Raw genomic sequence first — 55,717 nt, 5'->3', positions numbered from 1 at the left:
TACATGGCGGCGATCACGCGGGTAAGGCTGATGCAGCACTTCGTCACCGAACGGCAGATCTGAGCAGAGAAGACGGCGCGAACGATGGCAGAACCGCTGAAGAACCTGTTGCATGCGGGCGTCGTGCTTGAACTCGCCAAGCATCTGGGTAGGAATGCGCCCGCATTCGACCGCGAGCGTTTCATTGCGCTTGCGAGCCACGGTCTTGATTCGCTCGAACTGATGCAGCGATCGTTACAGATCCGCGACGCGCTCTTCCATACGCTGCCGGAAGGTTTCCCGGCCGCGGCCGAAATTTTGCGACGCGCGCTGCCCGGAGAAAGCGAACTCGGGCTGAGCGGCTGGGCGCTTCTTCCGGTGAACCAGTTCATCGCGGCCCGCGGTCTCGACGATTTCGAGCTCTCGCTCTCACTTCTGCGCCGCCTGACGCCGCATTTCACTGCGGAATTCGGAATCCGCGCCTTCATCCATCGGGATCAGCAGCGAGCGCTGGCGACGATCTCCGGCTGGACGGGCGACAGCAATCATCATGTCCGGCGGCTGGCGAGCGAGGGCACGCGCCCGCGCCTGCCTTGGGCCATGCGACTGCCGGAGCTCATCCGCGATCCGCAACCTATCCTTCCGATCCTTGCTGCGCTGATCGACGACCCGGAAGACTACGTGCGCCGCTCCGTCGCCAACAGCCTCAACGACATCGCCAAGGATCATCCGGATCTCGTCGCGCGTTTCGTCGCCGCGCATATTGACGGCGCATCGCCGGAACGCCTGAGGCTGCTCCGCCATGCTTCCCGCACCCTGCTGAAGCAAGGGCATGCGGAAGCACTGGCCAATTTCGGTTTCGGTGCTCTGTCGGGCATCGATACCGGCCTGACGCTCGGAACATCGCTCGTCCGCTTCGGCCAGCATCTTCAATTCGATCTCGAAATACGCAATTCCGGGACCGCCGAACGACGAGTGATGATCGATTACGCCGTGCATCACCAGAAGGCGAACGGCTCGATGTCGCCGAAAGTATTCAAGTGGACGACAATGACGCTCGAACCGGGTGCGACCTTCGAAATCGAAAAACGCCATCCGATCCGCCCGATCACGACGCGGCGCTACTATGCCGGCACGCACAAGCTTGTCGTTCTGATCAATGGTCAACCGATGGCTGACGCCGATTTCGAACTGGTGATCGATTGAAAATCGAACCGCTTTTTCGCACGTGCGAAAAGATAGACCTTGACTTTTCCGGCCAAAACAACGACATGGTCGCAGCGTCACCTTCCGGCCGCCGCGTGAGCGCGCCCTCGGCAACCACTGTTAAGCCGTGAAGAAGGAAAAGCGCAAACATTCGCCGAAATCGGCGGCAGCACAGGCGCTTGACGATTTTTCTTTAACCCACAAGTTCCCAATTCACGCGGGGTTCTTGACGCCAGACGACACCGGAACCGCATCCCGCTGTTCCGGCGAGAGCGCTTGGCGCCCCGAAAGGTATATGCATTGTCCACTTTTAAAGAGCTTGGTCTTTCCGAGCATATTCTGGCGACACTCTCCGCCAATAGCTTCGAAAAGCCGACGCCGATCCAGGCGCAGGCCATCCCGCTGGTCTTGAAAGGCCATGATCTCATTGGCCTCGCACAGACGGGCACCGGCAAGACCGCTGCTTTTGGCCTGCCGATGATCGAGAAGCTCGTTGCCGACGGTAAACGTCCCGATCCGCGCAACATCCGCGCTCTCGTGCTTGCACCGACCCGCGAACTGGTGAACCAGATCGCCGCCAACTTGAAGCTTTTCGTGAAGAAGAGCCCGCTCAAGATCGGCGTCGTCGTCGGTGGCGTCTCGATCAACAAGCAGACTGAACAGCTCGCCCGTGGCGTCGACATTCTGGTCGCGACCCCTGGCCGTCTCCTCGATCTCGTTGCCCGCAAAGCAGTGACGTTGACCCAGGCTCGCTATCTCGTCCTCGACGAGGCCGACCAGATGCTTGACCTCGGCTTCATCCACGACCTGCGCAAGATCTCGAAGCTGGTGCCGAAGAACCGCCAGACCCTGCTCTTCTCGGCAACCATGCCGAAGCAGATCGCAGAGCTTGCCGGCGAGTACCTGACCGATCCGGTCAAGGTCGAGGTCACGCCCCCGGGCAAGGCCGCCGACAAGGTCGAGCAATATGTCCATTTCGTTCCGGGCAAGGACCTGAAGACGGTAATCCTCAAGCAGACGCTGACGGCCAATCCCGACGGCCTGTCGCTGATCTTCAGCCGTACCAAGCACGGCGCCGAGAAGCTGATGAAGCATCTGGACCACGTCGGCTTCAAGGCCGCCTCAATCCACGGTAACAAGAGCCAGGGCCAGCGCGAGCGTGCGCTGAAAGCCTTCCGCGACGGCGAAATCCGCGTGCTCGTTGCAACTGACGTCGCCGCTCGGGGCATCGACATTCCAGGCGTCACCCATGTCTACAACTATGACCTGCCGGAAGTTCCGGACGCCTATGTCCACCGCATCGGCAGAACGGCCCGCAACGGTCGCGACGGCATCGCCATCGCCTTCTGCGCGCCGGACGAGATCCGCCTGCTGCGCGACATCGAGAAGCTGATGGGCATCAACATTGCTGTAGCCAGCGGCGAGGCACCCGCCGACCAGGCGCGTCCGTCCAAGGGACGCGGTGGCCGCGGCAATGGTCAGCATCGCGGCAACGGCGGCGGCCACCGCCAGGAAGGGCGCCCGCATCGCGAACGTCCGGCACGCCAGTCGGCGCTGGCTCCGAGCAGCTTTGCCGGCGACGACCTGCTGCGCGACGACCGTCCGCAACAGGAACGCCGTGGCCAGCGTCCCGCCGGCCAGCCTCACAGCGACGGCCGCTCGGAAGGCAACCGCAATCACGAAGGCAAGAAGCACCACGGTCGTCCCGGTCAGAAGCAGGGCGAATGGCGTGACCGCAACAGGGGCGGACGCCCCGAGGGTCAGGGCGGCGAGCACCGCGGCCAAGTCATGCGTCGCGGCGCCGGTGGCGGCAATCGCGGCCATCAGGGCTGATCGAAAGGCGCTATTTTACAAAGCACGGCGGGTCGTTTCGGCCCGCCGTTCTTTTTATGCCTTCTGCTTGCGATTGGTGAGATAGACGCCAGCGACGGCAATCACCGTGCCGACAACCATCGGCAACGTCAGCGCCTCGCCGAAGAAAAGCGCCGCCTGGACGGCCGCAAGCGGCGGAACCAAGTAGATCAGCGAAGCGGCCCGCGATACTTGTCCGCGGCGGATGAGATAGAGCAGGAGCGCGATCGCGCCCATCGACAGGCCGAGCACCGACCAGGCAAGCGCGGCGACAAGCTGAAGGTTCCAGGTCACGTGCAGGTCCTCAAGCGCCAGCGCAAGGGGAATGGTGACGATCAGGGCGCCGGCATATTGCAGCGTCGCGATCGCACGGATGTCTCCATTCTGTAGATGTCGTTTCTGATAAAGCGTGCCGTAGGTGACCGCCGCCATGCCCAGAACATTGACGACGACGGGCAGGATCTGGATCGGCGTCGTTGCGGTATCGATCGCCACCATCTTCGGCAGCACGGCGAGCGCAATGCCGAAAAATCCGAGCACCAGCCCGATCTGCTGCTGCCGCGTCAAGTTTTCACCAATCAGGAACGGCGCGACTGTCGCGGTCATCAATGGCTGCAATCCGGCGATGATGCCGGAAATCGCCGCCGGCACGCCCTGCCCGATCGCCCACCACACGGCGCCGAGATAGAGACCGTGGAGAAACATTCCCGACACGATGGCGTGACCGATCACCGACCAGGAGCGGGGCCAGCGAGCGCCCGTCGCGACACAGAAGCCAATGAACAGCAGGATCGCAAAGGCATAGCGCAGCACGAGAAAGGTCAGCGGATCGGCGAAAAAGGCCGCGTATTTGGCGACAACCCAGCCGGTAGACCAGAGCAGAACGAAGATGGCCGGAGCCAGACGGGCAAGCGTCATCGATTTTTCCGTGGCTGGGGACTATCGCGACGAATCATCCGGATGCAGAAGGTCGCAAGGCTGATACGCGAGTCGCGTAAAGCGCAGGCCGCCGTCGGTCAAAGCAATTTTTCTGATGCTTGGATCAGCGGATCGGAACCATCAGCCGCAGCGACGATGTCGAGGGCGAAACGAAACCTGCCTCGTATTCCTCGCGATAGTGGAGATGCGTCGTATCGACGACGTGCCCCTCGGCGGCAATCCAATCCAACATCTTCCGATAGTCCACGAAAACATCAGAGCTTTCAGGACGATGGATCGTCGTCGCCAGACGCATGGCCGGCAGGTCCACATGCTGCGGCTGGGTGAAGGTCCTGTCGTCCTCGCCTACATAGCCGACGAGGTAGCGGAACCCGTCGGACCGGTCATTCCAGGAGAGACCGATGAGCGCCGAATGATCGTGCGGATAAGCGCGCCGGCGATGTTCCTGCGTTTCGGCGATAAGGCGGCGGACGGCGCCGTCGGCCGCTTCGACAAAGGTGCCCTCCCAGAGGTGGCCGGTGATCCTCTGCGCCGGTCGTTGCACGATTTCGAACGATATAGCCATCTCGGTTCCTCCCATCGCCTGCCCGCCGAAATGCTTAAATTTCGAGCATCTGCTGATTTCCCGACGCACGCGGAGGGTCGCCTGGAACATAAACCCCATCGGCTGCGGATTTCGGCCGTTCGCGGCGGCAGTAACCTCGTCCGGAAAGACATCGAAGGCAGCTCGAAAATTCTTGATCCGCGAATGTGCACGCTTCTTGCATTGCATCAACCATTGTACTCAAATGGTCGAAAATAAGGGGACCACGCCTTTGGCATTTGACGAAATGATGAATGCGGACAGCAGCCCGCGCCAGCCATATTCGACCTACAATGAATGGTATGCCAGCCAGGACAGAAATCGGCTCATAGCGAAATCAAAGGAAGCTGAGAACATCTTCCGCAAGACGGGCATTACCTTCGCGGTCTACGGACACGCAGACTCCTCCGAAAAGCTCATCCCCTTCGACCTCATCCCCCGCATTATTTCCGGCCGAGAGTGGCGCAAGCTGGCGCAAGGCATCGAGCAGCGCGTCATCGCCCTCAACGCCTTCCTCGACGACATCTACCACAAGCAGGAGATCGTCCGCGCCGGCCGCATCCCGCGCGAATTGATAGAGAAGAACGACGCCTTCCTGCCGCAAATGATCGGCTTCAGGCCGCCGGGCGGCGTCTACACGCACATCGTCGGCACCGATATCGTGCGCACCGGCGAAGATCAGTTCTACGTCCTGGAGGACAACGCCCGCACACCGTCCGGCGTGAGCTACATGCTGGAAAACCGGGAAACCATGATGCAGATGTTCCCGGAGTTGTTTCATCAGAACCGCGTGCGGCCGGTCGAGAACTATCCCTATCTGCTTCGCCAGAGCCTCGCCTCGCTGGCGCCGCCCGGCTGCAGCGGCAAGCCGCGCGTCGCTGTGCTTACCCCCGGCATCTACAATTCCGCCTTCTACGAACACGCCTTCCTTGCGGACATGATGGGTGTCGAACTGGTTGAGGGCTCTGATCTCCGTGTCATCGACGGCAAGGTTAAGATGCGCACGACACGCGGCTACGAGGCGATCGACGTGCTCTACCGCCGCGTCGACGACGATTTCCTCGATCCCCTCACCTTCCGGCCGGATTCCGCACTCGGCATTCCCGGGATCATGGACGTCTACCGGGCGGGCAACATCACGATCGCCAACGCGCCCGGTACCGGCATTTCGGACGACAAGGCGATCTATTCCTACATGCCGGAGATCGTCGAATTCTATACCGGCCGCAAGCCCTTGCTCGAAAACGTGCCGACCTGGCGCTGTTCGGAACCGCAGAGCCTCAAATACGTGCTCGAACACATCGAGGAACTGGTGATCAAGGAAGTCCACGGTTCCGGCGGCTACGGCATGCTCGTCGGTCCGACGGCGACAAGAAAGGAGCGGACCATCTTCGCCGAGAAGCTGAAAGCGCGCCCCGGCAATTACATCGCCCAGCCGACATTGTCGCTCTCCACCGTTCCGATCCTCGTCAACAAGGGCATCGCCCCTCGCCACGTCGACCTGCGTCCCTACGTGCTCGTCTCCGACAAGGTGCAGATCATCCCCGGCGGCTTGACGCGCGTCGCCCTGAAGGCCGGCTCGCTGGTGGTGAATTCCAGCCAGGGCGGCGGCACCAAGGACACCTGGGTACTGGAGGACTGACGCCATGTTGGGAAGAACCGCGAACGGCCTCTACTGGATGTTTCGCTATATCGAGCGCGCGGAGAACGGCGCCCGCCTGATTGACGCGGGCCTGCGCATGTCGCTGACCCGCAGCGAAGCGACCGAGGATGACTGGGACGGCGTGCTGCAGAGCGCCGGTGTGCGCGAACTCTATGACGAGGTGCACGACACGCTGACGAGCAGCGATGCCATCGACTTCCTGCTGCGCGACCGCGCCAATTCGTCGAGCGTCATGTCCTGCATCGAGGCGGGACGCCACAACGCCCGCATGGTCCGCACGGCGCTGACGCGCGAGACCTGGGAGGCGACCAACGAATGCTGGATCGAGATGAAGGCGATGCTGGCGAAGAAGGCGCGGCCGGCCGATCTGCCGGAGATCATCGATACGATCAAGCGTTGCGCCGGTCTCATCCGCGGGGCCTTCCACGGCACCATGCTCAGAAACGAGATCTTCAACTTCTCGCGCATCGGAACCTTCATAGAGCGGGCGGACAATACGGCGCGCATTCTCGACGTGAAATATTATGTGCTGCTGCCGGCCGTCGCCGCTGTCGGCTCGTCGATGGATAATGTGCAGTGGGAGTCGATCCTGCGCTCCGTTTCCGCCCATCGCGCCTATGGCTGGGTCTACGACGCCGAATTGCGGCCATCGAACATTGCCGATTTCCTGATTTCCAATGGCCGCATGCCGCGCTCGCTCGCCTACTGCTACGAGAAGATCGTGAGCAATCTCGGCTATCTTGCGCGGGAATACGGCGAAACGCACGCCGCCCACGCGACGGCCGAACAGACGCTCGCGTCGCTGCGCAGCCGCTCGATCACCAACATCATGGACCAGGGGCTGCACGAATATCTCGAGGAGTTCATCAGCGACAACAACCGTCTGGGACAGGAAATCTCCGACGGTTATAGGTTCTACCACTGAGCTTCAGGAGAAGAAGATGCACCTGAAAATCAGCCACACGACCGAATACCACTACGATGAACCGGTGCAATATGCCCTGCAGCGGCTGCGACTGACACCGACGACGCAGGTCGGCCAGACGGTCCTGAACTGGCAGACGCGCGTCGAGGGCGCAGCGGTCGAGGTATCCTTCGACGACCACTTCGGCAATCGCACGCATCTCGTCAGCATCGAGGGAGACCGCACGGCCATTCGGATCGTCGCAAGCGGCGAGGTCGAGACGGAGGATCGCGCCGGTGTTTTCGGCCCGCATCACTCCTACGTGCCGCTGTGGCTCTATGCGCGCGAAACACCGCTCAGCAGAGCGGGGAAGCTGATCCGCGATCTCGCGAAATCGGCCGAAGGCGAAACCGACCTCGAGCGCGTGCATTCACTGATGGCGATCATTCACGAAACGGTCGAATACAAGGCCGGCGACACGCGAACCGAGACCACCGCAGAGGAGGCGCTGGAGCGCGGCAAGGGTGTCTGTCAGGACCATGCCCATATCCTGATTTCCGCCACCCGCTCGCTCGGCCTCCCCGCCCGTTATCTTTCCGGCTATCTTATGATGGAAGGCCATCCCGAGCAGACGGCGAGTCATGCCTGGGCGGAGGTCCATCTCGCCGGCCTCGGTTGGGTTGGCTTCGACGCCGCAAACAAGGTCTGCCCGGACGACCGCTATGTCCGCATCGCCTCGGGCCTCTGCTACCGGGATGCGGCGCCGATTTCCGGATTGGTGCACGGCGCGGCCAGCGAAACGCTGAAGGTGGCCGTAACGGTCGAGAAGCAGGGGCAGACGCAGAGCCAGAGTCAGGGCGAGCAGAGCCAAATTCAGAGCCAGTAGACGGCCAGAGGAGTTTGCCGTCCGCCCCTCATCCCGCTGCCGCGACCTTCTCCCCGTTTTGACGGGGAGAAGGAGCAAGCCGCACGCCCGCTCCTCCCCGACGGCGGGGAGAGGATTAGGTAGCGGGGCATTTGGCGGAAACTCCTACCAAAAGGCGATTTCGACCGCCCTCGCCGGATGGCGGAGCGGTCAACTCTGATCAATGGCTGTCGCGGTCCATCGGGATGCGATCGCCGCGCGCGCCGATGAGAAAGTCGAGGTCGGCACCGGTGTCGGCCTGCATGACCGTCTTGATGTAGAGCCCGCCGTAACCGCCAGTCAGCGGCTGAACCGGCGAGACCCACGCCGCGCGACGGCGGGCAAGCTCCTCATCCGAAACGTCGAGGTGAAGCGTGCGGTTCGGGATGTCGACTTCGATCAGGTCGCCGTTTTCGACGAGCGCCAGCGGCCCCCCCTCGGCGGCTTCGGGTGCCGTGTGAAGGATAACCGTGCCATAGGCCGTTCCAGACATACGAGCATCGGAAATACGGATCATGTCCGTGATGCCCTTCTTCAAGACTTTCGGCGGCAGGCCCATGTTGCCGACCTCGGCCATGCCGGGATATCCCTTCGGACCGCAATATTTCAGCACCATGATGCAGGTCTCGTCGATGTCGAGATCTTCACGGTTGATGCGCGCGTGATAGTCCTCGATGCTTTCGAAGACGACCGCGCGGCCCTTGTGCTGCATCAGCTGCGGCGATGCGGCGGACGGCTTCAGCACGGCGCCCCTAGGAGCAAGGTTGCCGCGCAGCACCGCGATGCCGCCGGATTTCGTCAGCGCCTTTTCGCGCGGCAGGATCACGTCTTCGTTGTAGTTGACGACGCCCTTGACGTCGTTCCAGATCGTGTCGCCGCTGACCGTGATTGCGTCGTTGTGCAGAAGCCCCATCTCGGCCACGGCCTTGATGACGACCGGCAAGCCGCCGGCGTAATAGAACTCCTCCATCAGGTACTTGCCCGACGGCTGCAGGTTGACGATCGTCGGCACGTCGCGGCCAAGCCGATCCCAGTCATCAAGAGAAAGATCGATGCCGACGCGCCCGGCAAGCGCGAGCAGATGCAGCACCGCATTGGTGGAGCCGCCGACCGCGCCGTTGACACGGATGGCGTTTTCGAAAGCTTGCTTGGTCAGGATGTCGGAAGGCCTCAGATCTTCCTTGACCATCTCGACGATGCGCCGGCCAGTGAGCTGTGAAATTACCCGGCGGCGTGCATCGACGGCTGGGATAGCGGCGTTACCGGAGAGCGTCATGCCGAGCGCTTCGGCCATCGACGCCATGGTCGAGGCCGTGCCCATGGTCATACAGCTTCCGGCCGAACGGGCCATGCCCTGCTCGGCGTCCATGAACTCCTCCAGCGACATCTCGCCGGACTTGACCATTTCCGAGAACTGCCAGACGGCGGTGCCGGAGCCGACATCCTTGCCGCGCCATTTGCCGTTGAGCATCGGTCCGCCGGAGACGACGATCGCCGGAATGTCGACGCTCGCCGCCCCCATCAGAAGACTAGGCGTGGTCTTGTCGCAGCCGCCGAGCAGCACGACGCCATCGACCGGGTTGCCGCGGATCGCTTCTTCGACATCCATGGCCGCGAGGTTGCGGAACATCATCGCCGTCGGCCTGAGTGTGCTTTCCCCCGTCGAGAAGACAGGGAATTCCACCGGAAAGCCGCCCGCCTCATAGACGCCGCGCTTCACGCGCTCGGCAAGGTCACGCAGATGCGCGTTGCAGGGCGTGAGCTCCGACCAGGTGTTGCAGATGCCGATGATCGGCCGGCCATCGAAAGTATCGGCGGGTAGCCCCTGGTTCTTCATCCAGGAGCGATGCATGATGGCATTCTTCCCCGTACCGCCGAACCATTCCTGCGAACGGAGTTTGCGCGGCCACTCAGCTTTCTTCTTCATCGTTTCCTCTTTAACCCCGCATCGCAAGCGGGCAAAACCACGCTGGCCTTAGGCCAGCGTGTAGGCTGTCTTGACTGTTGTGTAGAATTCGGCGGCGTATTTGCCCTGCTCACGCGAGCCGTAGGACGAGCCCTTGCGGCCGCCGAAGGGCACGTGGAAATCGACGCCCGCTGTCGGCAGGTTGACCATCACCATGCCGGCCTCGGCATTGCGCTTGAAATGCGTCGCATGCTTTAGGCTGGTGGTGGCGATGCCGGAGGAGAGCCCGAACGGCGTGTCGTTGGCGACGCTGAGCGCCTCATCGTAGTCCCTCACCCGGATCACCGCCGCGACCGGACCGAAGATTTCTTCGCGGGAGATCCGCATCTGATTGGTCGCTTCGGTGAACAGCGCCGGCTGCAGATAGAAGCCGGGCGTGTCGCGCGAGATCAGCTCGCCGCCGAAGGCGAGCTTGGCGCCCTCCTGCTTGCCGATGGCGATATAGTCGGTGTCCTGGTTGAGCTGGCTCTGATCGACCACCGGACCGATATGGGTGCCAGCCTTCAAGGCGTCATCGACGACGAGACCCTTGATCCGCTCGCCCATGGCGGCGACGAACCGGTCGTGGATGCCCTCGGTGACAATGATCCGCGAGGAGGCGGTGCAGCGTTGGCCGGTCGAAAAGAAGGCGGAATTGACCGCAGCCTCGACGGCGACCGAAAGATCGGCATCGTCGAGCACGACGAACGGGTTCTTGCCGCCCATTTCGAGCTGGAATTTGCGGTTGTGCTCGATCGAGGCGGCTGCCACGCGTTTGCCGGTACCGACCGAACCGGTGAAGGTGATCGCCTGAACGTCCGGGCTGTCGAGCATCGCCTGCCCGACGACCGAGCCCTTCCCCATAACGAGGTTCAGGACGCCCTTCGGCAGACCCGCGCGGTGGAGGATATCGACGATCGCCCAAGAGCAGCCAGGCACCAGTTCCGCCGGCTTGAACACGACCGTGTTGCCGTAGCAGAGCGCCGGAGCGACCTTCCAGGCGGGAATGGCGATCGGGAAGTTCCACGGAGTGATGATGCCGACGACGCCGACCGGCTCGCGGGTGATCTCGACACCGATATTCGGCCTGACCGACGGCAGCACCTCGCCGGCAAGCCGCAAGGCCTCGCCGGCAAAGAATTCGAAGATCTGACCGGCGCGAACCGTCTCGCCAATGCCCTCGGCAAGCGTCTTGCCCTCTTCGCGCGACAACAACCGGCCAAGCTCATCCTTGCGCGCCAGGATCTCATCGGCGGTCTTCTTCAGGATCGCGTGGCGCTCGAGGATGCCGGAGCGCGACCAAGCCGGGAACGCTGCCTTCGCCGCCGCGATCGCGGCCTTCGCGTCGTCGGCGCTCGCCCGGGCGTAATCGCCGATGACGTCGTTGGTGTTCGACGGATTGATATTGGCAACGCCGTCCGTACCGACCCATTCGCCGGCAATCAGGTTCTGATGAAGTGTCATGGGCCTTAAGCCTCCTTGTCTTCTGTCGCGTTCGACCGCCCCGTCGCGGTCTCGGGCTCGTATATCAGATATATCAGAGCTGATGTATGGTGATCTCTTCATCGCCGGCGATCGCCAGCGGATTGCGGAGCGCCAGGCCGAAACCGTCGGCCTCGATCTCGAAAATGTCCCCCTCCTCCGTGCGGATACCGTCGCCGAAGGAAAGCGTCGCCGTTCCGAACATATGCACATGGACATCGCCCGGCGCGCGGAAGAGCTCGTACTTGAAATGATGATGCTCAAGGTTTGCGAAGCTGTGCGACATGTTCGCCTCGCCCGAAAGGAACGGCTTTTCCCAAAGGACCTCGCCGCCCCGCAGGATGCGGGACGTGCCCCGGATATCCTCCGGCGCCACGCCGATGCGAATTTCCGGCCCGAAACTCGCTTGGCGCAGCTTCGAATGGGCGAGCCAGAGATAGTTGACCCGCTCGGTCTTGTGGTCGGAAAACTCGTTGGCGACCGCAAAGCCGATACGGTAAGGCACGCCATCGTCCGAGATGACATAGATGCCGGCCATTTCCGGTTCCTCGCCGCCGTCTTCGGCAAAAGCCGGGGAAACCAGGGCGTGGCCGGGCGCGATAGCCGAGGTGCCGTTGCCCTTGTAGAACCATTCTGGTTGAACGCCCGTTTCACCAGGCTTCGGTTTGCCGCCCTCGAGACCCATGCGGAACATCTTCATCGAATCGGTCAGTGTCTCTTCCGCCGCCTCGGTCGTCTTCTTGTGCATGGCGTCGCGGGTCGCGGCCGATCCGAGATGAGTCAGGCCCGTGCCGGTCAGATGAAGATGCGCCGGATCGGGATGTGTAATCGGCGGAAGAAGCCGCCCTTCCGCATAGGCCTTCTCGAGATCGATCTCGTCGCCCAAACCGCGGGCGTCGATCACCTCCTTGAGGCTCTTGCCGGCATTGGCCGCCTCCATTGCCAACGCATAGACGCTTTCCGCTCCCTTGACCGCGCGTGCCATCTCACCCGGCGAGCGAACCGCGACGGCGATCGATCCATCTTCCTTCCTGACCTGAGAAATCAGCACGTTCCTGTCCTTCCTTTCGACCTACAGCGCTGTGCCAGATGCACAAAGCCCGCTGTGACGCTTTGAATTGCTGCACCCATTCATGACACAGACAATGCACCGCCCGAGGGTGACTCGCGCCACCCAACCTAGCGGCGTTGAGCCGCCCATTTCTGTTTCTGGTTCAATGAAGGCTGATCGGAGACCCGGTCAGCCCTTGCCTTTGTTCTTGTTGTAGACGTCGAAGAACACGGCTGCGAGCAGCACGAGGCCCTTGATCAACTGCTGGTAGTCGATGCCGATGCCCATGATCGACATGCCGTTGTTCATCACACCCATGATGAAGGCACCGATCACCGCACCGGTGATCTTGCCGACACCGCCCGATGCCGATGCCCCGCCGATGAAGCAGGCCGCGATCACGTCGAGTTCGAAGCCGACGCCTGCCTTCGGGGTCGCCGAGTTCAGGCGCGCCGTGATGATCATGCCGGCAAGGGCAGCGAGCACGCCCATGTTCACGAAGGCGTAAAAAGTCAGCCGTTCGGTGTTGATGCCGGAGAGCTTGGCCGCCTTCTCATTGCCGCCCATGGCATAGATCCGGCGGCCGATCGTCGAACGCGTCGTGATGAACGTGTACAAGGCGATCAGCACGCCCATGACGATGAGAACGTTCGGCAGGCCGCGATAGGTTGAGAGCTGGAAGCCGAGGAACAGGGCGACGACGCCGATGACGGCCATCTGGATCGCGAAGAAGACAAAGGGCTCGTTCTCGGTTCCGTGCTGCTCGTTGATCCGGCGATTGCGGAAACCGGCATAGATGGCGTAGGCCACCAGCGCCATGACCGCAATCAGCGCCACATAGTTCTTGATGAGGCTGGTCGCCGGGTCCGAAAGCGACAGGAAGTCCGGAATGAAGCCCGTCGAAAGCAGCTGGAACTCCTTCGGGAACGGCCCGATGGGGCGTCCGCCGAGCACCACATAGGTGAGACCGCGGAAAACCAGCATGCCTGCAAGCGTGACGATGAACGATGGAATCTTCTGGTAGGCGACCCAGTAGCCCTGCGCGGCCCCCATGATACCGCCGAGGATCAGACAGGCGGGCACCACGATCGCGAAATGCACTTGCCATTTGACCAGCATGATCGCCGAGATCGCGCCGATGAAGGCGACGATCGAGCCGACGGAAAGGTCGATATGGCCGGCCACGATGATCAGCAGCATGCCCAGCGCCATGATGACGATGAACGAGTTCTGCAGAACCAGGTTCGTGATGTTGACGGGCCTGAAGAGAACGCCGTCGGTCACGAACTGGAAGAACAACATGATGATTACGAGTGCGACCAGGAGGCCGTATTCGCGGATGTTGTTCCTGAGATAGTCCCCGATCGACGGTTTGGTGGTGTGGGTGCTCGTATCGGCGACCATTAGTGTTTCTCCCCTGAACGCATGATGGCGCGCATGATGGATTCCTGGCTTGCTTCTTCCTTCGAAAGCTCTGCCACGATGCGCCCTTCGTTCATGACATAGATGCGATCGCAGGTTCCGAGCAGTTCCGGCATCTCCGACGAGATCATCAGGATGCCTTTGCCCTCGGCCGCGAGTTGGTTGATGATTGTGTAGATTTCATACTTGGCGCCGATGTCGATACCGCGTGTCGGCTCATCGAGTATGAGAACTTCGGGATTGGTGAACAGCCACTTGGACAGCACCACCTTCTGCTGGTTGCCGCCGGACAGGTTGACCGTCTCCTGATAGATCGAATGCGAGCGGATCCGGAGCTTCGCGCGATAGTCGGCAGCGACCTTTCGCTCTTTGCGCTCATCAATGACGCCGCTCGACGCGACCGCGCTCAGGTTGGCAAGCGTCGTGTTATCCTTGATGTTGTTGATCAACACGAGACCGAGTTGCTTGCGGTCTTCGGTGACATAGGCAAGGCCCGCCTTGATCGCGCGCGGAATCGTGCTCACGTCCACCGGGTTGCCGCGCATGGTCACCTCGCCGGTGATCTTGTGGCCCCACGATTTGCCGAAGATGCTCATCACCGTTTCGGTGCGGCCGGCGCCCATCAGCCCGGCGATGCCGACGACCTCGCCGGCGCGGACGTTGAAACCGACATCGTGCAGGAACTGCCGGTCGCGGTGATGCTGGTGGTAGACGTTCCAGTTCTTGACCTCGAGCAGTGTATCGCCAATCTTCGGCTCGCGCGGCGGATAGCGATCTTCCATGGCGCGACCGACCATCCCCTTGATGATCCGGTCCTCGCTGATATTTTCCTTGTGACAGTCGAGCGTTTCCACCGTGCCGCCGTCGCGCAGGATGGTGATCTGGTCCGCGACCTTCTTAATCTCGTTCAGCTTGTGCGAGATGATGATCGAGGTCATGCCCTGCTTGCGAAATTCCATGAGCAGCTTCAGAAGCGCGTCGGAATCGGTCTCGTTGAGCGAGGCTGTCGGTTCGTCGAGGATCAGCAGCCGAACCTTCTTGGAAAGCGCCTTGGCGATCTCCACCAGCTGCTGCTTGCCGACGCCGATGTCCGTGATGAGCGTCGCCGGCGACTCGTTCAGGCCAACTTTCTTCAAGAGTTCCTGCGTGCGGGCGAAGGTCTGCGGCCACTGGATCACGCCTTTGCTGGCGATCTCGTTGCCGAGAAAGATGTTTTCGGCGATCGACAACAGCGGGACGAGCGCCAGCTCCTGATGGATGATGATGATGCCGAGGTGCTCGCTGTCCGAGATCGTACTGAAGCGGCGTACCTCGCCGTCATAATGGATGTCACCCTCGTAGGTTCCGGCGGGATAGACGCCGCTCAGCACCTTCATCAAGGTCGACTTGCCGGCACCGTTTTCTCCGACGAGGGCGTGAATTTCACCTTCGCGGACCTTGAAGCTGACATTGTCCAGCGCCTTGACGCCCGGAAACGTCTTGGTAATGCCCTGCATTTCGAGAATGATATTGTCCATGTTCAGCATTCCAGCGGCAGTCTGCGAGAGATTACATACTCCCTCGCCCAGATAAAAGGGTCCGCAACGGATCGCGGACCCTCCATGTTCGACGGGATCAGTTGTTGATCTGGTCTTCGGTGTAATAGCCCGAGCCGACAAGGACTTCCTTGGCATTGGACTTGTCGACCGAAACAGGCTTCAAGAGGTAGGACGGAACGACCTTGACACCGTTTTCATAGGTCTTGGTATCGTTCACTTCCGGCTCCTTGCCATCCATGATCGCGTTGACCATGTTGACCGTGACCTTGGCGAGTTCGCGGGTGTCCTTGAAGACGGTCGAATACTGTTCACCGGCAAGGATCGACTTGACCGACGGCAGTTCCGCATCCTGACCGGTGACGATCGGCATCGGCATGTCGCCGGAGCCGTAGCCGACGCCCTTCAAAGCCGAAATGATGCCGATGGAGAGGCCATCATACGGCGAGAGAACGCCATCGACCTTGGCATCGGTGTAGGTGGACGACAACAGGTTTTCCATGCGGGCCTGAGCAACGGCACCGTCCCAGCGCAGGGTGCCGACCTGATCCATGCCCACCTGTCCGGACTTCACGACGATCTTGCCGCTGTCGATCAGCGGCTGCAGAACCGACATGGCGCCGTCATAGAAGAAGAAGGCGTTGTTGTCGTCCGGCGAACCGCCGAAAAGTTCGATGTTCTTCGGCTCGGTGGCGCTGTCGAGCTTCAGGCCTTCAACGAGTGACGTCGCCTGGAGCACGCCAACCTGGAAGTTGTCGAAGGTCGCGTAATAATCGACATTGCCCGAGTCGCGGATCAGACGGTCGTAAGCGATGACCTTGACGCCGGCGTCGGCTGCCTTCTGCAGGATGTCGGAGAGCGTCGTGCCGTCGATGGCGCCGATCACGAGGACCTTGGCGCCCTTGGTGACCATGTTCTCGATCTGCGCGAGCTGGTTCGGAATGTCGTCATCGGCGAACTGCAGGTCCGGCGTGTAGCCAGCTTCCTTGAAAAGCTTCTCCATGGTCTCGCCATCGGAGATCCAGCGCGTCGACGTCTTGGTCGGCATGGAGATGCCGACCGTCCCTTTGTCCTGCGCGAAAACCGGTGCAGCGAAGGACGCGACGGAAATCGCCGCGGCTGCGAGAAGCGAAGTAATCAATTTCATCAGATCTCTCCCTGAGTGTTGAAGCCGGCAGGCCCCGTCTTTATGCGCAGCGATCCACCGGCGCGGAGAGCTGGTCCCCGGCGGTGGTTCAAGGTGAAGGAAAGCCCTCCCGGCCCCACATACTCCCGCATGCACTGGCGCATCGAAGGGAAACTGGAATCAATCGACATAACTGTCAAATACAATATCGCTTTGCATGCATATCAAAATTGATATACCACTCCAAAACAGTGTGATTATTGAAACTTTTCAGGAACGGGACCAGTGCCGTGACAGTGGACAGCAGGGCGAATGCCACAGGGATGGCGGATGAACTCCTCGATACCGGCCTCCTTCGGTCGGGGCTGAAGATCAATCATCTGAGGCTCATCCTGGCGGTCGAGGATCACCGTCGCATCAGCACGGCAGCGGATTCGCTCGGCATTTCGCAACCGGCGGCATCGCGCATGCTGGCCGAGATCGAAGCAATCATGAAGGCGCCGATCTGCGAACGCGTCGCGCGCGGCGTCGAACTGACCCGTTATGGGGAGGCGCTTGCGCGGCGGGCACGCACGATCTTTCTCGAACTGCGCGAGGCCGCCCGCGAGATCAACGAATTGAAGACCGGCAGCGGCGGTTCGGTATCGCTGGGCTCGGTGACCGGCCCCGCCCTCAATCTAGCCGTCCCGGCCATCCGCCAGGTTTCGACCGCCTATCCCGGCATCGAAATCAATGTGCAGATCGACAACAGCAACGTGCTGACACGCGAGCTCCTGGCGGCGCGCCACGACTTCGTCGTCGGCCGCATCCCGGACGATCTCAATCCGCGTCTCTTCAATCTGGTTGAGATCGGGTTCGAGGAAGTCTGCCTCATCGTTCGCGAGGGCCATCCCCTGCTCGACAAGCCATCCGCCAATGCCGACGACTTGCCGGGTTACGACTGGGTTTTCCAGCCGCCGGGCACGTTGTTGCGCCGTGCGGTGGAGGACAGCTTCGTCTCCGCCGGCGTCAGGCTGCCGGCGACCGTCATCAACACGTCGTCGATCATCCTGACGCTGTCGATCGTCCGAAACACCAACGCGATCGCCCCTGTCGCCCTCGACGTCGCGAACCTCGTGGCCGGTAACGGGACGCCCGCCGGTGATATTCGCGTGTTGCAGACGCAGTTCCCCATCCGCATCAAGCCCTACGGGCTCATCACCGCAGAAGGCCGCGCCTTGCCCCCGAGCGCAAAGCTGCTTTACGACCTCATCCTGAAACAAAGCAGAGCGTGATCAGGCCCGCGTAACCCTCATCGGGCAGGATCGCCAAAAACCGGTGCTTCGTTCGGGCGCCCGCAAAGCGGTTCGCCCTGAATGAATGTTTTTTGAGAAGGCGACGTCATGTTCGGCATGTCGGTGTTCCAGTCGGTGCTCGAGAGACTGAAGGCGGAGCAGCAGGCCGGAACCTCCGATGAGGACGTCGGCGAACAGGCATTCCGGCACGGAATAGCGGGCTTCCCGCAAGGTTTCGTCATCGACACCTCACCGTCCGTAGCCGCAGAGGCCGTGGCGCACGCCTATCGTGAGATTGCACCGGCCGAGATGACGCAGCCACCGGTGATGCCCGAGTACCTGGAACGCACCAGCCTTGCCGAGGTCGCGGCCGAGCTTGCGCTTGAGGAGCAGGAAACCGCGGCGACGCTTGCTGCCAAACGACGGCGTTTCGCCGCCGCAAACCATCCGGACCGGTTGCCGGCGGAGTTCAGGGCCAACGCCACCGTCCGGATGAAGCTCGCCAACATGCTGATCGACGAAGCGTCTCGAAGGTTGCCGCGCGACAACAGTTCCACCTAAGCTTCACTTGGGAGCGTCACCCGCGTCGGTCTTGTCATCGGCCGGTTGCTTCGGCTTGTAGAAAATAAGCAAGGCGCAGCCGGCATAGGCGGTCACGGCCAGGAAGATCATGCCCCACACGGTCTGTCCGCTGCTGAACTCGACCGCCGTCCACGCGGCGCAGAAGGCGACGATCAACAGACGGATCCACAAGGGCCGGTAAAAAGGGTGGTCCGGATCGATGAATTTGAGCATCCTGTCTCTCAGCCGACGTGCAATTGGCTCCCCTTGTAGGGGCAAATTGGCCGCGCCTGCAAGTGTGCCGCCACAAACCAGCTCTTGACGGCCGCAGCAGAAATAGAATAAAAATTCCGTAACTAATGAATTTGGCCTTTTCATTCCGCCTTTCTCGCGAAATTGTCGCAAGCGGGAGAATCGGGACGGAGGCAAGGGAGAGACGCACCTCGCCGCGATCTGCGGCGACATCAATCTTCGTTACAACTCCTTGACACATACGCAGGCCACACGGTCCGCGACGCCTTTGCGCAATGAGCGTCAATCATCGCGCCCCCTTCCGGTTGCGACCGGATTTCGAGAGAGACGAAAATGACTGTGAGATTTGGTCTTCTGGGCGCCGGGCGTATCGGCAAGGTTCACGCGAAAGCCGTCAGCGGCAATCCCGACGCCGTCCTCGTGGCGGTTGCCGACGCTTTCCCGGCTGCGGCGGACGCCATTGCCAAGGCTTATGGTTGCGAGGTGCGCACGATCGAGGCGATCGAAAGCGCCGCCGATATCGATGCAGTCGTCATCTGCACGCCGACCGATACGCATGCCGACCTGATCGAGCGCTTCGCCCGCGCCGGCAAGGCGATCTTCTGCGAGAAGCCGATCGATCTCGATGTCGAGCGCGTGAGGGCCTGCCTCAAGGTCGTGGCGGAAACCAAGGCAAAGCTGATGGTCGGCTTCAACCGCCGCTTCGACCCGCATTTCATGGCGGTGCGCAAGGCGATCGACGACGGCCGCATCGGCGATGTCGAGATGGTGACGATCACCTCGCGCGATCCGGGTGCGCCGCCGGTCGACTACATCAAGCGCTCCGGCGGCATCTTCCGCGACATGACGATCCACGATTTCGACATGGCGCGCTTCCTGCTCGGGGAGGAGCCCGTCACGGTCACCGCCACCGCAGCCGTGCTCGTGGACAAGGCGATCGGCGCGGCTGGCGACTACGACAGCGTTTCGGTCATCCTGCAGACGGCCTCAGGCAGGCAGGCGATCATCTCGAATTCGCGCCGCGCCACCTATGGCTACGATCAGCGGATCGAGGTTCACGGATCGAAGGGTGTGGTCTCGGCGGAAAACCAGCGCCCGGTTTCAATCGAAATCGCTACCGGTGAAGGCTACACGCGCCCGCCGCTGCATGACTTCTTCATGACGCGCTATACCGAAGCCTACGCAAACGAGATCGAGAGCTTCATCGCCGCGGTCGAAAAGGGTGCGGAAATCACCCCCTCCGGCAAGGACGGCCTCGCCGCGCTGGCGCTGGCGGACGCGGCCGTGAAGTCGGTTGCCGAAAAGCGCCAGATCAGCATCGCCTGAGGCCGCCACCTCGATAATACGGACAAGCCGGGCTCAACGCCCGGCTTTGTTTTTCACGCAACGAAAATCACGCTTCGGCCGATTTCAACCAGTCGCGCGCAGGCTGTTGGCTGGAACTCGGCGCGCGCCCCGGACGACCGGAGAGGAAGCCCTGGATCTGCTGACATCCCTCTTCTACGATGATCTGCCTCTGTCGCTCGGTTTCGACTCCTTCGGTCACCACCGGCAGGTTAAGGCTCTGGCCGAGAGCGATGATCGCGCGGATGATGGCATGCGCCGCCGGATCCTTGTCGAGGGCGGCGGTGAAGCTGCAATCGATCTTAAGCTTGTCAAAGGGGAAGGTCTGGAGATTGCTGAGCGAGGAATGCCCTGTCCCGAAATCGTCCATCACGATGCGCACACCGAGCAATCGCAGCCGGACGAGGGTCGTCAGCACGTCATCTCTGTTGTGCATCAAGGCTGCTTCGGTGATCTCCAGTTCCAGCCGGCGCGGTTCAAGACCGGTTCGCCGCAGAATCCCTTCGATCTGATCAAAGAGGTTGGGAAGCAGAAACTGGACCGGCGATATGTTGACTGAAATCGGCAGCGGTTCGTTCCACCGGACTGCTTCAAAACAGGCCTGCTCGAGCGCCCACTCACCGATCTGGATGATCGAGCCGCTTTCCTCGGCGATCGGAATGAAAACGCTGGGACTGACGAGACCGCGATCGGGATGCCTCCAGCGCAACAACGCTTCGTAGCCGACAACCCTGTCGTCACGAACATCTACAAGCGGTTGGTACTCGAGGAAAAGCTGCCGTCTGACGACCGCGTGCCGCAGATCGTTTTCAATCTGCCGGCGTGTGCGCACGGCTGCATCCATCTCGGCGTCGAAGAAGCAGGCGATACCCTTGCCGGTCTGCTTCGCCCGGTAAAGCGCCGTATCGGCATTGTTGCAAAGCCGGTCCGCCGTGACCCCATCGGCCGGATAAATCGCCACGCCGATGCTGACGCCGACGGCCATCGGATCGCGGTTCGTATCCATTTCCTCGGCGAAAAGGCCGAGAATACGGTCCGACAATTGCCGCGAGGCCTCCGGCTGCGCGACGGAAGGCTGTATGATCGCGAATTCATCGCCTCCAAGCCGCGCGATCGTGTCGCCTTCTCCACATGCCGCACGCAGGATATCCGCCGCCTTGCGCAGGATACGATCGCCTTCTCCGTGACCGAAAATATCGTTGACGGCCTTGAAACGGTCGAGGTCGAGACAGAGGACGGCCAACTGTTCGTTCCTCGCACTCGCCAGGGCGATCGCCTGCGCCATGCGGCGGTCGAACGAACTGCGGTTCGAAAGGTCTGTCAGCGCATCGTGATGTGCAAGATGCTCGATGGTGCGCTCGGCCTCCTTGCGCTGACTGAGATCGCGCACGAAAATCACGTCGCACTCCCGGCCCCGGTATTCGATCGTGCGGCAGATATATTCGACGGGGATTCGCCTTCCGTCCGCGTGAACCAGTTCGAGTTCGCATGATCCGCCCAACGCCTGGCGATCCACTGGCCGCTCGCGATCCTGCACGAACAGCCCCGCTGGGCTTGTTCTTGCCAATTCGCTTGCACTCCGGCCGCAAAGACCGGCAAAACGCTCGTTCACATCGATGATTTCGTCGTCGCGAACGATCATCATGCCGTCGAGCGACGCGTTGACAAGCCCGCGAAGATCCGTGAGGTGCCTGTCGAGAAAGAGCGCGCCGAAAGCCATGAGGATGAGTGTCGTTGACGCGACGATCACGCCCCCGGCGAGCCAGGTGGGATCGAATACATCCGCGGCCGCGGCGCTCGGATCCGGCACCAGGCTGACACCGCTCATCGACTTGAAATGCATCGCGCATATCGCAATCACCAGCAGGAGTGTCGACACGACCAGCCTCCCGACACCGGACATTGTCCAAAACGCATGAAGCGCACCGCCGGCGATGAGCGTGCCTAACATGACGGCGGTAACCGTCGATTCGAAATCGAAGGCGACCTGGCCCTGCGTCTCGACCGCACGCATGCCGGTGAAATGCATCGCTGCGATGCCAAAGCCAAGCAGCAAACCGCCGACGGCGAAAGCAGAACGGAAGGTCCCGATCAGTGCGACGGCAAATGCGATCCAGGACGCCGCGATCGCCACCAGCACGGAAAGTGTCGTGCCCTGGATCTCATAGGCGATCGGTATGCCACCGTCATAGGCGAGCATCGCTATGAAGTGCGTCGACCAGATGCCGACGCCGGACGCAAAGGCGCATGCCGCGGTCCAAAGGCGCCGCTGGGTGCCTTCGCTACGCTGCGCACGCAGCAACAGCAGCATCGTGGCGATGCTGCCGGCAAGACAAACGATCGCCGCCACGGCGATCAGACGCCAGTCATGGTCATTGCGTATGCATGCAATCACTGAAAACATGGCTGCCCCCGCTTTCTGGGACAGCTTGGCAAGGAGTCGCTAAATAACTGTAAATTGCAAAAGTACCAGGACTCGCCTCTAGCCGTGCCCGGCGGCAAGGCCGCTATCGATCGTGCTCAGTGCCCGATTGAGATGACCATCGAAAACCAGCCGCTGCTCGTCGGCCACGACCGTGATCTCCGGCGGACCTATCAGGCGCACCTGCAAGGACTGGGCGAGCCCCTCCTCCACCCCCTTCTGCAGTAGGTCGAAGTAGCGCGTCCCTGATCCGGTGACGAAGATCGGCATTGACTCATAAAGGCTCAGCAGGCGGGAAATGCCGTTGCCGAGAGCGATCCCGGCCTGGCGGAAGGCATATCCAGCCATCCGATGGCCCTGGCGCGCACTGGCCGCAATCTTGTCCATTTCCGAAAGCGGCACGAATTTCGCCGGGATCGTATCGGAAGGCACCTCGAAGGCCGTGCGCAGGATTCCATAGAAGCCGGCGGCTGCCTCGATACAGCCACGGCTGCCGCACCGGCAGAGCCCGGCGGAACTCGTGTGCAGCATGTGCCCGAAATTCGGCGCCGAAACGTCGAGTTCGCCGAAATGCCCGTTCCGCGCCAGACCGAGACCAATGCTGTGGCCGAGCGATATAGCCGCAAGCGCCTTGAAGTCGTCCCTCCCCTCCTCGGCCCGGACCGCAAGCGCCTGGGCCACCAGCAGCGTCTCGTTGCTCAGCAAGATCTTGGCCCGCCACTCCGGCCGGAGCAGGCTTTGGAAATCGAGTTCCTCGCTGCCGAAGACCGGCGACCAGATCAGCCGCGCCCCGTCGCCGGCGACGAGACCCTTGCTGCTGATCGAGATGGCGAGCACCTCTTTCTTCGTGATGCGCGAGCGCTGGAGCAGCCGTTCAAGCGCGGTGGCAAATATCCGTCCAAAGGCCGCCGTACCCTTCAGGTCGTGGTTTCTGGCTTCTTCGAACCGGTCGAGCAGCGTGCCGCCATAGTCGGCAAGCGAATACTGCACGATATCGGACGAGATGCGCACGACGATCACATAGCCGTAGTCGCGTCTCGGCGTGAGCAGCACGCGCGGCCGGCCACGGCCACCCTGGACATGCTGTTCGCTCCTGGCGATGATTCCGGCGCGTTCCAGCTCAGCGGTGATGGCGGAGACGGTGGCGGAGGCGAGACCGGTCTCCGACGCGATTTCGGTGTGGGACAAGGAGCCTTTCCGGCGGAGCGCCGCAAGGACAAGCGTGCTGTTCTGCTGACGTACAAGTTCAGTACTGGACTTGGTCAGCATTACACATCCCTGTCGACGGCGGATCCTTCAACCACATGCCTCCTCCAAAGCATCTGTTGAGCGGCAAGACAAGGCGCCCTGCTTGTTTCCCTGGATCGAAGCCGATTCAAGGATGAAAACAGGCGGCATTTCAAAGTGCTACAGCGATTTCCGTGCGTCTCGGAAAAGACGCGCGGCGCTGCCGGGAGCCTTGTTGACAGCCTGCTAAAACTCTGACATCTATTTTCTCGACTGTCGAGAAAAAAGTCCGCACTGGCTGCGGCCCGTTTACGACAGCACTTCAGGGTTGGCCGAGGAGGCGTGCGGGAGGTTCGTGCGCACGGCGCAACCAATTGGGAGGATGAAATGAAATCCGTTTTGAAGCTGATGGCGGGGGTTGCCATCATCGCGTCAATGCATTCGGCCGCGATCGCCAAGGACCTTGTCGTCGGCGTTTCCTGGTCGAACTTCCAGGAAGAGCGTTGGAAGACCGACGAAGCCGCCATCAAGGCCGCGCTTGAGGCTTCCGGCGACAAATATATCTCCGCCGATGCTCAGTCTTCCGCCGCCAAGCAGCTGACCGACATCGAGTCGCTGATCGCGCAGGGCGCAAACGCCTTGATCGTGCTCGCCCAGGATTCCGACGCGATCGCCCCGGCGATCGAAAAGGCCACCGCAGAGGGCATCCCGGTCGTCGGCTACGACCGCCTGATCGAGAACCCGGACGCCTTCTACATCACCTTCGACAACAAGGAAGTGGGCCGCATGCAGGCCCGCGAAGTCTTCAAGGTGAAGCCGGAGGGCAACTTCGTCTTCATCAAGGGCTCCTCGTCCGACCCGAACGCCGACTTCCTCTTTGCCGGGCAGATGGAAGTGCTGAAGGAAGCGGTTGACGGCGGCAAGGTCAAGAACGTCGGTGAGGCCTACACCGATGGCTGGAAGCCGGAAAATGCCCAGAAGAATATGGAGCAGTTCCTGACCGCGAATGACAACAAGGTCGACGCGGTCGTCGCTTCCAACGACGGCACGGCCGGCGGCGCGATCGCCGCGCTTTCGGCACAGGGTCTCGCAGGCTCCGTACCGGTCTCCGGTCAGGACGGCGACTTTGCGGCGCTCAACCGCGTCGCGCTCGGCACCCAGACGGTTTCCGTTTGGAAGGACGCGCGTGAACTCGGCAAGAGGGCCGCTGAAATCGCTTCCGCGCTCGCCGCCGGCAAGACAATGGACGAGATCGAGGGCGTTCAAACCTTCAACGGCGGACCGAAGGGTGTTGCCATGAAGTCGGTCTTCCTGGCACCGCTTGCCATCACCAAGGATAATCTGAACGTCGTCATCGACGCCGGCTGGATTTCCAAGGACGCGGCTTGCCAGGGCGTTGCTGCCGGCACCACCGCCGCGTGCAACTGACTGCTCGGCATTTGAATTGACCTCAAGACGCCGCAACGTGAACCCGTTGCGGCGTTTGCTTGAGGTCGGGACGGTCTTCGCATGCGGGTGATAAGATCGCGGCAACGCGGCGCAGCAATTCAAAGTGCTGCAGCGTTCTTTGCGCGTCTGAGAAGACGCGCGGCGCTGTAGAACGACCGCATGGGCAAATGGAAACAGTGGGGGACGGCGGCCATGGCCGACACGACGAATACCGCACATTTTAATCGCGCGCGCAGCGCGGCGGAAAATCCGGTGAAGCGCTTCTTCCGCGCCACCGAAATCGACACCCGGCTCTTGGGCATGGTCGGCGCGATGCTGATCATCTGGATCGGTTTCAATTTCCTATCCGGCGGCTTGTTTCTCACGCCGCGAAACCTCTGGAACCTGTCGGTGCAGACCGCCTCGGTCTCCGTCATGGCGACGGGCATGGTGCTGGTCATCGTCACGCGTAACATCGACCTGTCGGTCGGCTCGATCCTCGGTTTCGTCGGCATGATCATGGGCGTGTTGCAGGCGGAGCTCCTCCCACAGCTCCTCGGCTTCAACCATCCGGCTACCTGGATCATCACTCTCCTTGCGGGCCTGTCGCTCGGCGCGGCAATCGGTGCGCTCCACGGCATGATTATCGCCTTCCTCAACGTCCCGTCCTTCATCGTCACGCTCGGCGGGCTGCTCGTCTGGCGCGGCGCCACCTGGTTCGTGACGAGCGGCAGAACCGTCGCGCCGATGGACGCCACCTTTCGCCTGATGGGCGGCGGCACCGAAGGGTCGATCGGCGCGACAGCCAGCTGGATCGTCGGATTTCTCGCCTGCGTCGCAATCGTCGCCAGCATCATTCACTCGCGCAAGCAGCGCAAACGCTTCGGCTTTCCGCGCCGCCCGGTATGGGCCGAGTATTTCCTGTCAGGAATCGGCTGCGCACTCGTCCTCGGCGCCGTGGCGATCGCCAACAACTATCCGTGGCCGACCAACATCGCCCGCAAATATGCCGAAGCGAATGGCCTTGCCTGGCGGGAAGGCGGCCTCTTCATCGCCCATGGCATCGCCATTCCGGTGCTGATCGCAATCCTGATCGGCATTGTCATGACCTTCATCGCCACGCGCCTGCGCTTCGGCCGCTATGTCTTCGCGATCGGCGGCAATCCGGAGGCCGCCGAGCTTGCCGGTATCAAGACGCGCTGGGTGACCGTCCGCATCTTCGCGCTGATGGGCATGCTCTGTGCCGTCGCCGCCGCGATCTCGACGGCGCGCCTCAATGCCGCCACCAATGCCCAGGGCGAGCTCGACGAACTTTACACGATCGCTGCGGCCGTCATCGGCGGCACCTCGCTTGCAGGCGGTATGGGCACGATCGCGGGCGCCATGCTCGGCGCACTCGTCATGCAGTCGCTGCAATCCGGCATGGTGCTCGTCGGCATCGACAGCCCGCTACAGCGGATCGTCGTCGGCGTCGTGCTGGTGACCGCCGTCTGGCTCGACACCGTCTATCGCGCCCGCGCAAAATAATCAGGAGTACGAACATGACAGATCAACGCACTCCGCTTGTGGAAATGAGGAACATTTCCATCTCCTTCGGCGGCATCCACGCGGTGGACAACGCTTCCGTCGATCTCTATCCGGGTGAAGTGGTCGCCCTGCTCGGCCATAACGGCGCCGGCAAGTCGACGCTGATCAAGATTCTTTCCGGCGCCTACAGGCGCGATGCTGGCGAGATCCTGATCAATGGCGAACCGGCCGACATCCACAATCCGCGCGACGCCAAGAAATACGGCATCGAGACGATCTACCAGACGCTCGCCGTCGCCGACAATGTCGACGCTGCCGCCAATCTCTACCTCGGCCGGGAGCTCCGCACCCCCTGGGGAACGCTCGACGATGTGGCGATGGAGGCGAAGGCGCGCGAGGTGATGGGCCGCCTGAACCCGAACTTCCAGCGTTTCAAGGAACCGGTGAAGGCGCTTTCCGGCGGGCAGCGGCAATCGGTGGCGATCGCCCGCGCCATCCTCTTTAACGCCCGCATCCTGATCATGGACGAGCCGACGGCGGCCCTCGGACCGCAGGAAACCGCACAGGTCGGCGAACTCATCAAGCAGCTGAAGCGCGAAGGCATCGGCATCTTTCTGATCAGCCATGACATTCACGACGTCTTCGACCTCGCCGATCGCGTATCGGTGATGAAGAACGGTCAGGTCGTCGGCCACGCCCGCACCGAGGACGTGACCAAGGACGAGGTGCTCGGCATGATCATCATGGGCAAGGTGCCGCCGAAGGCGATTCCGGGCCCTGGCGCCATGCAGATGGCGTGACGGCACCCCGGCCTGTGACCGCATCCGCCCGATCAATCCGGCGCCGCATCCCTCAAGATGCGGCGTCCTTCTTTGGGTGCATATCCGCCCATAGGCGATGCGAAGCGACTTCAGTGCGGACCAGGAAAACGAATTTCCCCCACAATCTCCTGCAATTGACCATTGAAGCGACGCGCAAGCTAGGCTAAGAACCGCTCACAGCCTGCTTCGGCGGCCCTGCCGCCAACGGATGCACCCGTAGCTCAGCTGGATAGAGTGTTGGATTCCGATTCCAAAGGTCACAGGTTCGAATCCTGTCGGGTGCGCCACTAATATCCAATAGAATTAGCTGCTTGCCGATCTTTCGCGTGATCGGCCGTTCACGCTTGACGGCATCGGTTTCGAGACGCAGCAGGACGCTTGCCTGTGCCGGTAGGCCAAATCGGTATTTAACTGTCGTAGCGCAGCCAAACCACCAGCCAGGCGTTTCCCGCAGGCGCAACCTTTCGCGTCTCGCAAGTAAAATAGCATTAACCGAAACCCCTGAAATGTTACTGGTATGCCTAATACTTTCGTATAGGATCAACCTCGCAACGACACATCTTCTAGCATTGCCATCGCTTGTAGTAGGCTTTGCGGCGGACCGTATTGCCGTGTCTATGCTCAATATTGCAACACATAGAGTTTGAACCTGACTGAGCCCGGGTCCTTGCGATCCGGGCTTCTCTCGATCTGTTCGGGCAGATTTGACCACATTGATCCGCACGGCTAGCCAACACTGCCCGGGACTGTAGTCATGTTAGATCGGGCTATTGCAACACGCGGGCAAACGCTGCCGCTATCCGGCGGTTGGCTGACAAGGCCGACGTTGACATGGTCAGGCATTTTATGTGACAAAGTCAGCAATATATCTGACAAGGTCAACAAGATGGACTCACCGATGCCGCAGGCTGATCAAGAGGACTATATCGCCGCAGTGCGTCGCTTCAGCCGCTTTTACACCCGTCGCATCGGTCTGCTACATGAAGGCTTGCTTGGAGGTCCGCTTTCCCTCGCCGAAGGCCGCCTCGTCTACGAGCTCGCGCAGCGGGGAACATCCACGGCCAAGGAACTCGGGGCAGAGCTCGAACTCGATTCCGGCTATCTCAGTCGTCTCCTACGGAGCCTGGAAGAGCGTGGCCTCGTCTCGAAAAGCCCGTCGTCCGAGGACGGACGGCAGGTATTGATCTCGCTGACCCCGGCGGGCCGCGACAGCTTCGCCGTCATTGACGCTCGTTCGCGCGAAGAAGTGGGTGCGATGCTCGATCGCCTTTCCCTGCCTGAACGGCGCAAGCTCGCCACGGCACTTGCCGAGGCCGAACGTCTGCTCGGGGGTGCACCCTCCGAGCCTGCTCGCGTCCCTTACATCCTCCGCACACATCAGCCGGGAGACATGGGCTGGATCGTCCATCGTCACGGCGTCCTCTATGCACGAGAATACGGATGGGACGAGACTTTTGAGGCTCTCGTCGCCCAGATCACGGCCGGTTTCATTCAAGACTTCAAACCGAAGCGCGAGCGCTGCTGGGTCGCCGAGCGCGAAGGCGAGATCGTTGGTTCTATCTTCCTGATTGAAGAGTCAGCGAGCGTCGGCAAGCTCCGTCTCCTCTACACGGAGCCGAGCGCTCGAGGTCTCGGGATCGGTCGCCGGCTCGTCGAGGAATGCATCCGCTTCGCGCGGCAAGCTGGATATTCCAAGGTCACTCTTTGGACCAACGACGTCCTCACAGCGGCGCGGCACATCTATCAAACGACAGGCTTTCATCTCGTGCAGGAGAAGAAGCACCACAGCTTCGGACACGATCTGGTCGGGCAGAACTGGGAACTGCTGCTGTGAAGGAACACGGCGCTGCCCTCGAAAGGCGGCGCTCAAAAATGGCCATTTGATTTCCGGACATCATGATCGACGGATGATGCAACTTTGATGCCGGGCGTTGGCGCACAGCCAATCTTCCGAAAGCGCCACCTCGGCGTCCGGTTGCGAGGGCTCCACCGGGGGCCGTGCCCTTTACGACGGATGGCTGAAGCGGGCGACCTTCGCATCCTTCATCAGGTTGCGGAAGTTGGGGCCGCTGACATGCACCAATGTCCTGTGGTCACCGCCTTCGAAATAGACGTCGCTGACGTTGCCGAGGCTTTCGTCGAGGATCACCGGCACATTATAGGCCGATCCGATGGGCGGCACCGCACCCGTGTCGCAATCGGCGAAAAGCGTGCTGACCTCCTCCTCCGAGGCGAGGCCAAGGCGCCTGTTCATCACTTCCTGCAATGTGGAAAGTTCGATCCGATGCGTACTCGGAACAACGGCGAGAACATATCCCATTTCGTGATGCACGACGACGGATTTGGCCAACCTGCTGCCCGGAACATGGGCCGCCTGCGCTGACTGGCTGGTGGTTGCCGTGCGGTGATGAGCGACGGTGTCGTAGGCAACACCCTCGCCTTCAATATAGTCCTGAAGTTTTCTTGCGATCGTCATCGTAGGCACCCTTGATGTTGCGTAGTGACGTATCAGGAGAGACATTTTCCTCTCATCACCTGCGAAGTCAACGACGAATGGCAGATGCGAACGGAGCCCGTAGCGACGGGCCGGTGCCTTGCTCGGGTCGCAAGAGAAGGCCGGCTGCCGCCTTTGCGCAGCCACCGGCCTTCTGCAATTGAGCCCTTGTTAGTGGGCGGACGCACTCTCCTTCGGGAAGTCCGTCGAGACCGCAAGTTCCCGCCAGGCGGCGAGTTCGCCGGCGACATGGGCGTTCTTGGCTTCGATCGCAGCGACCGTGTCGCTGCCGAAAGGCATGCGCAGCGGCGGGTTGTCGGCATGGGCGAGTTGGACCATGGCTTTTGCAAGCCGTGCCGGGTCGCCCGGCTGGGCATGGTTTGCTGACTTGGCGAATTCGCGCATGGCGCCAACGGTCTCCCTATAGTCCGAGATCGACAGCGGGCTCACCGCCAGCGACTGTTCGTCCAGGAAGTCGGTACGGAAGAAACCCGGTTCGACCACCGTCGCCTTGACGCCGATCGGCGCCAATTCCTGCGCAAGTGCCTCGGTCAGCCCCTCGATCGCGAATTTGGTCGAACCGTAGACGCCCCAGCCGGTAAAGGCCGAATAGCCGCCGATCGAAGAGACATTGATGATATGCCCCGAGCGCTGGCTGCGCATTTGCGGCAGGACGGCCCGGGTCACCGCAAGGAGGCCGAAGACGTTGGTGCGATAGATCTTCTCGATTTCTTCCGCCGTTGCTTCCTCGACGGCCCCGAGCAAGCCGTAACCGGCATTGTTGAGTAGAACGTCGATCCGGCCGAAGCGCTCCACCGCTGCCGCGGCCGCCGCCCGAGCCTGCTCCTCATTGGTGACGTCGAGGGCCAACCTAAGCAGATTTTCGTGCTGGCCGAGGGCATCGAGGGATTCGACGCGGCGTGCCGTGGCGACCACCGCATCTCCGGCACTGAGCGCCTCCCTCGTGATCAGCGCGCCAAAGCCGCGGGAGGCACCTGTGATGAACCAGATACGCATTGAAAATCCTTCCTTAATTCGCGTTGGATGTTTTCTTCGAGTTGCAATCAGTTCGTATTGGCGTCCGGGAAATCGGCCCCTTCGGTTACTTCGGCCCAGGCATCGAAATCCTTGCGCAAGGCATCGAGCTTCGCCCGAGCGCCGGCGAGAGCCTCGCGGCCGAGCAGCAGCCGCAGCGGCGGTTCGGCAGCATTGACCGCCATGACAATCGCGCGTGCTGCCCTTTCCGGATCGCCGGGCTGCTTGCCGCTGTAATCCCTGATCCTGCGCCAGACGGCACCCGCCGTGTCCTCGTAGTCGTTGATCGAGACGGTCGCCTCCCCGGCGGAACGTCCCGCCCAATCGGTGCGGAAGGGACCGGGCTCGACAATGAGTATCTTGATGCCGAGCGGCTCGACCTCCTTCGACAGCCCTTCCGATAATGCCTCGACAGCGAATTTCGAGGCCGCGTAGAAGCTCAGCGCCGGTACCGACCGCAGGCCGCCGATCGAAGAAATGTTGACGATGGTGCCAGAGCGGCGCCGGCGCATGCCGGGCAGAACCGAGCGCGTCATGTTGGCGAGGCCCCAGACATTGACCTCGAACATGGCGCGGACCGCGTCCATGTCGCTCTCCTCGAAAGCGCCGAAGTAACCGACACCGGCATTATTGACGAGAACGTCGATGTGGCCGAAGCGCTGCTCGGCGGCGCGTGTCGCCTCGGCAATGTCGTCCGTCTTCGTCACGTCGAGCGCGAGAGCGAGCGTGCGGTCCGGCGCGATGGCCGATAGATCGGCAACCTGCGCCGCATCACGAGCCGTGACGACAACATTGTGGCCGAGCGCGATGACGTGCTGTGCGAGCGCGCGGCCGAAGCCGGTCGAGCAGCCTGTGATGAACCATGTCTGTGCCATTGCGAACTCCTTCCTTGATCGGGTGAGGATCAGATCCTCGAGGCCGGGGCCTACTTGCCCGTGGCGACAAGGGGAGAATGGCGCAATTCGATTTGCGTGATTAGAATGGAAATTCTCTCAATAATGCTGAGCGAGATTCATCTATGCGCGCGACCGACCTGTCAGAACTTGCGGCTTTCGACGCTGTCGCCCGGCACCGGAGCTTCCGGAAGGCGGCCGAGGAACGTGGGGTCACGGCCTCGGCGATCAGCCATGCCGTCAGCAATCTGGAGGAGCGGATCGGGCTTCGGCTGCTCAATCGCACGACCCGCAGCGTCTCGCTGACGGATGCCGGCACCATGCTTCAAGCGCATCTCACGCCCGCCTTCGGTGAAATCGGATCGGCGCTCGACGCGCTCAACAGGTTTCGCGACACGCCGTTCGGCAAGGTGCGGATCAATGTCCCGAATTCGGTTGCCCCTTTCATCCTGGGGCGGGTGATGGGGCCGCTCATCCGGGACAACCCCAATCTGCAACTCGAGATCTCCGCGACCGACCGGCTGGTGGATATCGTCGAGGAAGGTTTCGACGCCGGCATCCGCCTCGGTGAGAGCCTTCGGGAAGGCATGGTGGCGGTGAAGATCAGGCCTCGGCTGCGCTTCGCGGTCGTGGGCGCACCGGACTACTTCCGCGAACGGAGCATCCCGCAGACGCCGCATGAACTGAAGGACCATGTCTGCGTTCAGAACACGTATCCGAGCGGTGTCCGCTACCCCTGGGAATTCGAACGCGGCGGCGAAGCTGTCGCCTTCCACCCGACCGGGCCGATCGCGCTCGACGATCAGGAACTCATGGTCCAAGTGGCGCTCTCCGGCGTGGCGCTCGCCTATGTTTGGGAAAACCGCGCGCAACGGGAGATCATCGACGGCAAGTTGATACGCTGCCTCGATGAATGGTGTCCGCCGGAGGACTGGTTCTATCTCTACTATCCGAGCCGCCGGAACATTTCCGCCGGACTGCGGGCCGTGATTGAGGCGATGCGGGTGTGACAGGACGAGTCACCCCATGGCGGTTGCCTCTTACGTCGGCGACCGGTCTCCTCCCTCACCGCGCTCCAGCCAGGCTTTCAGCGCCACGGCATTGTTCCTCTCCATGTCCCGCGCCGCGTAAAGCAACGTCACCGGGCCCTCCGCCAGCCGCTCGAGGAGTTCCTTGACCGCCGCCTGAGCCGCCGCCCCGTTCAATTCTTCCGCGTAGGCGGTGCAGAACTCGTCCCATGCATCGGGCTTTCCATGGAAGCGTTTGCGCAGGGCATCGCTCGGCGCGATGTCCCTCAACCAGAGATCAATCCGCGCCTTGTCCTTGGCGATCCCGCGTGGCCACAGCCTGTCGATGAGGATGCGCGCGCCGTCGCTTGCCTCCGGCGCCTCATAGACACGCTTCAGTGTCAGCGAACTCATAAGACTTTCCATCTGCCCAGCTATGCCCCGTAAACGCTCTGGATGTCGTCCCTAAGCCTAGACTGACGCCTCACGCGCCCGGACCGCCCGCCAGGCCGCGATGATCGCGTCTGCCGCAACATCGCCGGCGAGATCGTCGGTCAGCCACGAAATCACCGATACGCGCATGACCTTGCGACCGCGCCAGGTTGCGCTGCCGCAGAAGCAGACGCCATCGGCCTGTATCCGCTCGATCGTCCGTTGCGTGAGCCGGTCGGCCTCATCGCCCGGGTGTTTCGCACCGAACCGCACGAGGAACTGATTGAGCACGACGTCGTTCAGGACCTCTATTCCCTCTTCCGATTTCAGCCTTTCGGCCATTGCATGAGCGACCCGGCAGTGACGCTCGACCATGGCGGCGATCCCGTCGCGCCCAAGATGCTTGATCATCGCCCAGGTGGCAAAGCCACGGGCACGACGCGACAGTTCCGGAACGAAATGGCTCGGATCGCGCTCGCCCTCAAAGCTCGGCGGCAGGTAGCTTGCCGCAGTCGTCATCGCACGGCGATGCGCCTCTTCGTTGCGAACGATGGCATAGCCGCAGTCATAGGGTGTTTGCAGCCATTTGTGTCCGTCGGTCGCCCAGGAATCGGCGCCGTCGACGCCCTTGGCAAGTCCGCTCCTCTGCGGGCAGGCGCGCGCCCAAAGGCCGAACGCGCCGTCGACATGAACCCAGGCGCCGATATCTTTGGCGATGGGGATGATGCCTTCGAAATCGTCGAACGCGCCGGTATTGATCTGCCCCGCCTGAAGGATGGCAATGCAGGGACCGGAGACCCTGCCAGCCGCATCGGCGAAGTCGGACGCGAGAATGCGGCCGGCATCATCGGTCTTCACGCGAACGACCCGGTCATGCCCGAGGCCGAGAAACTGCAGCGCAGAGAAGACCGTCGCGTGCGCGTCATCGCCAATCAGGACGGCAATCGGCGGGGCACCAAACAGGCCCTGCTCTTCGACGTCCCAGCCGACCCTTCCCAGGACGTCGCTGCGTGCTGCAGCGAGGCAGACGAAATTGGCAACCGTCGCGCCGGTAACGAAACCGATGGAACTTTCTCTCGGCAGATCGAGAAGATCGAGCAGCCAGCCGCCGGCAACCGCCTCTGCGGCGGCCGCTGCCGGCGTTGCATGATGGTTGCCCGTGTTCTGGCCCCAGGCGCTCGTGAGCCAGTCAGCGGCGACGCCCACCGGATGCGACCCGCCGATGACCCAGCCGAAAAAGCGCGGGCCCGTCATCGTGTGAAGTCCCGGCTCCGCCTTCGCCACAAGCTCGTCGATCACACCAGGACCGGCGCACCCATCGATCGGCAGCGGCTCGCGAAATTCCTTGAGCGATGCGAGATAGGAAACCTGCGGCTTTTGCGGAATCTCGGATATTCCGTCGCGGAAGCGCACGGCATGCTCTGCCGCGCGCCGAAACAGGCCATCGACCGACCGTTCCCCCATGTAACCCCTCCCTGCCAAGGCGCCACATCGCCCTCGGCCATTCGCAATGGCAACTCCCTGGGTCACCTGTTCTGCCGTTATGGCAATCGACCGGCCACGCGCTTGTTCACGCATGGCCGGAGCCTGCCTTCTATCGAGGCGGAGATTATGCCGCCCCCCGCTCCTCGATCGGCCTCACGTTCTGGTTCATGCGGAACAGGTTTTGCGGATCGTATCGCCGCTTGACCTCGACAAGCCGCCCGTAATTGCTGCCATAGGCGGCCTCGACACGGTCGACCTCGTCGGCCGGCATGAAATTGATATAGGCCGTTCCGGCCGCATAAGGCTTGGCCGCCTCGAAAAGACGGCGCGCCCAGTCTATGCAGACCGGGTCCATTTCCGGTTCGCGCCACCGGGCATGAACGTTCATCACGAAATGCGAGCTGCGCTGCGGGAAAGCCGTTTCTTCGGCTGCAATACGACCGGCGGCACCGCCGACGTGGCCGATGAAGATTTCGCATTCCGGTCCCGGCAGTTGACGAATGGCTTCCAGCAGGATGTCGATCGTCGTATCGGACAGTTCCATGAAATCGTGGCTCTTCCAGTAATTGCGAGCGCCGGGCGTGAGCAAGGGATCGAACGCCTGCTGCCAACCGACGAAGGGACTGGGACCGACGACGTCGGCGATCGGATTGCCGATCGAGCGCAGGGCAGCGGTCGCCTGCCCCCCCGCCGCGATATCGCCTGAGTAGCACATGGCCAGAACGAGGATTTCCTTGCCGTGCCACTCTTCCGGAAGGAATGGCAGCGGCGGCGCCTGCCGCATCACGGCCCAGCAGGTGAGTTCGTCGGGCGCCGTCTCGAGCGCCTGGCGGTATTGCTGAAGGACCGCTTGTGCGTCCGCGAAGGGGTGAACGACGAGCCCCGCCAGGACCTGCGGTTCAAGGTCGTGAAGCTGGAATTCGAAGGCCGTGACGACGCCGAAATTCCCGCCGCCTCCGCGCAGCGCCCAGAACAGGTCGCGATGTTCCGTCGGGCTTGCGCGCACCAGCTCGCCATTCGCCGTCACGACATCGAGCGAAAGCAGGCTGTCCAGCGTCAAACCGAACTTGCGCGTGGTCCATCCGAAACCGCCGCCAAGCGTCAATCCGGCAATACCGGTCGTCGAATTGATCCCGCTCGGCAGTACCAGTCGGAAAGCCTGGGTTTCCTTGTCGACGTCGGCGAGCGTCGCGCCCGGCTCGACCCATGCCTTCTTCGCCGTGGCGTCCACCCGCACCGATTTCATCGGCGACAGATCGATCATCAGGCCGCCGTCGCAGACGGCGTTGCCGGCAATGTTATGTCCACCGCCACGCACGGCGACGAGCAGGCCGTTTTCGGCCGCGAAACGAACCGCATTGATGACGTCGGCGGCCCCGGCGCATTGCACGATCAGAGCAGGCTTGCGGTCGATCATCCCGTTCCAGATCGTACGCGCCTCGTCGTAGCCCTCGTCGTTCTCAGTGAGCACGCGGCCGCGCAATTGCCCCGCCAGCGCCTCGATCGCCTCGGCCTTAACAGTCGTCTTTCCCGCTTGCAGATTAGTGAGGCTCATTTCATCCATGATTCGCTCCTCCCGCGGTGAACCATGCCCCAGCGAGCGGCATTTTGCGCCTTTCCCCAAACCCGCGCAAGCAGCCGGGCCCGGCTGCATCGGCCAGCCTCGGAACGCCTTACGGTTGCAATCGCCCCTAAAATACGCCAAGGAGCGCCAGCAGCGCCCGGTCTCCGCCGCGGGTTATGCCGATTCCCCCGGGAGAACGTCGCCAATCAAGCCCCGGGCAAGGCTGGAATACGAAAAAAACGGAGCGCAACGCGCACGTTGGAGGCAGATCGGGCATGAAAGTCGTCATTCTCGCCGGTGGATACGGCACACGCATCTCCGAAGAGAGCCACCTGCGACCCAAGCCCATGATCGAGATCGGCGGCCGTCCGATCCTCTGGCACATCATGAAGATCTACAGCCATTTCGGCTTTTCCGATTTCGTGATCTGCCTTGGCTATCGCGGCTATATGATCAAGGAGTATTTCTCCAACTACATCCTGCACTCCTCGGACGTCAGCTTCAACATGGCGACGGGAGAGACCATTTTTCACACAAGCAAAGCAGAACCCTGGCGGGTAACCCTCGTGGAAACCGGCGCGGAGTCGATGACCGGCGGGCGCCTGAAGCGCGTCGCCGATTATCTCGGCGATACCTTCTGCCTCACCTATGGCGACGGCGTCGCCGACATCGATATCCGCGCATTGACCGACTTCCATCTCCGGCATGGACGGGACGCGACCGTGACGAGCGTCGTGCCGCCGGGACGATACGGTGCGCTCGCAATCGACTCCGGCCAAGTCTACAGCTTTACGGAAAAGCCTGCGGGAGACAACGGCCGCATCAATGGCGGCTTCTTCGTGCTCAACCGCTCGGTGCTCGACCGGATCGAAGGCGACCACACTCCATTTGAAGACGGGCCGCTCGAAGGCCTGGCGCGCGACGGCCAGTTGATGGCTTTCCAGCATGACGGTTTCTGGCGTCCGATGGACACGCTGCGCGACAAGAACCAGCTTGAAGAGCTCTGGCAGCAGGATCGCGCACCCTGGAAGCTCTGGTCATGACCCGTCTGCCTGATCCAAAGTTCTGGGCGGGAAAGCGGGTCCTCCTCACCGGCCATACGGGCTTCAAGGGCGCTTGGGCTGGACTGTGGCTGCGAGAGATGGGGGCGCATGTCAGCGGCTACGCCCTGGCGCCGGTCTCGCAGCCATCGCTCTACGCCCTGCTGCATGAGGACGAATTGCCGGAGGGGCAATTCGGCGACATTCGCGATCGCCAAGCACTTGCCGAGGCGCTGCGGACGAGCGAGCCAGAAATCGTTCTGCACATGGCGGCACAACCGCTGGTGCGGGAAAGCTATGCGGCGCCGGCTGAGACCTTCGACGTGAACGTCATGGGCACAGTACGGCTCCTGGAGGCCGCCCGCGCCACTCCGTCGGTCAAGGCCATTCTCGTGGTGACGACGGACAAGGTCTACCGCAACGACGAGAGCGGCCGCCACTTTCGGGAAACCGACACGCTCGGTGGCCATGATCCCTATTCGGGCTCGAAGGCCGCGTGCGAGATCGCGGTCGCGACCTGGCGCAGTTCCTATTTCAACGAGCGCGGCATCCGCATTGCGACGGCGCGCGGCGGTAACGTCATTGGCGGCGGCGACTTTTCTGCCGACCGGCTGGTGCCGGATATCGTGCGCGCGGCGCTTTCGGGCGAAAGGCTCAATATACGCAGTCCGCTAGCGACACGCCCATGGCAACACGTGCTTGACTGTCTCAACGGCTATTTCCTCTTTGCCGAAGCGCTCTACAAGGACGAAACCCGCGCCGACGCGCTGAATTTCGGTCCCTCCCCGGCCGAACCGGCGATCGCCGTGCGCGATGTAGCAAACGCCATCCAGGCGGCAATGGGGCTGTCCTCACAATGGGACGATGTCTCCTCACTCGGACAGCCGCGCGAAATGCAGACACTCGGTCTTGACCCGGCACTCGCAGCCGAGGCCCTCGCCTGGCGCGCGCGACTGACGCAGCGACAGGCGATCGAGTGGACCGCACACTGGTACAACGGCTGGCGCCGGGGCGAGACCGCACGCCAACTCACGCTCGGCCAGATCGCAGCATTTACGAAAGGTCGCCAATGATAATGCCTCATCACTGCCGCTTCTGCTCGACCCCTCTCGCAACCTTGGTTGCCGACCTGGGGGCGACGCCTTGGTCCAATTCGTTTCTCGAGCCGACCGAGGAAGCGATCGCGCGCGAGCAGGCCTTTCCCTTGCAGGTGATGGTCTGCTCGGAATGCCTGCTCGTCCAGACCACCGAAACGGTACCCGCCGATGAAATCTTCAACGCGGAATATCACTACCTGTCGTCGTTCTCGACGAGCTGGCTGGACCATTCCCGGCGCTATGCCGAAAAGATGATCGGCCGTTTCAATCTCGACGGCACGTCACAGGTGGTGGAGGTTGCCTCCAACGACGGCTATCTGCTGCAATATTTCGCCGAGAAGAATATTCCCGTGCTTGGCGTCGAACCGGCCGCCAACGCCGCCAAGATAGCCGAGGGTCGCAAAGTCCCGACCCATGTCGCCTTCTTCGGGCAGATAACTGCGAGTGAACTGGTCGCCCGCGGCATCCGCGCCGACCTGACGGCCGCAAACAATGTTCTGGCGCACGTGCCGGATATCGCCGATTTCGTCAGCGGCTTCCCGATCCTGCTCAAGCCGGACGGCGTGGCGACCTTCGAATTCCCGCATCTGCTGCACACGATCGAAGGCATCCAGTTCGATACGATCTACCACGAGCACTATTCTTATCTCTCGCTCGTCGCCGTCGAGCGTATTTTCAAAGCCTGCGGCTTGCACGTCTTCGACGTCGAGGAACTGCCGACCCATGGCGGCTCGCTGCGCGTCTATGCGCAACTGGCGGGTGGCACGAGGCCGGAGACCGCGGGCCTCGCGAAGGTGCGCGCCGACGAAGCCGCGGCCGGTCTGATGCGCATGGAGACCTACCTGGCCTTCGGAAAGCGGATTGCAGCGGTCTGCGAAGAATTCCGGGCGTTTCTCGCCGACGCAAAGGCAGAGGGCAAGACCGTGGCGGCTTATGGCGCTGCGGCCAAGGGCAACACCTTCCTGAATGTTTGCGGCCTTACCTCCGACGACATAGCCTTCATCGTCGATCGTAACGACCTGAAACAGGGCAAGCTGTCGCCCGGCAGCCATATCCCGATCCACGCGCCAGACGAATTGGCGGCCGCCAAGCCCGACTATGTCGCGATCCTTCCCTGGAACCTGACGGAGGAAATCGTTGCCGCGAACGATCACGTCCGCTCCTGGGGCGGCCGTTTCGTGGTTGCCATTCCGGAAGTGCGGGTGATCTGAGGCGGGCGCGCCCCACCTCATGCCGGCGATCAGATGAAGGCAAAGCTTCGGTCGCGCTCCGACATCTGGGTGATTTCAATGGGCCATGCGATGTTCACCCGCGGATCGAGCGCGTTCAATCCGCCTTCCGCCTCCGGCGCAAAGGGTTTGTCGTGGAGATAGATCAGCTCGCAGTTCTCGGTGAGGGTTTGGAACCCATGGGCAAAGCCGCCCGGAATCATTATCGACCGCGCGTTCTCGGCGCTCAAAACCTCGCCGTGCCAACGCAAATAGGTCGGCGAGTCCGGACGCATGTCGACGGCGACATCGAAAATCGCGCCGACCAGGCACGACACGAACTTCGCCTCTTCATGGGGAGACCGTTGGAAATGCAGCCCGCGAACGGCGCCCTTGGTGCGGGTCATCGTGTGATTGATCTGCGCAATCGCGCCGGTCGAACCGAACCCGAAAAGCTCCTCCTGGCAGAAGAAGCGCGAGAAGAAACCACGCTCGTCACCGAACTGTATGCGCTCGACCACCGTCAGGCCGGGAAGTTCCGTACGAATGCGCCTGAAGCGCTGCATGGCATGTCCTCTCAATCGGCCGAAGGGTTCATCAGAGCGACGACTTTGGAGGGCGGTACCATCATTTCCGCGCGATCGAAAGACGTTAGTGCGCGGAAACCTGATATCAGCCCCATGAACACTATGCCTTGCAAAAATCGCCCTCGCCCGCGACTGGAAAACGCTTGACCAAACAAGTCCTTCTCACCGGCGCCACCGGTTTTGTCGGCCGCCATGTTTTACGCGAATTGACCGAACGCGGCATTGTCGCATGTCCTGTCGTCCGCCCGGCAAGCGAGGACAGATTCGTCGGCATGGCCCGAATCGGGCGCATTCTTTCAACCGACGCGCTTTTTTCCGAATCGGCGGAGTGGTGGGCGCAAGCACTCGCCGGCATCGACACGATCATCCATCTCGCCTGGTACGCCGAGCCCGGCAAATACCTCACATCGCCCATCAATCTCGATTGCCTCACCGGCACTCTGGCCATGGCCAAAGGCGCCGCAGCCGCGGGCGTCAGGCGCTTTGTCGGCATAGGCACATGCTTTGAATACGAACTCACCGGCCGCCCCCTGACGACCGACACGCCGCTCAAGCCCCTGACGCCCTATGCGGGCGCCAAGGCAGCGGCCTTCATTGCGCTTTCGCAATGGCTGCCGCACGCAGGCGTGGAATTTGCCTGGTGCCGGCTGTTCTATCTTTACGGCGAAGGAGAAGACGAACGGCGGTTCGTTCCCTATCTCAGAAAATCCCTTGCCTCCGGGCAGATGGCGGATTTGACCCAAGGTCATCAGGTCCGCGATTTTCTTGACGTTCGCGAGGCAGCCAGGATGATTGTGGACGCTTCGGTTAGCACCGCGCAAGGAGCGGTCAATATCTGTTCAGGCGTACCGGTAACGATCCGAGAATTTGCTGAGAGAATCGCCGACGAGCATGGTAGGCGGGACCTGCTCAATTTCGGGGGTCGAGCTGAAAACCTCGTCGACCCACCTCATGTCGTGGGCGTCAGGTGAACCGACAGGCTGAGGAACCACTTATGGCATCAGGAAACGCGACGCGGGTGCTCTACGAGCAACGCGAGTTGCCGATTTTTCAGAACAAGATGTACGACAGCGCCGACGAGGCAATATCCTCTCCGCGCGGCGAGATGCGCCTGGTGGAGGATCTTGGCACGGGTCTGGTGCGCAATGCGGCCTTCCGGCCGGAACTGATGGTCTACGATACGAGCTATCAGAACGAGCAGGCCGTCAGCCCTTCGTTCCAGCGTCATCTGGATGATGTCACCAGGATCATTCTCGATACGATGGGCCGCCAGGAGCTTGTTGAAGTTGGATGCGGGAAGGCTTTTTTCCTCGAGAAGCTTCTCGGCCAGGGCGTCGATATCACCGGTTTCGATCCGGCCTATGAGGGCGACAACCCGCGCGTCCGCAGGGAATATTTCCAGCCCGGGTCCGGCATCGAGGCCAAGGGCCTCATCCTGCGCCATGTGCTCGAGCACATTCCGGATCCCGTCGCCTTCCTCGAGCAATTGAAACAGGCGAACGGCGGCCAAGGAAAGATCTATATCGAAGTCCCGTGCTTCGACTGGATCTGCGAGCGCCGGGCCTGGTTCGATATCTTCTACGAGCACGTCAATTACTTCAGGCTTTCCGACTTTCACCGGATCTTCGGCAACGTCATCTCGAGCGGCCGGGTCTTCGGCGGCCAGTATCTGTTCGTCGTCGCGGAACTGAATTCGTTGCGCAAACCCTCTATCAATGAGGACGACCGGGCGGGCCTTCCCGAGGATTTCACCCGCAAGCTCGAGGCGCTGGATACGGCGGACCGGGAGCCGGCTGTGATCTGGGGCGGAGCGTCGAAGGGCGTGATCTTCTCGCTGCTGCGCACGCGCGCAGGGCTGCCGGTAAAGGCGGTCATCGACATCAACCCGGCCAAGCAAGGCAAGTACCTGCCGATCACCGGATTGTGCGTCCGCGCGCCGGACGACGTGCTGGCGGATTTGCCCCCCGGTTCGAGTATCTACGTGATGAACCGCAACTATCTCGAAGAGATCAAGCGAATGTCCAACAACGCATACACCTATATTGAGGTCGACCATGACTGATTTCCGAGAGGAGGTTGCTGCGCGAATCTCCGAGATCGAAGCAAACAGCGAATTCCGCAAGAGTGCCGCCGATTTCCTGCGCCAGTCGATCGGTCCGAAATACTCCTACAACTACTTCTGGATGGGCCGGCCCATCATCCAGTATCCGCAAGACATCGTCGCGATGCAGGAGATCATCTGGCAGACCAGGCCGGATCTCATCATCGAAACCGGCATCGCCCACGGCGGTTCGCTCATCATGAGCGCATCGATCCTGGCGCTCCTCGACATGAGCGATGCAATCGAGGCCGGCACGACATTCGATCCCCGCGCTCCGCGCAGGAAGGTTCTGGGCGTCGACATCGACATCCGTGCCCACAACCGCGAGGCCATCGAGGCTCACCCGATGTCGTCCAGGATCCACATGATCCAGGGGTCGAGCATCGAGCGGAACGTCGTCGAGCGGGTTTACGATTTTGCAAAGCCGTTTTCGCGCGTTCTCGTCTGCCTCGACAGCAACCACACCCATGATCACGTGTTGGCGGAACTGGAGGCCTACGCGCCGCTGACCACGAAGGACAGCTATTGCGTCGTGTTCGATACCGTCATCGAGGATCTGCCGGAAGAAGCCTATCCCGATCGTCCCTGGGGTAAGGGAAACAACCCCAAGACGGCCGTGTGGAAATATCTCGAGTCGCACCCGGAATTCGAGATTGACCGCTCGATTGACCGGAAACTGATGATTACCGTTGCCCCGGACGGCTTCCTGCGGCGCAAGTGATCACCCGAAGGACGCTGTTCTGCAAACGCACCGAGACAATGTCTTGGTGCGTTTTTTGCATTTCACAGGAGATCGGCGACGGGAATAGAGGCCAAGCCGCTTCGGGGGCGGGCTCACCCCCGCCGAAATCCCTTGCTCGCCAGCATCAGGTTGCGCGTATAGTCCTCGCCGATGCGTCCCGCGACGAGATCGGCCGACGACAGCCGCTCGACCACGCGTCCGTTCTGCATGACCGCCAGCCGGTCGCACATATGGGTGACAACCCCGAGGTCGTGGCTGACCATGATGAAGGTCAGCTTGCGATCGCGACGCACTTGTTCAAGGAGGTTGAGCACCTCCGCCTGGACAGATGCATCGAGTGCCGATGTCGGCTCGTCGAGCAGCAGGATCGAAGGCTCGAGGATGAGCGCCCGCGCGATGGCGATGCGTTGACGCTGGCCGCCGGAAAGCTGGTGCGGATATCGGAAGCGGAAGCCCGAACCGAGCCCGACCTCGTCCAGCGCCTTCAGGATGCGGCGCTCGCCGTCCCCAACGCCGTGGATCGCCAGCGGCTCCAGCAATTGCCGGTCAACCGTCTGGCGCGGATGCAGCGACCCGTAGGGGTCCTGGAACACCATCTGCACCGAACGGTAAAATGCCTTGTCGCGGCGCGCGCCTTGAAGCTGCTGGTCCTCCACGCGGATCGTACCCTCGGCTACCGGCGCAAGCCCTGCGACCGCCCTGAGCAAGGTGGATTTGCCCGAGCCTGACTCGCCGACGAGACCGAAGGACTCGCCGGCAGCGACATCGACCCCGACAGCGTCCAGCGCCTTGAAGTCGTCATACCTGACCGTGAGATTTTGAACGGAAACGGCAGTCGTCATAGCGCCCACTCCGGCTTGCGGTCGAGGACGGGCAAGGGATGGCGATCCGCCCCGATGACGGGCATGCAGTTCAGGAGGCCTTGCGTATAGGGATGCTTGGCGCTGGCGAGATCCGATGCGGCGATCTCCTCGACGATCCTCCCGGCATACATGACCAGCACCCGATCGCAGAAGGACGAGACGAGCCTGAGATCGTGCGAGATGAAGATCAATCCCATGCCGCGATCTGCGACCAGCTTGTCGAGGATCGACAGCACTTCGAGCTGCACCGTCACGTCAAGGGCAGATGTCGGTTCGTCGGCGATCAGAAGCTCGGGGCCTGCGACCAGCATCATGGCGATCATCGCCCGCTGGCCCATGCCGCCCGAAACCTCGTGCGGGTAAAGGTCGAAGACGCGAGCCGGGTCGCGAATCTGCACCGCCGCGAGCATATCCAGCGCCCGCTCTCGCGCTTCAGAACGGCTGACGCTCTCGTGCCGCCGAAGCGTCTCGACGATCTGCCGGCCGATGCTCATCACCGGATTCAGCGAATATTTCGGATCCTGCAGGATCATCGCAATGCGCTTGCCGCGAAGATCCCGGCGGACTTTTGGCGGAGCGGAAAGCAGATCGATACCGCCGAACGAAAGCGTCTTTGCAGTCACCTCGGCGTGCGACGGCGTGAGCCCCATGATCGCCCTGCCCGTCTGCGACTTGCCGGAGCCGCTCTCGCCGACGATGCCGAGACGTTCGCGCCCGAGCGTAAAGGAGACGCCGCGCACGGCCTCGATCACGCCGGTGCGCGTCGGAAACCGGACCCTCAGGTCGTTGACGGTCAGAAGCGCGCTCATTGGCCGCCCTCCCGAGGGTCCAGGGCGTCGCGCAGGCCGTCGCCGAGCAGATTGAAGCCGAGGCTGACAATCAGGATGGCGATACCGGGCATGGTGGCGACCCACCATTGATCGAGAATGAAGCGGCGGCCGGAGGCGATCATCGCACCCCATTCCGGCAGCGGCGGCTGCGCGCCAAGGCCAAGGAAACCGAGGCCCGCCGCCGTCAGGATGATACCGGCCATATCGAGCGTAACGCGCACGATCAGCGACGACAGGCACATCGGCATGACATGGCGGAAGATGATGCGCGCCGGCGACGCCCCCATCAGTTGCACCGCGGCTATATAGTCGGAATTGCGCACCGTCAGCGTCTCCGCGCGGGCGATGCGCGCATAGGGCGGCCAGGAGGTGATCGCAATCGCGATGACGGCGTTTTCGATGCCGGGTCCAAGCGCTGCGACGAAGGCAAGCGCCAGGACGAGCTTTGGGAAGGCGAGGAAGATATCGGTGATGCGCATCAGCACGGCGTCGACCCAGCCACCGGAGTATCCGGCGACGGCGCCGACGATAAGGCCTACGGGCGCGGCGATGATCGCGACGAGCACGACCACCGCAAGCGTCAGCCGCGACCCGTGGATCAGTCGCGAGAGGATATCGCGGCCCTGGTCATCCGTGCCGAGCAGATAACCCTCGCTTCCCGGCGGCAACAGCCGCGCGCCGCCGAGGTTGCCAACGACTGGCGAATGCGGCGCCAGCACATCGGCAAAGGCCGCCACGAACACCAGCCCGAGCAGAATGATGAGGCCGAGAACCGCCAAGCGATTGGCCGAAAAGCGACGCCAGGTCATATAGGCGCGGCCGAGACGCGCCTGGGTGCGCGATTGCGGCCGGTCGGACAGCAGCCATTCGCGGCGTGTCATCGGTCGTGTTTCCGTGGCAAGGCTCATCGCGCGCGCGTCCTTGGATCGAGCGTCCGGTAGAGGAGATCGGACAGGAGATTGATGCCGATGAAGACCGACCCGATGATGATCGTACCGCCGAGCACGGCGTTCATGTCGGCATTCTGCAGCGAATTGGTGATGTAGAGGCCGAGCCCCGGCCAGGCGAAGACGGTTTCGGTGAGCACCGATCCTTCAAGCAGGCCCGCATAGGAAAGCGCGATCACCGTCACGAGCGGCACGGCGGCATTGCGCAGCGCGTGGCCCCAGATGATCCGCGCTTCCGAAAGACCCTTGGCGCGCGCGGCGACGATATATTCCTGCTGCAGCTCGTTCAGCATGAAGCTGCGTGTCATGCGGCTGATATAGGCGAGCGAGAAATAGCCGAGCAATGATGCCGGCAGAATGATGTGGCGGAAGACATCGCGGAAGACATCCCACTGCCCCTGCCAGAGCGCGTCGACGAGATAAAAGCCGGTGATCGGCGAAAACGTATACTCGTAGACCACATCGATGCGGCCGGGATAGGCGACCCATTGCAGCCGCGCGTAGAAGACAAGCAGGGCAAGCAGGGCAAGCCAGAAGATCGGAACCGAGTAGCCGACAAGGCCGATGACGCGGACGATCTGGTCGGCGATACTGCCGCGCCTGACCGCTGCGAGCACGCCGAGCGGGACGCCGATAAAGGCGCCAATCAGCGTTCCAAGCGTCGCAAGCTCTATCGTCGCCGGGAAAACGCGGCGGATATCCGTCATCACCGGGTTAGTCGTCAGCACCGAAACGCCGAAGTCGCCGGAAAGCGCCTGTCGGGCATAGATGAAGAATTGCTGGTAGAGAGGCAGGTTGAGCCCCATCGCCTCACGCGTTCTCTCGACGACATGCGAGGGCGCCCGGTCGCCGAGAACGGCGAGGACCGGATCGATCGGGATCACGCGGCCGATGAAGAAGGTGACGGCGAGAAGGCCGAGATAGGTGGTTGCCACGACGACAAGGAATTGCAATGCCGAGGCCACAGCCTTTCGGGAACGGGCGCGTCTGCGCCCGCTCAATCGTTCTGTTCCACTCATGCTCAAGGGAACGGTCCTTTCGGGTTATTCCTTGGAGACGTTCCAAACGTAGTTGGTGTCGAAGCTCGGACCGAGCTTGAGGCCTTTCAGGTTACCGCGAAGGCCGGCAACTTCCGTCTGCTGGAAGATGATCACGAACGGGCTTTCCGCCAGAACGGTCTTCTGCAGCTCCTTGTAGGTCTCGGCGCGTTTCGCGCTATCGCGCTCGAGCAGCGCCTCCTTGGTCTTCTTCGTCAGCTCCGGAACGTCCCAGGCATTGCGCCAGGCAAGCGTCTTGTTCTTGCCTTCGTCGGAATTGTCCGGGTTGCTGGTGAAGGTTTCGGCGTTCGAGTTCGGGTCGAAATAATCCATGCCCCACTGACCGATATACATGTCGTGGTTGCGGGCGCGGTACTTCGTCAGCGTCTGCTTGCCGTCGCCCGGGATGATCTCGAGCTTCACACCGGCCTGTCCGAGCGTCTGCTGGAAGGATTCGGCAACGCCGGTGACCGGCTGGGTGTTGCGCACGTCCATGGTGACGGAGAAGCCGTCCGGGTAGCCGGCCTTTGCCAGCAGTTCCTTGGCCTTGGCCACATCGAGCTTGTAGGGGTTCTCGTCAAGCGCGCCCAGAACGCCCTTCGGCAGGAAACTCTGGTGGATTTCGCCGATGCCCTTGATCAGGGTCGAGCCGATCGCATCGTAGTCGACGAGGTACTTGAAGGCTTCGCGCACCTCTGGCTTCGCCAGCGCCTCGTTCTTCTGGTTGAGGCTGATGTAGTAGACCGTGCCCTTCGCTGCGCTGGTCGTCGCCAGATCGCCGTTCTTCGCCACGGCCTCGTAGTCGCCGGGCTCGAGGTTGCGCGCGACGTCCACGTCGCCGGCTTCGAGGGCCAGACGCTGACCGGAGCTTTCCTTCATGTGCCGGTAGATGACGCGCGCCAGCTTTGCCTGTTCGCCGTAATAGTTGTCGTTGCGCTCCAGCACCACGACTTCGTTCGCCCGCCATTCGCGCAGCTTGAACGGACCCGAACCGGCATAACCCGTCTTCAGCCATTCGTTGCCGAAGTCGTTGTCATACTTATAGTCCTCGGTCGGGGTCACCGCCTTGACGTGCTCAAGCACCAGCTTCTTGTCGACGACCGAAGCAACCGTTGCGGTCAGGCAGTTCAAGACGAAGCTCGGTGCATAAGGCTGGTCGACGGTGAAGACAAAGGTTTGCGCGTCGGCGGCCTTCGCCTTTTCGGTGACGTTGTCGCCGTTAAGGCCGAACTGCGTAAGGATGAAGGCCGGGCTCTTGTCGAGCTTCACGGCGCGCTCGAACGAATAGGCGACGTCCTCTGCCGTGATCGGGTTGCCGGAGGCGAATTTCAGACCGGATTTCAGCTTGAACGTATAAGTCAGGCCGTCATCGGAAACCGTCCAACTGTCCGCGAGATCGCCGACGACCTTGGTCGTGTCGTTGAGATCGAGGCGGACGAGCAGGCTGTAGGTGTTGCTGGTCATTTCGGCGGTCGAAAGCTCGAAGGCTTCGCCCGGATCCATGGTGATGATGTCGTCGAATGCGAAGGCTTCGACCAGCGTGTCCTTCGGCGTCTCTGCGAAGGCCGGCTGCGAAGCGCCCATCAGCATGGCAAGTGCCGCCGAAGCGGCAAGCAGTCGAAAACGTCCATTGAGCTTGTGCATCATTTTTTGCAGTTCCCTCGTTTTATGCCCTTTCCGGGCCTTTCATCATAGGATCAGGCAGCCTCGTGCCATGCCTGTCCCAGAACTCTCAGCCAGTTCTCCCGGCATATCTTTGCCAGTTCGCCCTCACCATATCCGGCGTCTTCCAGTGCTGCAACGAGCCTCTGGTTACCCGCCGCGTCGGCTATCTCCTCCGGTATGGTCGCGCCGTCGAAATCTGATCCGAGCGCGACGCAATCGATTCCCATGCGCTCGACCATGTAGTCGACATGGCGCACCATGTCGGACAAAGGCGTTGCCGCATTCTCCTGCCCGTCGGGGCGAAGCATCGTCGTCGCGTAGTTAAGACCGACGAGCCCACGGCTTTCACGCACGGCGTCGAGTTGCCGGTCGGTGAGATTGCGGGCAACGGGCGTCAGCGCGTGGGCATTGGAATGGCTGGCAACAAGCGGCTGGTCGGTCGTCTTCGCCACATCCCAGAAGCCCTGTTCGGTGCTGTGCGCCAGATCGATCAGGATGCCGAGCCGGTTGCAGGCGCGCACTAGCTCGAAGCCCGCCTCGGTCAGACCTGGGCCCGTATCCGGAGACATGGGATAGGCGAACGGCACGCCATGCCCGAAGACGTTGTGACGGCTCCAGACCGGACCCAGCGACCGAAGCCCCGCCGCATAAAAGGTTTCGAGCGCCGAGAGATCGGGCCCGATCGCCTCGCAACCCTCCATATGCAGCACGGCGGCGAAGACACCGTCGGCGATCGCGGAGCGGATTTGCGCGGTCGAACGACAGAGCCTCCAGGCTCCGGCGCGATCGAGCCTGATCGCGATGTCTGCAAGCTCCATAGCCGTAGCGAGCGACGGCAGACGATCAAGCGGCGCGGACAAAGGGGTAGCATAGTGGCCGTTTTCGTCCGGCGTCTTCAGCACCAGATCGCCCGACGGAATGTAAATCGCCGAGAGACCACCCGCGAGGCCGCCACTGCGGGCCCGCGGCACATCGATGTGGCCCTTGTCGCTTCCCTCGACGAATTCGGCTATCGGATCGCCTCCGCTGCGGCTGTGCTGCCAAAGGCGCAGAAGCACGTCGTTGTGGCCGTCGAAAACCGCCTGCATTCCTTAGAATTCCTTCGCGTTATCAGGGAGATCGGATGGAATTCTTCCATGCCGCATCCAAAGAAGGGACGCGGCGATGCTATTGAAACGCATCGACCATTTCAATGAATTTCAAGGGTTTTTCCCAGCGCTGCCTGTAGCGAAATGTTGCATGAATGCACCGCGGAAAGGGCGACGATACCGGAGCGCCATAGAAAAACGCCATTCGAAAGGTGTCCACCGGCAGAAAATCTGCCATGGCTTTCGCCGAACGCGAGCTTGCGTACGATCATGTTCGGTCACGACGACCGTCGAAAGCTGTGCGGGGAGTGTCGAGGTTGCCGCCAATCCGGTTTGTGAGTTTGAGAACGCGGTCGCGCCGCACGCTGCTTTGCCTGGGATTGATGCTGTCGGTCGCCGGCTGCGGCGGTCGCCCCGTCGGGGTTCTGGTTCCCTCGGGTACGGCGGCCGGCGCATCGGAAGTTGACCTGCTGGTGGCAACAACGCGCGCTCCGTCGGCCGACCCCGGCATTCTCTACACCGGCGAGCGCGCGCCTCAACTGTCGCTGACCGAAATCGTTGTCTCGATTCCTCCGGCCAGCAACCGGAAAGTCGGTCAGGTCCAGTGGCCAAAGAAGCTGCCGGCCGATCCGACGCGTGAATTCTCGACGGTCAGCGTCAAGCCGCTGACGCCAGGCCCGGAAGCGCAAGGCTGGCTTAACGCGCAAATGCCGGAGAACCGTCGCGTCCTGATCTTCATTCACGGCTTCAACAACCGGTTCGAGGATGCGGTCTACCGTTATGCCCAGATCGTCCACGATTCGGGCGCCGATGTCGCTCCGGTCATCTTCACCTGGCCGTCGCGGGCCAGCATCTTCGACTACAACTACGACAAGGAAAGCACCAACTATTCCCGCGACGCCCTCGAGGAACTCCTGCACCGCGCATCCAAGGACCCGTCTGTCGGCCAAATTACGCTGATGGCGCATTCGATGGGATCCTGGCTGACGGTCGAGGCCCTGCGGCAGATGGCGATCCGCGACGGCCGTATCGCCCCCAAGATCACCGATGTCATCCTCGCCTCGCCCGATCTCGACGTCGACGTCTTCGCCAAGCAGTTGGAGGCCATGGGCAAATCGAGGCCCAAGTTCACGCTCTTCGTTTCGCGCGATGACCGCGCACTGACCGTCTCCCGGCGGATCTCAGGCAATATCGACAGGCTCGGGCAGATCGACCCGTCGGTCGAGCCCTACAGGAGCCAGCTCGAAAAGGCAGGGATAACCGTGCTCGATCTGACCGCGCTTAAAGGCGGGGACAGGCTCAACCATGGCAAGTTCGCCGAGAGCCCGGAGGTCGTGCAGCTCCTCGGCAATCGGCTCATTGCCGGCCAGACGGTAACGGATTCCGATGTCGGGCTCGGCGAACGTGTTGGAGCCGTTGCGCTCGGCACCGCGCAGACCGTCGGCAGCGCCGCCAGTATCGCCGTCTCGACGCCGATCATGATCTTCGATCCGCGCACACGCGAGAACTACGATGACCAGGTTCGCCGCTTCGGCCAATCCATGGAAAATACCGTCGGCTCAGCCGTGACGCCCTGAGGGCAGCGCGAACACCGTCTTGAGCACGGCCCGTCACGCGGACCTTCAAGCGCTCAGTGAAACGTCGACTTGGAAAAGAGATTGAGGACCAGCACGCCGGCGATGATGAGCGACAACCCAAGGATCGCCGGCAGGTCGAGCTTCTGGCCGAAGACGAGATAGCCGGCGAGCGAGATCAGCACGATGCCGAGGCCGCTCCACAGCGCATAGGCGATGCCGACCGGAATATAGCGCAGCGTATAGGACAGGAAAAAGAACGCGACAGCATAGCACAGCACCATGACCACTGTGGGCGCCAGCCGCGAGAAATGCTGCGCCGCCTGCATCGCGGAGGTGCCAAGAACCTCGAAGACGATTGCGATCACCAGGACCGTATAGAGCATGGCGGGGTTCATGGGATGTCTCCGGTGATAGGTGAGAGCGATCTGCTCCGACTTCTTTGCTGTATTATTGCAGTGACAGCGCCTTGAGCTTCTGGAGCAGAAACGACCGCGTCTGTGCATCGAGTTCATGGCTCTCAAGCAGGTCCGCGAGCCAAATGCCGTCGGCGGCAAAACGGGCGAGAAGGCAGTTCGCCGAGGAATCGGTCTCGGCGAACTCAGCCGCGCGCTGCGCCACCCACTCGCGCCAACGCGCCTTGAGATGCGGTTCGGCAAGCAATGCAATCGTCAGTACCTGCCACCCCTTCCCATCCGCTTTCGCCTCCAGCGCAAGGCAGACGGTCAGATAGGCGCGCGTGAACCGCCCCCGCTCGACATTGTCGCCCGCCATCGCCTCCTCGATCGCCCGATCGAAGCGCGCGACGAGCTCGTCGAACAGGCCGTCAAGCAGGGCGAGCTTGTTGGGAAAATGGTGCAGGAGCCCGCCTTTGCTGACGCCTGCCGCCTGCGACACGGCGTCCAGCGTCACGGCACCGATGCCCTGCTCCAGCGACAGGCGCGCGGCGACCTCCAGCAGTTGCTGACGAACCCGCTCGGGCTGTTTTTTCCTGTGATAGGCGTTTGACATGCCACATAAAGATACCGTCTGGACGGTTTGTCAAGTGTATATGTCACGTGCTCGGCGCGATGAAAGGCCGCAAACGGAAATGATGAAAGAGATTGTCGCAAGGCGGATCGCGTTATACCAGATCGGTAAAGGACGACGACATGCCGGAAACCGAGACGACGACACTCTATGAAGCGATCGGCGGCGACGCCACGGTTCGCGCACTCACACGACGTTTCTATGCGCTCATGGACAGCCTCCCGGAGGCTGCCCGGTGCCGGGCCGTCCATCCGCCGGATCTCTCAGGCAGCGAGGAAAAGTTTTACGAATATCTGACCGGCTGGCTCGGCGGACCGCCAATCTACATAGAAAAGCGCGGTCATCCGATGCTGCGGCGTCGCCACTTCGTCGCGGAGATCGGCGCCGCCGAGCGAGACGAGTGGCTGCTTTGCTTCACACGCGCGCTCGAGGAGACGGTTGCCCATCCGAAGTTGCGAGCAATCATTCTCGAACCGATCACGCGGCTCGCCTATCACATGCAGAACAAGGAATAGTCTTCGATGCCGAACAGCGGAACGCGAGGGACAGTGCTTTTCGTCGCCGGGCTGATGGGGGTTGCCGGTGTCGCCGCGGCAGCAGCGGCGTCGCATGGCGCCGATCCGCGGCTTCTCGGCGGCGCCTCCGCCATGTGCCTCGCCCACGCGCCGGCGCTTGTCGCGCTCCATGCGGGGTGGGCGCATTTCCGTACGGCCGCGATCGCGGCATTGTTGCTGGCCACGGGCACTGCGCTCTTCGCGGGTGATCTCACCGCCCGCCATGCTCTCAGCCATGGTCTTTTCCCGATGTCGGCACCGCTTGGCGGACTAACGATGATGGCCGGCTGGATCACCGTGGCGCTCGGGACGTTTCTGCCGTCGAAGGCAAGCTGAGGGCTGCCGGAATGGACGCGGCTTGGAGCAATTCCGGGGAAAGTGTGTAACGGCTTTCCGTCTGAAATTGGGCAGTTTCGACGAGTTGGACCATTTCACTGTTTCAATGAATTGATCTAGGCGCCCTCGACCACCGAGTAACCCTCGAATTTCGGCGGACCGAGATACATCGCCTTGTTGTCGCCGGCGCTCCTGTGCGCCGCTCGGAAATTTTCCGACTTCGTCCAGGCGATGAAGGCGTCCTTGCTTTCCCAGGTCGATTTCGAAATGAAGGGTGTGTAGCCCTCTTCCGGCACGCTTTCTCCGCGAAGCAGATGGAACGAGATGAAGCCGGGCATTTCGGCGAGGCTCGAGTCCCGGCCCTTCCAGACGGCTTCGAAAGCCTCTTCCTGGCCGATCGCAATACGGAAACGGTTCATCGCGAAGTACATCTCATCGCCCCTGTGCATGATCCTTTTTCAACGGGGTCTCGACCCCGGCGCTCGGGAAAGGCAGGATAACCCCCTCAAGCGCTGACGCAAGCCCGAGAGGATCCCTGCCCGGCTGCCGCGCCTGCCAAGTGGGAAACTCGGCAACGTTCGCATTTTCCTCCAGCAAGCGGGCGCGGCGGGTCATGAGTTCGTAAAGTTCAGGCACCAGTCCATCGCCGAACTGCGAGGCCAGCTTGTGAAGACCGATCATCATCATTTGATCCGGGCGCTCATCATTCATCGTCAATTCTCCGGGCACGGCGCGCCCATGCGCACGCGTGGCATGTCTTCGTATAAGGTCAGCTGTCTCGGCTGTGGGTGGTGAGATCCTGCAGCGCCCGCTCAAGGCTGGATTTCGAGCCATTGCGCAGCGGCACGAAGGCCTTGCCCCACTTCTTGCAGCCGGTCTTCACGCGAAGACACGCGTCGTGGCTGATGCAATCTATGGGGCAGAAGACGCAATCGACTGAAGGAAGGACGCGGTCGATGCGCGACACCGCTTCGCGCAGGCCCCCGTCGTGATGGATCAACTCTGCACCGAAGGAACTGGCGATCTCACGCAGATGGGCAACCTGGCAGTCCCGGCCACCGACATAGAGAAAGCTGCGGCCCTCGAGCGTCGCCTTGCCGGCATCGGGCCTCGGTTCGAGCGTTGTGTTCGCCGCTTTGCCCTTGCTGCCCTTGCCTGCGTTCTGCCGCTTGCCGCGCATGCATTCCTCTCCATCTTGCTTCCGTGGCACGCGGCACTTCGCCGTCGATCACCCTCGGGATTGATTCAGAGCACACACCGAACGGTTGCGTGACGGTCGCAACCTATTAAACTTGATAATCAGAGTAAAGTATAAACATGAGTTTTTAATTCATATTTTTTTGGACCATTCACGGGCCTCCGCTGCCACCACTCATCCGGCGTTTGCCACCCAGTTACGGGCCATAGCGAAGGTGAAAAACGGTCTTCCGCAGGCGTGCGAACGGTATTTAACGGGTGGTGAACGTCAGCGGGATGGTGAAAACCCAGCTGTCGCGACCTGCACCGGCAGGAATCGCCGGGAAGGGGGCCGCGCGGCGTACAGTATCGAGTGCCGCTTCATCGAGGATCGTTGAGCCTGCGCTTTTCGCCACGCTGACGCCCACCACGCCACCACCGGAGGTTACGGTGAAGCGAACGTGGGCGACGCCGCGCAACCGCTGGCGCTTTGCCTCGGAGGGATAGCGGAATGCCCGGTTGAGCTTGCTGCGCACCTTGCCGGGATAGTTCGATGCTGCGGCGTTGCCCGATTGCTGCGCAACGCTCCCCTTGTTGCCTGCGGCGGCGCTCGCCGCGGCATTTTCGACGCCGTCGGCCTTGCCCTTGACCTGCGACTTCGCTTGCTCGCCGCCGTCTCCGGCTTTTTTCCGCGTGACTTTCTTTTTCTTCACCGGCTCCTTCTTCGGCTCCGGCTTTTCTACCTTCGGCTTCTCGACCTTTTCCGGCTCCGGCTTTTCTTCCGGAACGACGGTCTCGACGGGCGCTACGCTGGCTGTGACCGCCGGCTCCGGCTGCTGAAGGGTGGGCATCTCGTCCGGCGGCAGGATGACGTCCGTCTCCGGCGGCGTGATGTCGGACGGCTGTTCAGAGACGACCTCCTGCGTGGTCGGCGGCACTTCCTCGCTCAGTTCCTCCGTCGGCTGAATCTCGTCCGGTTTCAGCTCTTCCGCCATATCTTCCGTCGGCTCGACGATGTCAGAGGGATCACCCGCCTGGAGCGTTTGCGCGAAAGCGTCGCCAAGCAGCGTCACTTCCGTGACAGCGCCGCCGGCAGTTTGGACGACCTCTTTATCTGGGCTGACCAGCATCGCGCCGCTTGCGTGTGCAAGAAGCGACAGCGCGATCGCCCCCGTCCATTTCACCGTCTGCTTCATCGATGCCTTACCTTCATCGCCGACCGGCCGGCACCGCTCAGCCCTTGAGCTCGACCGCCGACTTGGAACCGGTCTTGAGACCCGTCATGCAGGTGTTCTTGTCGACGCCTTCGCCGACACATGCCGGTGCATCATTGATCAGGAGACTTTTCACCGACTCGCATTTCGTGCCCGGCAGATCGAATTGGCGCACCCTCGTCTTGCCGGCAGGCAGATCACGGAAGTCGAGCACGGCCATGCGCTCCACCAGTCCCTGCTGATCGAAGAGGACGAATTCGAAGGAGACTTTCG

55 protein-coding genes and 1 tRNA gene (2 of these 56 running past the window's edge) are annotated in these 55,717 nt (G+C 61.9%); 24 read left to right on the top strand and 32 right to left on the bottom strand.

Annotated features, from left to right (window positions below; translation table 11 throughout):
* From QN219_RS08135 to QN219_RS08125, 3 genes are all read left to right on the top strand, one after another.
* Positions 1-63: the 3' end of a hypothetical protein gene (locus tag QN219_RS08135; protein ID WP_283999094.1), read on the top strand. 237 nt of this gene lie to the left of the window's left edge; the window shows 63 of its 300 coding nt (coding positions 238-300); the start codon falls outside the window, past its left edge; the stop codon is at positions 61-63.
* A gap of 21 nt (positions 64-84) precedes the next feature.
* Positions 85-1,185, top strand: a complete 1,101-nt coding sequence (locus QN219_RS08130) for a DNA alkylation repair protein (RefSeq protein ID WP_283999093.1) — start codon at positions 85-87, stop codon at positions 1,183-1,185.
* 300 nt (positions 1,186-1,485) lie between these two features.
* Entirely contained in the window at positions 1,486-3,018 is a 1,533-nt protein-coding gene (locus tag QN219_RS08125) for a DEAD/DEAH box helicase (protein ID WP_283999092.1), read from the top strand.
* Positions 3,019-3,072: 54 nt separating this feature from the next.
* Here QN219_RS08125 and QN219_RS08120 read toward each other — a convergent pair whose 3' ends face one another.
* On the bottom strand, positions 3,073-3,954 hold the full coding sequence (locus QN219_RS08120; RefSeq protein WP_283999090.1) for a DMT family transporter: 882 nt from the start codon (positions 3,952-3,954) through the stop codon (positions 3,073-3,075).
* A gap of 124 nt (positions 3,955-4,078) precedes the next feature.
* Complete coding sequence (locus tag QN219_RS08115) at positions 4,079-4,540, bottom strand: GyrI-like domain-containing protein (RefSeq protein ID WP_283999089.1); 462 nt, start codon at positions 4,538-4,540, stop codon at positions 4,079-4,081.
* A gap of 265 nt (positions 4,541-4,805) precedes the next feature.
* Here QN219_RS08115 and QN219_RS08110 point away from each other — a divergent pair, with 265 nt between their 5' ends.
* The 3 genes from QN219_RS08110 to QN219_RS08100 are packed head-to-tail and all read left to right on the top strand — an operon-like array spanning position 4,806 to position 8,011.
* The gene (locus QN219_RS08110; RefSeq protein WP_283999493.1) at positions 4,806-6,200 is read left to right on the top strand and encodes a circularly permuted type 2 ATP-grasp protein; all 1,395 of its coding nucleotides are present in this window, start codon (positions 4,806-4,808) and stop codon (positions 6,198-6,200) included.
* A 4-nt stretch (positions 6,201-6,204) separates the two neighbouring features.
* A complete protein-coding gene (locus tag QN219_RS08105) occupies positions 6,205-7,146 on the top strand; it encodes an alpha-E domain-containing protein (RefSeq protein ID WP_269282011.1) in 942 nt (313 codons plus the stop codon).
* 16 nt (positions 7,147-7,162) lie between these two features.
* On the top strand, positions 7,163-8,011 hold the full coding sequence (locus QN219_RS08100; protein WP_283999088.1) for a transglutaminase family protein: 849 nt from the start codon (positions 7,163-7,165) through the stop codon (positions 8,009-8,011).
* A 199-nt stretch (positions 8,012-8,210) separates the two neighbouring features.
* On the opposite strand, the gene araD is transcribed toward QN219_RS08100, so the two are convergent.
* The 6 genes from araD to chvE form a co-directional block, all read right to left on the bottom strand.
* Entirely contained in the window at positions 8,211-9,956 is a 1,746-nt protein-coding gene (gene araD / locus QN219_RS08095; protein ID WP_283999087.1) for an L-arabinonate dehydratase, read from the bottom strand.
* Positions 9,957-10,004: 48 nt separating this feature from the next.
* Positions 10,005-11,438 carry an aldehyde dehydrogenase family protein gene (locus tag QN219_RS08090; protein WP_283999086.1) on the bottom strand — a complete coding sequence of 478 codons (1,434 nt, stop codon included), beginning with the start codon at positions 11,436-11,438 and terminating at the stop codon, positions 10,005-10,007.
* A gap of 73 nt (positions 11,439-11,511) precedes the next feature.
* Positions 11,512-12,507 carry an AraD1 family protein gene (gene araD1 / locus QN219_RS08085; RefSeq protein ID WP_283999085.1) on the bottom strand — a complete coding sequence of 332 codons (996 nt, stop codon included), beginning with the start codon at positions 12,505-12,507 and terminating at the stop codon, positions 11,512-11,514.
* A 189-nt stretch (positions 12,508-12,696) separates the two neighbouring features.
* The gene (gene mmsB / locus QN219_RS08080; RefSeq protein WP_283977780.1) at positions 12,697-13,911 is read right to left on the bottom strand and encodes a multiple monosaccharide ABC transporter permease; all 1,215 of its coding nucleotides are present in this window, start codon (positions 13,909-13,911) and stop codon (positions 12,697-12,699) included.
* A complete protein-coding gene (gene mmsA / locus QN219_RS08075) occupies positions 13,911-15,446 on the bottom strand; it encodes a multiple monosaccharide ABC transporter ATP-binding protein (RefSeq protein ID WP_283999084.1) in 1,536 nt (511 codons plus the stop codon). Before mmsA ends, mmsB begins: the two co-directional genes overlap by 1 nt.
* Before the next feature lie 97 nt (positions 15,447-15,543).
* Positions 15,544-16,611 carry a multiple monosaccharide ABC transporter substrate-binding protein gene (chvE, locus tag QN219_RS08070; protein ID WP_283999083.1) on the bottom strand — a complete coding sequence of 356 codons (1,068 nt, stop codon included), beginning with the start codon at positions 16,609-16,611 and terminating at the stop codon, positions 15,544-15,546.
* 302 nt (positions 16,612-16,913) lie between these two features.
* On the opposite strand from chvE, the gene QN219_RS08065 reads away from it, so the two are divergent.
* Positions 16,914-17,864, top strand: coding sequence for a LysR family transcriptional regulator (locus tag QN219_RS08065; protein WP_283999082.1), 951 nt, complete (start codon positions 16,914-16,916; stop codon positions 17,862-17,864).
* A gap of 108 nt (positions 17,865-17,972) precedes the next feature.
* Positions 17,973-18,425: a hypothetical protein gene (locus tag QN219_RS08060; RefSeq protein WP_283999081.1), complete on the top strand. Its 453-nt coding sequence runs from the start codon at positions 17,973-17,975 to the stop codon at positions 18,423-18,425.
* Between the two features lie 3 nt (positions 18,426-18,428).
* Here QN219_RS08060 and QN219_RS08055 read toward each other — a convergent pair whose 3' ends face one another.
* Positions 18,429-18,659, bottom strand: coding sequence for a hypothetical protein (locus QN219_RS08055; protein ID WP_283999080.1), 231 nt, complete (start codon positions 18,657-18,659; stop codon positions 18,429-18,431).
* A gap of 351 nt (positions 18,660-19,010) precedes the next feature.
* Between QN219_RS08055 and iolG the strand changes: the two genes are divergently transcribed.
* Complete coding sequence (iolG, locus tag QN219_RS08050; protein ID WP_283999079.1) at positions 19,011-20,003, top strand: inositol 2-dehydrogenase; 993 nt, start codon at positions 19,011-19,013, stop codon at positions 20,001-20,003.
* 67 nt (positions 20,004-20,070) lie between these two features.
* On the opposite strand, the gene QN219_RS08045 is transcribed toward iolG, so the two are convergent.
* Positions 20,071-22,425 (bottom strand): EAL domain-containing protein, encoded by a 2,355-nt coding sequence (locus QN219_RS08045; protein ID WP_283999078.1) that lies wholly within the window; start codon positions 22,423-22,425, stop codon positions 20,071-20,073.
* A gap of 78 nt (positions 22,426-22,503) precedes the next feature.
* Positions 22,504-23,712 (bottom strand): ROK family transcriptional regulator, encoded by a 1,209-nt coding sequence (locus tag QN219_RS08040; RefSeq protein ID WP_283999077.1) that lies wholly within the window; start codon positions 23,710-23,712, stop codon positions 22,504-22,506.
* A 345-nt stretch (positions 23,713-24,057) separates the two neighbouring features.
* On the opposite strand from QN219_RS08040, the gene xylF reads away from it, so the two are divergent.
* The 5 genes from xylF to QN219_RS08015 all read left to right on the top strand — a co-directional run bounded on the left by xylF (position 24,058) and on the right by QN219_RS08015 (position 29,280).
* Positions 24,058-25,098 (top strand): D-xylose ABC transporter substrate-binding protein, encoded by a 1,041-nt coding sequence (xylF, locus tag QN219_RS08035; RefSeq protein ID WP_283999076.1) that lies wholly within the window; start codon positions 24,058-24,060, stop codon positions 25,096-25,098.
* 213 nt (positions 25,099-25,311) lie between these two features.
* Positions 25,312-26,625 carry a sugar ABC transporter permease gene (locus QN219_RS08030; RefSeq protein ID WP_283999491.1) on the top strand — a complete coding sequence of 438 codons (1,314 nt, stop codon included), beginning with the start codon at positions 25,312-25,314 and terminating at the stop codon, positions 26,623-26,625.
* A gap of 14 nt (positions 26,626-26,639) precedes the next feature.
* On the top strand, positions 26,640-27,425 hold the full coding sequence (locus QN219_RS08025; RefSeq protein ID WP_283999075.1) for an ATP-binding cassette domain-containing protein: 786 nt from the start codon (positions 26,640-26,642) through the stop codon (positions 27,423-27,425).
* A gap of 231 nt (positions 27,426-27,656) precedes the next feature.
* Positions 27,657-27,733 (top strand) — tRNA-Arg (locus tag QN219_RS08020).
* A gap of 611 nt (positions 27,734-28,344) precedes the next feature.
* The gene (locus QN219_RS08015; protein WP_283999074.1) at positions 28,345-29,280 is read left to right on the top strand and encodes a bifunctional helix-turn-helix transcriptional regulator/GNAT family N-acetyltransferase; all 936 of its coding nucleotides are present in this window, start codon (positions 28,345-28,347) and stop codon (positions 29,278-29,280) included.
* 171 nt (positions 29,281-29,451) lie between these two features.
* Here the strand turns inward: QN219_RS08015 and QN219_RS08010 are convergent, their stop codons facing one another.
* From QN219_RS08010 to QN219_RS08000, 3 genes are all read right to left on the bottom strand, one after another.
* Positions 29,452-29,922 carry an aminoacyl-tRNA deacylase gene (locus QN219_RS08010; protein WP_173509478.1) on the bottom strand — a complete coding sequence of 157 codons (471 nt, stop codon included), beginning with the start codon at positions 29,920-29,922 and terminating at the stop codon, positions 29,452-29,454.
* A 189-nt stretch (positions 29,923-30,111) separates the two neighbouring features.
* On the bottom strand, positions 30,112-30,957 hold the full coding sequence (locus QN219_RS08005) for an oxidoreductase (RefSeq protein ID WP_283999073.1): 846 nt from the start codon (positions 30,955-30,957) through the stop codon (positions 30,112-30,114).
* Between the two features lie 47 nt (positions 30,958-31,004).
* On the bottom strand, positions 31,005-31,850 hold the full coding sequence (locus tag QN219_RS08000) for an oxidoreductase (RefSeq protein ID WP_283999072.1): 846 nt from the start codon (positions 31,848-31,850) through the stop codon (positions 31,005-31,007).
* A gap of 143 nt (positions 31,851-31,993) precedes the next feature.
* Here QN219_RS08000 and QN219_RS07995 point away from each other — a divergent pair, with 143 nt between their 5' ends.
* Entirely contained in the window at positions 31,994-32,878 is an 885-nt protein-coding gene (locus QN219_RS07995; protein ID WP_283999071.1) for a LysR family transcriptional regulator, read from the top strand.
* Positions 32,879-32,908: 30 nt separating this feature from the next.
* On the opposite strand, the gene QN219_RS07990 is transcribed toward QN219_RS07995, so the two are convergent.
* The 3 genes from QN219_RS07990 to QN219_RS07980 form a co-directional block, all read right to left on the bottom strand.
* A complete protein-coding gene (locus QN219_RS07990; RefSeq protein WP_283999070.1) occupies positions 32,909-33,289 on the bottom strand; it encodes a DUF488 domain-containing protein in 381 nt (126 codons plus the stop codon).
* Positions 33,290-33,346: 57 nt separating this feature from the next.
* Positions 33,347-34,771 carry an aspartate aminotransferase family protein gene (locus QN219_RS07985; protein ID WP_283999069.1) on the bottom strand — a complete coding sequence of 475 codons (1,425 nt, stop codon included), beginning with the start codon at positions 34,769-34,771 and terminating at the stop codon, positions 33,347-33,349.
* A gap of 145 nt (positions 34,772-34,916) precedes the next feature.
* Positions 34,917-36,356, bottom strand: a complete 1,440-nt coding sequence (locus tag QN219_RS07980; RefSeq protein WP_283999068.1) for an FAD-binding oxidoreductase — start codon at positions 36,354-36,356, stop codon at positions 34,917-34,919.
* 275 nt (positions 36,357-36,631) lie between these two features.
* On the opposite strand from QN219_RS07980, the gene rfbF reads away from it, so the two are divergent.
* The 3 genes from rfbF to QN219_RS07965 are packed head-to-tail and all read left to right on the top strand — an operon-like array spanning position 36,632 to position 39,704.
* Positions 36,632-37,399, top strand: coding sequence for a glucose-1-phosphate cytidylyltransferase (rfbF, locus tag QN219_RS07975; RefSeq protein ID WP_283999067.1), 768 nt, complete (start codon positions 36,632-36,634; stop codon positions 37,397-37,399).
* Positions 37,396-38,469 carry a CDP-glucose 4,6-dehydratase gene (gene rfbG, locus QN219_RS07970; protein ID WP_283999066.1) on the top strand — a complete coding sequence of 358 codons (1,074 nt, stop codon included), beginning with the start codon at positions 37,396-37,398 and terminating at the stop codon, positions 38,467-38,469. The genes rfbF and rfbG overlap by 4 nt, the downstream gene beginning before the upstream one ends.
* A gap of 2 nt (positions 38,470-38,471) precedes the next feature.
* On the top strand, positions 38,472-39,704 hold the full coding sequence (locus QN219_RS07965) for a class I SAM-dependent methyltransferase (RefSeq protein WP_283999490.1): 1,233 nt from the start codon (positions 38,472-38,474) through the stop codon (positions 39,702-39,704).
* A gap of 29 nt (positions 39,705-39,733) precedes the next feature.
* Here QN219_RS07965 and rfbC read toward each other — a convergent pair whose 3' ends face one another.
* The gene (gene rfbC / locus QN219_RS07960) at positions 39,734-40,267 is read right to left on the bottom strand and encodes a dTDP-4-dehydrorhamnose 3,5-epimerase (RefSeq protein WP_283999065.1); all 534 of its coding nucleotides are present in this window, start codon (positions 40,265-40,267) and stop codon (positions 39,734-39,736) included.
* Between the two features lie 164 nt (positions 40,268-40,431).
* Between rfbC and QN219_RS07955 the strand changes: the two genes are divergently transcribed.
* The 3 genes from QN219_RS07955 to QN219_RS07945 are packed head-to-tail and all read left to right on the top strand — an operon-like array spanning position 40,432 to position 43,110.
* A complete protein-coding gene (locus QN219_RS07955) occupies positions 40,432-41,259 on the top strand; it encodes an NAD(P)-dependent oxidoreductase (RefSeq protein ID WP_283999064.1) in 828 nt (275 codons plus the stop codon).
* A gap of 23 nt (positions 41,260-41,282) precedes the next feature.
* The gene (locus tag QN219_RS07950; protein ID WP_283999063.1) at positions 41,283-42,350 is read left to right on the top strand and encodes a class I SAM-dependent methyltransferase; all 1,068 of its coding nucleotides are present in this window, start codon (positions 41,283-41,285) and stop codon (positions 42,348-42,350) included.
* Positions 42,343-43,110 carry a cephalosporin hydroxylase family protein gene (locus QN219_RS07945; RefSeq protein WP_283999062.1) on the top strand — a complete coding sequence of 256 codons (768 nt, stop codon included), beginning with the start codon at positions 42,343-42,345 and terminating at the stop codon, positions 43,108-43,110. Before QN219_RS07950 ends, QN219_RS07945 begins: the two co-directional genes overlap by 8 nt.
* A gap of 113 nt (positions 43,111-43,223) precedes the next feature.
* Here the strand turns inward: QN219_RS07945 and QN219_RS07940 are convergent, their stop codons facing one another.
* The 7 genes from QN219_RS07940 to QN219_RS07910 form a co-directional block, all read right to left on the bottom strand.
* The gene (locus QN219_RS07940) at positions 43,224-43,973 is read right to left on the bottom strand and encodes an ABC transporter ATP-binding protein (RefSeq protein WP_283999060.1); all 750 of its coding nucleotides are present in this window, start codon (positions 43,971-43,973) and stop codon (positions 43,224-43,226) included.
* Positions 43,970-44,803, bottom strand: coding sequence for an ABC transporter ATP-binding protein (locus tag QN219_RS07935; RefSeq protein WP_283999059.1), 834 nt, complete (start codon positions 44,801-44,803; stop codon positions 43,970-43,972). Before QN219_RS07935 ends, QN219_RS07940 begins: the two co-directional genes overlap by 4 nt.
* Positions 44,800-45,732, bottom strand: coding sequence for an ABC transporter permease (locus tag QN219_RS07930; protein WP_283999058.1), 933 nt, complete (start codon positions 45,730-45,732; stop codon positions 44,800-44,802). Before QN219_RS07930 ends, QN219_RS07935 begins: the two co-directional genes overlap by 4 nt.
* The gene (locus QN219_RS07925) at positions 45,729-46,772 is read right to left on the bottom strand and encodes an ABC transporter permease (RefSeq protein WP_405052109.1); all 1,044 of its coding nucleotides are present in this window, start codon (positions 46,770-46,772) and stop codon (positions 45,729-45,731) included. The genes QN219_RS07930 and QN219_RS07925 overlap by 4 nt, the downstream gene beginning before the upstream one ends.
* Before the next feature lie 42 nt (positions 46,773-46,814).
* On the bottom strand, positions 46,815-48,455 hold the full coding sequence (locus QN219_RS07920) for an ABC transporter substrate-binding protein (RefSeq protein WP_283999056.1): 1,641 nt from the start codon (positions 48,453-48,455) through the stop codon (positions 46,815-46,817).
* Between the two features lie 50 nt (positions 48,456-48,505).
* Positions 48,506-49,561 carry a dipeptidase gene (locus tag QN219_RS07915; protein WP_283999055.1) on the bottom strand — a complete coding sequence of 352 codons (1,056 nt, stop codon included), beginning with the start codon at positions 49,559-49,561 and terminating at the stop codon, positions 48,506-48,508.
* 79 nt (positions 49,562-49,640) lie between these two features.
* The gene (locus QN219_RS07910; protein ID WP_283999054.1) at positions 49,641-49,799 is read right to left on the bottom strand and encodes a hypothetical protein; all 159 of its coding nucleotides are present in this window, start codon (positions 49,797-49,799) and stop codon (positions 49,641-49,643) included.
* Positions 49,800-49,944: 145 nt separating this feature from the next.
* Between QN219_RS07910 and QN219_RS07905 the strand changes: the two genes are divergently transcribed.
* Positions 49,945-51,138, top strand: coding sequence for an alpha/beta hydrolase (locus QN219_RS07905; RefSeq protein WP_283999489.1), 1,194 nt, complete (start codon positions 49,945-49,947; stop codon positions 51,136-51,138).
* A 53-nt stretch (positions 51,139-51,191) separates the two neighbouring features.
* Here the strand turns inward: QN219_RS07905 and QN219_RS07900 are convergent, their stop codons facing one another.
* Entirely contained in the window at positions 51,192-51,533 is a 342-nt protein-coding gene (locus tag QN219_RS07900; RefSeq protein ID WP_283999053.1) for an SMR family transporter, read from the bottom strand.
* Positions 51,534-51,585: 52 nt separating this feature from the next.
* Positions 51,586-52,146, bottom strand: a complete 561-nt coding sequence (locus tag QN219_RS07895) for a TetR/AcrR family transcriptional regulator (protein ID WP_283999052.1) — start codon at positions 52,144-52,146, stop codon at positions 51,586-51,588.
* A 140-nt stretch (positions 52,147-52,286) separates the two neighbouring features.
* Here QN219_RS07895 and QN219_RS07890 point away from each other — a divergent pair, with 140 nt between their 5' ends.
* Together QN219_RS07890 and QN219_RS07885 are read left to right on the top strand one after the other, a co-directional pair.
* Entirely contained in the window at positions 52,287-52,679 is a 393-nt protein-coding gene (locus QN219_RS07890; RefSeq protein ID WP_283999051.1) for a globin, read from the top strand.
* Positions 52,680-52,685: 6 nt separating this feature from the next.
* Complete coding sequence (locus QN219_RS07885; protein ID WP_283999050.1) at positions 52,686-53,054, top strand: DUF423 domain-containing protein; 369 nt, start codon at positions 52,686-52,688, stop codon at positions 53,052-53,054.
* Between the two features lie 116 nt (positions 53,055-53,170).
* Here the strand turns inward: QN219_RS07885 and QN219_RS07880 are convergent, their stop codons facing one another.
* The 5 genes from QN219_RS07880 to QN219_RS07860 form a co-directional block, all read right to left on the bottom strand.
* A complete protein-coding gene (locus tag QN219_RS07880) occupies positions 53,171-53,485 on the bottom strand; it encodes an antibiotic biosynthesis monooxygenase (protein ID WP_283999488.1) in 315 nt (104 codons plus the stop codon).
* Position 53,486: 1 nt separating this feature from the next.
* On the bottom strand, positions 53,487-53,765 hold the full coding sequence (locus tag QN219_RS07875; RefSeq protein ID WP_283999049.1) for a hypothetical protein: 279 nt from the start codon (positions 53,763-53,765) through the stop codon (positions 53,487-53,489).
* Positions 53,766-53,823: 58 nt separating this feature from the next.
* A complete protein-coding gene (locus QN219_RS07870; protein ID WP_283999048.1) occupies positions 53,824-54,234 on the bottom strand; it encodes a DUF2325 domain-containing protein in 411 nt (136 codons plus the stop codon).
* Positions 54,235-54,502: 268 nt separating this feature from the next.
* Positions 54,503-55,426, bottom strand: a complete 924-nt coding sequence (locus tag QN219_RS07865; RefSeq protein WP_283999047.1) for a TonB family protein — start codon at positions 55,424-55,426, stop codon at positions 54,503-54,505.
* Between the two features lie 37 nt (positions 55,427-55,463).
* Positions 55,464-55,717, bottom strand: the 3' portion of a protein-coding gene (locus tag QN219_RS07860) for a hypothetical protein (protein ID WP_283999046.1). 184 nt of this gene lie beyond the right edge of the window; the window shows 254 of its 438 coding nt (coding positions 185-438); its start codon lies beyond the right edge, outside the window — the gene reads right to left on this strand; it ends in the stop codon at positions 55,464-55,466.

The sequence above is a fragment of the Sinorhizobium sp. 8-89 genome, from assembly GCF_030124325.1.
Taxonomy (GTDB): domain Bacteria; phylum Pseudomonadota; class Alphaproteobacteria; order Rhizobiales; family Rhizobiaceae; genus Sinorhizobium.
The sequence above is the reverse complement of the archived record's forward strand: the minus strand, read 5'-3'. Positions and strand labels throughout refer to the sequence as shown.

What these genes read in the sequence shown, in the direction of transcription:
- QN219_RS08130 (WP_283999093.1), top strand. Translation starts at nt 85, where the DNA reads ATGGCAGAACCGCTGAAGAACCTGTTGCATGCGGGCGTCGTGCTTGAA.
- QN219_RS08120 (WP_283999090.1), bottom strand. Translation starts at nt 3,954, where the DNA reads ATGACGCTTGCCCGTCTGGCTCCGGCCATCTTCGTTCTGCTCTGGTCT.
- QN219_RS08115 (WP_283999089.1), bottom strand. Translation starts at nt 4,540, where the DNA reads ATGGCTATATCGTTCGAAATCGTGCAACGACCGGCGCAGAGGATCACC.
- QN219_RS08110 (WP_283999493.1), top strand. Translation starts at nt 4,806, where the DNA reads ATGATGAATGCGGACAGCAGCCCGCGCCAGCCATATTCGACCTACAAT.
- QN219_RS08105 (WP_269282011.1), top strand. Translation starts at nt 6,205, where the DNA reads ATGTTGGGAAGAACCGCGAACGGCCTCTACTGGATGTTTCGCTATATC.
- QN219_RS08100 (WP_283999088.1), top strand. Translation starts at nt 7,163, where the DNA reads ATGCACCTGAAAATCAGCCACACGACCGAATACCACTACGATGAACCG.
- araD (WP_283999087.1), bottom strand. Translation starts at nt 9,956, where the DNA reads ATGAAGAAGAAAGCTGAGTGGCCGCGCAAACTCCGTTCGCAGGAATGG.
- QN219_RS08090 (WP_283999086.1), bottom strand. Translation starts at nt 11,438, where the DNA reads ATGACACTTCATCAGAACCTGATTGCCGGCGAATGGGTCGGTACGGAC.
- mmsB (WP_283977780.1), bottom strand. Translation starts at nt 13,911, where the DNA reads ATGGTCGCCGATACGAGCACCCACACCACCAAACCGTCGATCGGGGAC.
- mmsA (WP_283999084.1), bottom strand. Translation starts at nt 15,446, where the DNA reads ATGGACAATATCATTCTCGAAATGCAGGGCATTACCAAGACGTTTCCG.
- chvE (WP_283999083.1), bottom strand. Translation starts at nt 16,611, where the DNA reads ATGAAATTGATTACTTCGCTTCTCGCAGCCGCGGCGATTTCCGTCGCG.
- QN219_RS08065 (WP_283999082.1), top strand. Translation starts at nt 16,914, where the DNA reads ATGGCGGATGAACTCCTCGATACCGGCCTCCTTCGGTCGGGGCTGAAG.
- QN219_RS08060 (WP_283999081.1), top strand. Translation starts at nt 17,973, where the DNA reads ATGTTCGGCATGTCGGTGTTCCAGTCGGTGCTCGAGAGACTGAAGGCG.
- QN219_RS08055 (WP_283999080.1), bottom strand. Translation starts at nt 18,659, where the DNA reads ATGCTCAAATTCATCGATCCGGACCACCCTTTTTACCGGCCCTTGTGG.
- iolG (WP_283999079.1), top strand. Translation starts at nt 19,011, where the DNA reads ATGACTGTGAGATTTGGTCTTCTGGGCGCCGGGCGTATCGGCAAGGTT.
- QN219_RS08045 (WP_283999078.1), bottom strand. Translation starts at nt 22,425, where the DNA reads ATGTTTTCAGTGATTGCATGCATACGCAATGACCATGACTGGCGTCTG.
- QN219_RS08040 (WP_283999077.1), bottom strand. Translation starts at nt 23,712, where the DNA reads ATGCTGACCAAGTCCAGTACTGAACTTGTACGTCAGCAGAACAGCACG.
- xylF (WP_283999076.1), top strand. Translation starts at nt 24,058, where the DNA reads ATGAAATCCGTTTTGAAGCTGATGGCGGGGGTTGCCATCATCGCGTCA.
- QN219_RS08030 (WP_283999491.1), top strand. Translation starts at nt 25,312, where the DNA reads ATGGCCGACACGACGAATACCGCACATTTTAATCGCGCGCGCAGCGCG.
- QN219_RS08025 (WP_283999075.1), top strand. Translation starts at nt 26,640, where the DNA reads ATGACAGATCAACGCACTCCGCTTGTGGAAATGAGGAACATTTCCATC.
- QN219_RS08015 (WP_283999074.1), top strand. Translation starts at nt 28,345, where the DNA reads ATGCCGCAGGCTGATCAAGAGGACTATATCGCCGCAGTGCGTCGCTTC.
- QN219_RS08010 (WP_173509478.1), bottom strand. Translation starts at nt 29,922, where the DNA reads ATGACGATCGCAAGAAAACTTCAGGACTATATTGAAGGCGAGGGTGTT.
- QN219_RS08005 (WP_283999073.1), bottom strand. Translation starts at nt 30,957, where the DNA reads ATGCGTATCTGGTTCATCACAGGTGCCTCCCGCGGCTTTGGCGCGCTG.
- QN219_RS08000 (WP_283999072.1), bottom strand. Translation starts at nt 31,850, where the DNA reads ATGGCACAGACATGGTTCATCACAGGCTGCTCGACCGGCTTCGGCCGC.
- QN219_RS07995 (WP_283999071.1), top strand. Translation starts at nt 31,994, where the DNA reads ATGCGCGCGACCGACCTGTCAGAACTTGCGGCTTTCGACGCTGTCGCC.
- QN219_RS07990 (WP_283999070.1), bottom strand. Translation starts at nt 33,289, where the DNA reads ATGAGTTCGCTGACACTGAAGCGTGTCTATGAGGCGCCGGAGGCAAGC.
- QN219_RS07985 (WP_283999069.1), bottom strand. Translation starts at nt 34,771, where the DNA reads ATGGGGGAACGGTCGGTCGATGGCCTGTTTCGGCGCGCGGCAGAGCAT.
- QN219_RS07980 (WP_283999068.1), bottom strand. Translation starts at nt 36,356, where the DNA reads ATGGATGAAATGAGCCTCACTAATCTGCAAGCGGGAAAGACGACTGTT.
- rfbF (WP_283999067.1), top strand. Translation starts at nt 36,632, where the DNA reads ATGAAAGTCGTCATTCTCGCCGGTGGATACGGCACACGCATCTCCGAA.
- rfbG (WP_283999066.1), top strand. Translation starts at nt 37,396, where the DNA reads ATGACCCGTCTGCCTGATCCAAAGTTCTGGGCGGGAAAGCGGGTCCTC.
- QN219_RS07965 (WP_283999490.1), top strand. Translation starts at nt 38,472, where the DNA reads ATGCCTCATCACTGCCGCTTCTGCTCGACCCCTCTCGCAACCTTGGTT.
- rfbC (WP_283999065.1), bottom strand. Translation starts at nt 40,267, where the DNA reads ATGCAGCGCTTCAGGCGCATTCGTACGGAACTTCCCGGCCTGACGGTG.
- QN219_RS07950 (WP_283999063.1), top strand. Translation starts at nt 41,283, where the DNA reads ATGGCATCAGGAAACGCGACGCGGGTGCTCTACGAGCAACGCGAGTTG.
- QN219_RS07945 (WP_283999062.1), top strand. Translation starts at nt 42,343, where the DNA reads ATGACTGATTTCCGAGAGGAGGTTGCTGCGCGAATCTCCGAGATCGAA.
- QN219_RS07940 (WP_283999060.1), bottom strand. Translation starts at nt 43,973, where the DNA reads ATGACGACTGCCGTTTCCGTTCAAAATCTCACGGTCAGGTATGACGAC.
- QN219_RS07935 (WP_283999059.1), bottom strand. Translation starts at nt 44,803, where the DNA reads ATGAGCGCGCTTCTGACCGTCAACGACCTGAGGGTCCGGTTTCCGACG.
- QN219_RS07930 (WP_283999058.1), bottom strand. Translation starts at nt 45,732, where the DNA reads ATGAGCCTTGCCACGGAAACACGACCGATGACACGCCGCGAATGGCTG.
- QN219_RS07920 (WP_283999056.1), bottom strand. Translation starts at nt 48,455, where the DNA reads ATGATGCACAAGCTCAATGGACGTTTTCGACTGCTTGCCGCTTCGGCG.
- QN219_RS07915 (WP_283999055.1), bottom strand. Translation starts at nt 49,561, where the DNA reads ATGCAGGCGGTTTTCGACGGCCACAACGACGTGCTTCTGCGCCTTTGG.
- QN219_RS07910 (WP_283999054.1), bottom strand. Translation starts at nt 49,799, where the DNA reads ATGGCAGATTTTCTGCCGGTGGACACCTTTCGAATGGCGTTTTTCTAT.
- QN219_RS07905 (WP_283999489.1), top strand. Translation starts at nt 49,945, where the DNA reads ATGCTGTCGGTCGCCGGCTGCGGCGGTCGCCCCGTCGGGGTTCTGGTT.
- QN219_RS07900 (WP_283999053.1), bottom strand. Translation starts at nt 51,533, where the DNA reads ATGAACCCCGCCATGCTCTATACGGTCCTGGTGATCGCAATCGTCTTC.
- QN219_RS07895 (WP_283999052.1), bottom strand. Translation starts at nt 52,146, where the DNA reads ATGTCAAACGCCTATCACAGGAAAAAACAGCCCGAGCGGGTTCGTCAG.
- QN219_RS07890 (WP_283999051.1), top strand. Translation starts at nt 52,287, where the DNA reads ATGCCGGAAACCGAGACGACGACACTCTATGAAGCGATCGGCGGCGAC.
- QN219_RS07885 (WP_283999050.1), top strand. Translation starts at nt 52,686, where the DNA reads ATGCCGAACAGCGGAACGCGAGGGACAGTGCTTTTCGTCGCCGGGCTG.
- QN219_RS07880 (WP_283999488.1), bottom strand. Translation starts at nt 53,485, where the DNA reads ATGTACTTCGCGATGAACCGTTTCCGTATTGCGATCGGCCAGGAAGAG.
- QN219_RS07875 (WP_283999049.1), bottom strand. Translation starts at nt 53,765, where the DNA reads ATGAATGATGAGCGCCCGGATCAAATGATGATGATCGGTCTTCACAAG.
- QN219_RS07870 (WP_283999048.1), bottom strand. Translation starts at nt 54,234, where the DNA reads ATGCGCGGCAAGCGGCAGAACGCAGGCAAGGGCAGCAAGGGCAAAGCG.
- QN219_RS07865 (WP_283999047.1), bottom strand. Translation starts at nt 55,426, where the DNA reads ATGAAGCAGACGGTGAAATGGACGGGGGCGATCGCGCTGTCGCTTCTT.